Here is a 57,671-nt window from a genome sequence, read left to right as displayed (position 1 = left end):
GCTGTTCGAGGAAATATTCCTCGACCTGGCCGAGCACCGGCCCGCCGCGCCCCACCGCGCCCCTGCCCTTGCGCACCATGCGCACATTCATCATCGGCGCCTCAATGATGGTGCCGACATTCAGCCGGTATTGCTGGGCGTAAGCGGGGTGCGACACGCGCCAAAGCCCGTCCTTGGTCTTGCGGATCTTGGCGTAGCGCTCATAGGTGCGGAGCGCATAGCCGCCGGTGGCGACGAAATCGAGCGCGCGCTCGAACGTCTCCCAGGAGAGATGGGCATAGGGCGACGCGCTGGTGATTTCGTCATAGACCTCGAGCGCGTCGAAGGGATCGGCGCAGGCGAGCCCCATGATGTGCTGGCAGAGCACGTCGAGCGCGCCCTCGCCCACCGGCGGCGTGTCCTGCGCGCCGATATAATTGGCGTCGAGCGCCGCCTGGCATTCCATCACCTCGAAGCGGTTGGCCGGAACGAGAATGGCCTTGCTCGGCTCGTCCATGCGGTGATTGGAGCGTCCGATGCGCTGCGCCAGCCGCGAGGCGCCCTTGGGCGCGCCGATATGGATGACCAGATCGACATCGCCCCAATCGAGCCCGAGATCGAGCGTCGAGGTGGCGACGACGGCCCGCAGCCGGTTTTCCGCCATGGCCGCCTCGACCTTGCGGCGCTGGCCGGCGTCGAGCGAGCCGTGATGCAGCGCGATCGGCAAGTTGTCGTCATTGATGCGCCAGAGCTCCTGGAACAGCATCTCGGCCTGCGAGCGCGTGTTGACGAACAGGATCGTGGTGCGGTGCGCGCCGATCGCCTTGTAGACCTCGCCCATGGCGTAGCGCGCCGAATGGCCGGACCAGGGAATGCGCTCTTCCGTGTCGAGAATGGTGATGACGGGCCGTGCGCCGCCCGACACCGTCACCAGTTCCGAAAGCCCGTTCTCACCGGGCCGCTGCGCCACAAGCCAGCGGCGGAGATCGTCGGGATCAGCGACGGTGGCCGACAGCCCGATGGTGCGGACGTCGGGCGCGAGCTTTCGCAACCGGGCGAGCCCGAGCGACAGCAGATGCCCGCGCTTGGAGGTGACCAGCGAATGCAATTCGTCGAACACGACGAAGCGCAGATCCTTGAAGAAACGCTCGGCCTCTTTCGACGCGATGAGCAGCGCCAGCTGTTCAGGCGTGGTGAGAAGAATATCGGGCGGATTGAGCCTTTGGCGCGAGCGCTTGTGCTGCGGCGTGTCGCCGGTGCGCGTCTCGATGGTGACCGGGAGGCCCATTTCGGCGACCGGGCGTTCGAGATTGCGCTCGATATCGACGGCCAGCGCCTTGAGCGGCGAGATGTAGAGCGTGTGGACGCCATGGAAGCCGGTTCCGGGCTTGGGCTTGCCCCGCCAGTGGAGATCGACCAGCGAGGGCAGGAAGCCAGCCAGCGTCTTGCCGGCGCCGGTAGGGGCGATGAGCAACGCCGACCGGCCATCGCCTGTTTTGTCGAGAAGCGCCAGCTGATGCGGCCTGGGCGACCAGCCGCGTTCGGTAAACCAGCGGGTGAACAGAGACGGCAAACCGCCCTCGCCGCTCCAGTCCGTCTTCGCGTCCATCCGCCATCCTCCGCTTCCACGGCAAGATAGGTGCTTTCGATCACATCGCAATATAGCGATCGGTGCGGTGATTGACCGCGATGAAGAAATTCAGCGCCACGGCGCCGAGCACCGAACACAAGACGATGAACGGGCTGGTGACGAAGAAGGACAGAGCGAGAATGACCATGTCGATGCTCATCTGCACGAAGCCCGCCCGCCAGCCGAAGCGATCCTGCAGATAAAGCGCGAGAATGCCGACGCCGCCGATGCTGGCGCGATGGCGAAACAGCGCCAGCATGCCCATGCCGATCAACAGGCCGCCCAGCACCGCCGCCCAGACCGGATGCACATAATCGATCTCCAGCCATTGCGGTTGATACTGGGTGAGAAGCGCAAGCAGTCCGACCGAGCAGAAGGTCTTGATGGTGAAGGCTTTGCCCATGCGCTTATAGGCGAGATAGTAGAACGGCAGATTGATCAGGAAGAAGCCGAGACCGAAATTCACCCCGAAGGCGTATTTGAGCAGGAAGGCCATGCCGGCGACGCCGCCGGTCAACAGGCCGGCCTTGGTGAGCAGCATGATGCCGAGCGAGGCCAGCACCGTGCCGGTGAACACGCCTTGCGCATCCTCGAACAGCGAATGCTTGGTCGGTTCGGTGTTCCAGATGCCGATTTTGGCCATGCTATCCCCGCGCGCCGCATAGGATTGAAAATTATGTCAGCTATACTGACATAATTTTTGCGCGAAGGGAACCGGGCGGCCCTACTTTCGCGCCAGGAACAACAGGCCGGTAATCGGCTGACCCGCATCCATGCGGATCACGGTCTCCTCGCAGGCGACGGGCGAAAGGCCGTGGCGGGCGAGCATGGTCTCGACATGAGCGCGGGAATGGGCGTAGCGCAGCGAGGGACGGAGCGAGAAGCCCGTCTGCGCCTCGTCTTTCTCGACCGAAAAGGCGAAGAGACCACCGGCTGCAGCGAGCGCTGCGGCATTGGCGAAGGCGGCGTCGAGATCGCCGAGATACATCATCACATCGGCGGCGGCGACGAGATCGGCGCGGCCTTGCTCCAAACCGTCGAACAGGCCGGAGGCTTCCGGAGACAAAGAGAGATCGGCGCGAGCGAGATGGCGGTAGACGCCCTTGGCGCGGGCTTTCGCCAGCATGTTTTCCGAGAGATCATAGCCTTCGAGCGCGGACACGCAGTCGCCAATCTCCGGGCCGAGCAGCCCGGTGCCGCAGCCGAGATCGACGGCCAGCGCGAAATGCGCGTCGCCCTTCGCCGTACGGATCAGTGCCGCGAGCTTTTTCGGCACGGAATAGCCGAGCTTTTCGACGAGCGCCGTCTCGAAGCGGTCGGCATAATCGTCGAACAGGCCCTCGACATAGGCGCTGGGCGGCAGCGCGGGCGTCTCGGCGGCGCCAAGTGCGGCGAGCTTGAGATCGACGCCGAACAGCGCGGCGTCATCGGAGGCCGCCACGCGGCGATAGGCCTCGACCGCCGGCTCGACGAGGCCGGCCTTCTCGCGATACTCCCCGAGGCGGAACCAGCCGGCGCTCCAGCCGGGCGCGAGCTCCAGCGCCTGCTCCATCAAGTCGGCGGCGGCGAGGGCGTCGCCGCTTTCGATCAGCATGGCGGCGTAATCGGCGCGGCGATCGGCGACGAGATCGCCGGAGGTCAAAATGCGTTTGGGAGCCATGGCGGGAGATTTCTTTCCATATTGGGCGGATTTGTCTAATTTCCGCCTTGCGACGCGGTCAAGCGATTCCTCGTTTGCGCAAACTGGAGTGTGACATGGGCGATGGCCTGAACCGTTTTCTGGGCGACTCGCCCCTGCGCGTGGCGATCAAGCTCATCGTGGTGTCGCTGGTCGTCGGCTTCGTCATGCATATGCTGGGCGTCTATCCCGCCGACATTTTTTATTGGACGCAGGATTTCATCAGCGACCTCTGGCGCACAGGCTTCCGCGCCTTGGGCCGCGTCGGCGATTATCTGTTGATCGGCGCCGCCGTGGTCATACCCGTCTTCATTCTGATCCGCTTGCTGAGCTGGCGCAAATCGTGAGCTTTTCTGTCCTTTCCCGCCGCGGCGTGCTAGGCGCAAGCTTCGGCCTTGCCGCGATCGCGGCGCTGTCGGCCTGTTCCACCACCACGGCCCTGTCGCCGGTCGCTCCTGTCGGCCCGGTGATGGATCAGACCACCGAAGCGCTGCCGCTGGTCAACCAGGCCCGCGCCAAGAAGGGCCTGCCGCCGCTGATCGCCGATCCGATCACCATCGCCGCCGCCCGCGATCAGGCCGAGAATATGGCCAATGCCGGCAAGATGGCCCACAAGCTCGGCCCGGAAGATTTTGGCGCGCGCATGCGGCGGATGAAGGTGCCGCTGCCGGCCGCCGAAAACATAGCGTCCGGCCAGCGCACGGTGGAGGCGGCGGTCGCCGCCTGGATCACCTCGCCTCGACACTATGAGAATATGATGGGCCGCTTCGAAACGCTGGGCGTGGTCCGCGCCGTCAACAGCGCCGACGGCAGGCCCTATTGGGCGATGGTGCTCGGCTCGAAGCCGCGCCCCGGCCGCGGCTCTGTAGCCCGCTTTCCCCTGAAGCTGTTCTGATGCGCACGGAGGCGAGCCAGGGCGGCGGCTTCGAAGTGACGCATCGCATGGTGCTGGGCCTCGCCTTGCCGATGACGCTCGGTTTCCTGACCACGCCTCTGCTCGGCATCACCGATACGGCGGTGGCCGGACGGCTCGGCGACGCCGACGCGCTGGCGGGGCTGGCGATCGGCGCCGTGCTGTTCGACCTGATTTTTGCGAGCTTCAACTTCCTGCGCGCTTCGACCACGGCGCTGACGGCCCAGGCCTGGGGACGCGGCGAGACGGCGGAACAGGAGGCGGTGTTCTGGCGGGCGCTCATCAGCGCGCTGGCGATCGGCGCGGCGATCGTGCTGGTCGGCCCTCTGCTGCTGAAACTGGGGCTCGCGCTGATGAGCCCGACCGAGGGCGCGGCGCGGGCGACAGGGGAATGGTTTTCGCTGCGCATCCTGTCGGGACCGGCCACCCTCGCCAATTACGCCATCCTCGGCTTTCTGCTCGGACAGGGCCGCTCCAAGACCGGACTTCTCCTGCAGGCGCTGATCAATGGCGTCAATATCGCGCTGTCGGTGCTGTTCGGCCTCACAATGCAAGGCGGCATCGCCGGCATTGCGATGGCGACCGTCACAGGCGAAGTGGTCGGCATGATCGCCGGGCTCGTCATCGTGCTCCGAGGCTTTGCCGCGCGCGATCCGCGGCGCATTGCCGGCCTGCTGGAGCGGGGCAAACTGGCGCGGCTGTTTTCGCTCAACGCCGACATCATGATCCGCTCTTTCGTGCTGCTCGGCGCTTTCTTCCTGATGACGCGGATCGGCGCGCAATTCGGCGCGGAGACGCTGGCCGCAAACGCCGTGCTGATGAATTTCTTCATGGTGGCCGGCTTTTGGCTGGATGGTCTCGCCAATGCGGCGGAAACCATCATCGGCCGGTCGCTGGGGGCGGGCTACAGGCCTGCCTTCGATCGCGGGCTGAGGCTGACGGGCTACTGGTCGCTGACGCTGGCGATCCTCACCAGCATGATCCTCGCTGTGGCGGGACGGCCGATCATCGATTTCCTGACGACCTCGGAGCCGGTGCGGGTCATCGCTTATCAGCACCTGCCCTGGGCGGCGATCACCGCCATCAGCGGCTGTCTGGCCTTCCTGATGGACGGCGTCTTCATCGGCGCCGCCTGGTCGAAGGCGATGCGCAACCGGATGCTGCTCTCCTTTGCCGGCTTCGGCCTGTGTCTCTGGTCGCTCGTGCCTCTGGCGGGCAATACCGGGCTCTGGCTGTCGCTCAATCTGTTCCTGTTCCTGCGCGGCGTTTTTCTCGCCGTCGCCGTGCCGAAACTGAGGGCTCAGAGTTTCCGCGCCAGCCAGTGATCCAGCCGGGTGTCGCGCATCTCGCGGATCGAGGCGAGACCGTCGCGATCGCAGAGACGCGAGAGACCCGAAACGATGCGCGCGGGCAGACCGGGGCCGCCATAGACCATGGCCGAATAGAGCTGCACGAGATCGGAGCCGGCGCGGATCTTCTCCGCCGCAGTCTCCGCCGAATCCACCCCGCCGACGCCGATGATCGGAAAGTCGGGCCCCAACCGCTTGCGCATGCGCGCCAGCGCCGCGGTCGCCTTGTCGAACAGCGGCTTGCCGGACATGCCGCCCGCCTCGCCCGCCTGGCGCTGATCGCGCAAGCCCTCGCGCGTCAACGTGGTGTTAGAGACGATCAGACCGTCGAGACGGCTCGCCAGCGCTTCCGCGGCGATATCGTCCATGCCTTCTTCGGTGAGATCGGGCGCGATCTTTAGGAACACAGGCACATGCCGGCCGGCCTTGGCCGCTTCCTCGTCGCGCGCCGCGAGCACTGCCGACAGGAGCTCCCGCAGGCTGTCGCGCGCCTGCAGGTCGCGAAGACCAGGCGTGTTGGGCGAGGAAATGTTGGCGGTGAAATAGCGCGCCACGCGATAGAAGGTTCTGACGCCCGCGACATAATCGGCGACGCGATCGGCGGCGTCCTTGTTGGCGCCGATATTGACGCCGACCAGCGCCACCGGATCGATCCTGTCGAGCCGCGCCAAGGCTGCGGCATGGCCCTCATTGTTGAAGCCGAAGCGGTTGATGACGGCTTCGTCCTCGACCAGCCGGAACAGCCGCGGCTTGGGATTGCCGGCCTGCGGGCGCGGCGTCAGCGTGCCGACTTCGGTGAAGCCGAAACCGAGCCGGAGAATGGCCTCCGGCGCTTCGGCGTTCTTGTCGTAACCGGCGGCAAGGCCAACGGGGTTGGCGAAGCTCAGGCCAGCGAGCTGGACGGCGAGGCGTGGATCGGCCGGCGTCCGGCATGACGGCGCGAGCCCCAGCGACAGCGCCTTGATCGACAGATTATGCGCCTGTTCGGGATCGAGGCGAAACAGACCTGATCGCATCAGCGGCCAGAGCGCGTCCTTCATGGGATCTCCTCCGGAAAGATGAATTGGCCCTCGCCGTCCAGCGTCAGCGCATAAGTCGCCTCGACTGCGGTCAGCGGCAAGGGGCCATAGAGATGCGGGAAGAGCGCGCCGTCGCGCGAAGGCTCAAAGCGGAGCGCAGCGCCGAGAGCCGCCGCGTCGATCGCGATGAGCGCGAGCCCCGTCTGGCCGGTGAAATAAAGCTCCGCCGTCCGGCGCGTCTCCCGGGCGGTGGACAGATGGATGAAGCCGTCGGCCAGGTCGATGCCGGCGCCCGCGAAGACGCCATCGCTTTCCGCCTGCCGCCAGATCTCGGCGGGGACAATCTTGTAAATCAGTTCGGTCATCTCGGCCTCTTCCCCAGTTCCGGCCTGCCTAACCCATCTCGACGCGAAAGAAAACAGCCGAGGGAACGGGAGGCCCCGCGCCGTTGCAGCCATAAGGCGAAAGACCGTGACAAAAGGCTTTTCGTTTCGAGGGGCCTGATATAAGCTCCTCACAACGGGAAAGTCCGGGCTTGCCAGCAGGCTCACGGGGGGAAAATGCAGACAACTTCCGCGACGATCATCATCGCCGATGATCATCCCTTGTTTCGTGGGGCGTTGAAACAGGCGCTCGCTTTCGGCGGACAAGACACGGCCATCGTCGAGGCGGGATCGCTGGAGGAGGCTCGAAAAGCGGCCGAAGACCATCCCGACGCCGATCTGATGATGCTGGATCTCGCCATGCCCGGCGTCAGCGGCCTATCCGGCCTGATGATGATGCGGGCGGAATTTCCGGCAATCCCCGTCGCCGTCGTCTCGGCCACCGACGACGCCGCCACGATCCGCCGCGCGCTCGATCTCGGCGCGTCCGGCTTCATCTCAAAATCGAGCGGCATAGACGACATCCGGGCGGCCATCGCCGCGGTGCTGGACGGCGGCGTCTACGCCCCGCCGGGCTATGAGGCGGGCCGGGATCAGGACAATGAAATCGACGCGCTGATCGGCCGGCTGAAGACGCTGACGCCGCAGCAGACCCGCGTGCTCGGCATGATCGGCGAAGGGCTGCTCAACAAGCAGATCGCCTATGAACTCGGCGTCTCCGAAGCCACCGTCAAGGCGCATGTCTCGGCCATCCTGCTCAAGCTCGACGTCGACAGCCGCACCCAGGCGGTGATCCAGATCGGTAAGATCGGCGCGGCGCTGCCGCAGGCGAATTGACGCACAGGATTTTATTCCTCGCATCCTTTACTCGCGCGCCGGGATATGGTTAAGATCCGCGCCAGTGATCCACGACATCGCCCGCCTTTCGTATCGCGTCGCCGCGGGCCGCCAATTGACGGACCGTCCGCCATGTTTTCGCATGAGAAGATCTGGGAAGCCATCGATTCCCTGGCAGCGCGGCATGACCTGACCCCCTCCGGCCTGGCCCGCAAGGCGGGGCTCGACCCCACGGCTTTCAACAAATCCAAGCGCAGCTCCGCCGATGGCCGCCAGCGCTGGCCGTCGACGGAATCGATCCACAAGATCCTCGAAGCCACCGGCTCCACCATCGAGGACTTCATGGCCTTCCTGGCGCCCGTGGGCCGCGGATCGAGCCTGCCCGACGGCGCTTTTCCGCCCCAGGTCTCGCCCATCCCCCTGCTCGGTTTCGCCCAGGCGGGCGCGGGCGGCTTTTTCGACGACGGCGGCTTTCCGGCCGGCCAGGGCTGGGACGTGGTGGAATTTCCCGCCTCGCCCGCCCATAAACCCGGCGTCTATGCGCTGGAGGTGCAGGGCGACAGCATGATGCCGCTCTATCGCGACGGCGACGTGCTGATCGTCGAGCCCGGCGCGCAGGTGCGCCGCAACGACCGTGTGGTGGTGCGCACCCGCGAGGGCGAGGTGATGGCGAAAGTGCTGGCGCGGCAGACTCCGCGCACGATCGAACTGATGTCGCTCAATCCGGAGCATCCCGGCCGCACGCTGGAGGCGACCGATGTCGACTGGATCGCCCGCATCATCTGGGCCAGCCAGTAGGAAAATTCTCCGACCGCAGCCCATCTTGATTTCACCCGCGCCCCGCTCTACCTGCTGAGGCGCAAACCAGTTCTGGCGAGGATGTCATGGCGGAAAAAGTGACGGCGCAGGCGGCGCTGATCTATGTGATGGTGATGGCCTCGGCCTCCGACGGCCATATGCCCGATCCCGAACTCAAGGGCATCGCCCGGCTCGCGCGCCTCTTGCCGGTGTTCGCCGGCTTCGACGAGGAAGACGTCATCCCGACCAGCCGCCGCGCCCAGGAAATCCTCGCCGGCCCGGAAGGCCTCGACATCGCGCTCGAAACCATCCGCGACGCGCTGCCGCCGCGTCTCTACGACACGGCCTATGCGCTGGCCGTGGAGATCGCCATCGCCGACAATCAGATCGAGCCGACGGAGCTGCGCTTTTTGCAATTGCTGCGCGCCCGGCTGGAGCTCGACAAGCTGACCGCCGCCGCGATCGAACGCGCCGCCGCCGCCCGCTACCGCCGACTGTGAACCGGCCGCTGCGGGATCTGCGCAATCTCGGCCCGAGATCCTGCGCGATGCTCGCGGAGATCGGCGTGAGCGACGAGGCGGCGCTCAAGGAGATCGGCGCGGTCGAAGCCTATGCGCGGCTGAAATTCCGTTTCGGGCCGCGCGCCGTCACCAAGCTGATGCTGCATGCGCTGGCCGGCGCGCTGGCCGATGTCGACTGGCGCCGGCTCGACGCAGCGCACAAGGCCGCGCTCGAACGCGAAGCGGTCGCGCGCGAGCAGCGAAAGCGCGACTGACGCGGCCGGGGGCGGCGACCTTGTCAGCGCCATCTTTCCATGGCTCTTTCGGACGACCGATTCCTCTTCCGCCGAAACAGCCTTGCATCGCTACGCTCCCCTGATCCTCGCCGTCGCTCTGTTCATGGAGCAGATGGACTCCACCGTCATCGCCACCTCGCTGCCGGCCATCGCCGCCGATCTCGACGTCGGACCGATCACGCTGAAGCTCGCCATGACTTCCTATCTCGTGTCGCTCGGCGTGTTCATTCCGCTCAGCGGCTGGGCGGCGGATCGGTTCGGCGCGAAACGGGTGTTCATCGCCGCGATGATCGTGTTCATGGCCGGCTCGGCGCTCTGCGCGCTGGCCGCCAACCTGCCCTTCTTCGTGCTGGCGCGCTTTCTGCAAGGCATGGGCGGGGCGATGACCACGCCGGTCGGCCGCGCCATCCTGCTGCGCTCCACCGACAAAGCCAATCTCGTCTCGGCCATGTCGCTCTTCACCATTCCCGCCGTGATCGGTCCCCTGGTTGGCCCGCCGATCGGCGGCTTCATCACCACCTACTTCAGCTGGGAATGGATCTTCCTCATCAATCTGCCGGTCGGCATTCTCGGCGTGATCCTGTCGCTGATCTTCATTCCCGACCTGCCGCCTGTGGGGTCGCCGCCGCTCGACCGCATCGGCTTCGCCTTGAGCGGAATCGCCGCCGCCGGCGTGGTGTTCGGGCTCTCGGTGGTCAGCCTGCCGGCGCTGCCGCCCGTCTTCGGCGTCGCCGCCACCGCCATCGGCCTGCTCTCCACGCTGCTCTTCGTGCGGCATGCGCGGCGGCATCCGCATCCCGTGCTGGATCTGACGCTGTTTTCCGTCGAAACCTTCCGCGCCTGTGTGACCGGCGGCACGATCTTCCGCATCGCCATGGGGGCGATGCCCTTCCTGCTGCCGCTGATGCTGCAACTCGGCTTCGGCCTGACGCCGTTCGAATCCGGCATGATCACCTTCATCGGCGCGGGCGGCGCGCTGCTGACCAAATTCGCGGCGCGCCATGTCTTCCATCGCTTCGGCTTTCGCAACGTGCTGATCATCGCCGCGAGCCTGTCGGCGGTCGGCACGGCGGCCAATGCGCTGTTCATGCCGGACACGCCGCATATCGCGCTGACGCTGACGCTGTTCGTCGCGGGCTTCGTGCGGTCCTTCTTCTTCACCGGCATCAATATTCTCGGCTTCGCCGACATCGAGCATGAGCGCGCCGGCCGCGCCGCGGCGCTCAATGCGGTGATCCAGCAGGTGTCGAGCGCGCTCGGCGTCGCCCTCGCCGGCGTGCTGCTGGAGCTCTACGCGCTGTCGAGCGGGGAAGGCTTGACGATCGGCGCGTTCCACATGGCCTTCATCGCGGTGGCGTTTCTCAATCTCCTCGGCGCCTGGCCGATTTCACGGCTGCCGGCCAATGCCGGCGCCAATGTCTCGGGTCATGTCGACAAGGCCGAGGCCGGCTGACTACTCCGGCGTCTCGCAGACGGCCGACAGCTTGTTGCCGTCGGGATCGCGGGCATAAGCCGCGTAGAAATGGGCGTGATAGGGCCTCAGCCCCGGCGCGCCTTCATCCTGTCCGCCCTGAGCGATCGCTGCGGCGTGGAACGCGTCGACCGCGGCGCGACGATCGGCCGCCAGCGCCAGCATGGACCCGTTGCCATGGGTGGCGGGTTGCTGGTCGAAGGGATAGGTGATCCAGAGGCGGCAGCGCACGTCGTCTTCGCGCCCGTAGCCGGCCTCGACATCCTTGGTGACCAGACGCGTATAGCCGAGCGTCGCCATCACCGGATCGTAAAAGGCGATGGCGCGGGCGAGGTCGCGGGTCCCGAGCGTCACATAAAGCAGCATGGCCTCTCCTCCCGACACCGACGATCACTCCTCGTCGTCGTACTGGTCCCTGTGATCGCCGGCCTCACGATCGCTGTCGGCGGCCTCTTCATGGCCGATGGCGCCGACTTTCGGTCCGCGGAATCCCTTGGCGAGAATGAACATCTCCACCGATTCCGCCCGCGAAGCCTGCGGCTTGACATGCACGACCTGGCGGAAATTCCGCTTGAGCATGTCGAGCAGTTCCTTCTCGGCGCCGCCCTGGAAGGTCTTGGCGAGAAAATGGCCGCCCTCGCGCAGCACCTGGACGGCGAAATGCGCCGCCACTTCGCACAGATGCATGGTGCGCAGATGGTCGGTGCGCTGGTGGCCGGTGGTGGGGGCGGCCATATCGGAAATCACCAGATCGGGAATGCCGCCCAGCGCATCCATCAGCGCCTGGGGCGCGGCGTCGTCGAGAAAGTCCATCTGCAGGAAATGCACGCCGGGAATGGCGTCCATTTCGAGAAAATCGATGGCGACGACGCGGATATTGTCATTGGTGGAATCGGTGACGCGGGCGGCGATCTGCGACCAGCCGCCGGGGGCGGCGCCGAGATCGATGATGCGCCGGGCGCCCGAGAGAATGTGATGTTTCTCGTCGATCTCCAGCAATTTGTAGACCGCGCGCGAACGATAGCCCTCCAGACGGGAGCGCTGCACATAGGGATCGTTGATATGGCGCTGAAGCCAGCGGCGCGACGATTCCTTCAGCTTCTTCTTCTTCACATGCTGGGTCAGCTTGCGGCCGGTTCCCTTGCCGCCGGTGGGTTTGCTCGTCATGGGTCAGATCCTGTGAAAAGGCGGGCGCGGCCTGGCTTTGCGCCAGGCGCCGTCATCGGCCATCATTTCGGTGAGCAGGCCTTCGCGCAAGCCCCTGTCGGCGACGCGCATGCGCTCGACCGGAAACCGCCTGCGAATGGCCTCGAGAATGGCGCAACCGGCCAGCACCAGATCGGCGCGATCCGGCCCGATGCAGGGATTGGCGGCGCGGGCGGCGAAATCAAGCCCGACCAGCCGATCCTGCATGGCGGTCACGTCGGCGGCGTCCATCCAGAGACCGTCGACCTGGCGGCGATCGTAACGCGGCAGATTGAGATAAACGCCCGCCAGCGTCGTGACCGTGCCCGAGGTGCCGATCATGTGAAAACCGCTGTTGGCGAAATCGAGCTCGGAGGCGGCCGGCGCCGAAAAACGCGACAGCATTTCCTCGACCTCGGCCACCATGGCGGCGAAGATATCCGGCGTGACATGCCGGCCGCCATGCCGCTCCGACAGCGTCACCACGCCCACCGGCAGCGAAGTCCAGTGGGTGATGTGGTTGGCGAGCCGCGGCGAGCGCTGGCCGTTGATCTGCAGGATGGCGATTTCCGACGAGCCGCCGCCGATATCGAACAGCACGGCGGAGCGCGCGTCGCGGCCGATCAGCGAAGCGCAGCCGGACACGGCGAGCCGCGCCTCGGTCTCGCGATTGATGACGTCGAGTTCGAGGCCCGTCTCCCGCGTCACCCGCTCGAGAAAAGCCTCGCCATTGGAGGCGGCGCGGCAGGCCTCGGTGGCGATCAGCCGCATGCGGCGCACCTTCCGGGCGGCGAGCTTGGAGGCGCAGACCTTGAGCGCCTCCGTGGCGCGGTCCATCGCGTCTTCCGACAGCCGTCCCGTGGAGCCGAGGCCTTCGCCCAGCCTTACGATGCGCGAAAAGGCGTCGACGACCCGGAACTGGCCCGGCCGGGTGGGTTGCGCGATCAGCAGCCGGCAATTGTTGGTGCCGAGATCGAGCGCGGCGTAGAGCGTGTCCGGCGGCGGAAATTCCGGCGCGGCGGGCTTGGGCCGCGGCAGATCGGCCCGCGAGGCGCCGTCCGACCGTTCGGCGGGCTTGCCGTGGGCGCGCGGAGATTGCTCCTGAGGCAGCGGCCGCGGTTGCAGCCTGCGACGGTTTCGACCGCTCTTCTTGCCGGAGGCGGGCTTGTCCGGTCCCGATTTGGGCGGGGCGGATTGGGCCTCGACCTGCGGACGCGGCTGGTCGGCCGCGGAGGCGGGTCCGCGCGACCGCTTGCGGCGCTTTTTCTTGCGATCCGGGCCTTGGCCCGGCGCAACGGATTGGGACGTCTCGCCGCCGGACTTGCGCGTCTCGGCAGCTTGAGGCGGACGATTGGCGGACGACTGCGCACGCTTGCGCCGACGTTTCGCACGCCGGGAAGAGTTCTCCCCCGGCTTCTGTCCCGCCCCGGACGCCCCGGCGTCAGACGGCTTTACGCCGGATTCGGGGTCACTCACGGTAATGTTCCACGGCGCGCTGCGCGCCGTTCGGCTGCGGCAGGCGCAAGTCTCTGTTCAGTGTTGGCAAGGAATGTACCAGTTCGCCGCCAAAACGACAATTTGTTTTTGCGTCTGCGCAAATGAGGGCTCTCGTCGAAGCCGCCTCGACGAATTTCTTTCACACAAACCCAATTTTCCGCTTGAACCTCCCCGTCAATATGCTAGAAGCCCGCTCACCGACGGCCAAGCGCTTCTAACGCGCATGACGATCGAGCGGCGTGAAAACGCTTGCTGGGGAATAGGTTAACGGTAGACCCACGGACTCTGACTCCGTTAGTCCTGGTTCGAATCCAGGTTCCCCAGCCAATTGATTTCGTTACATTTTCCGCCGTACAAATCTGGAACCATTTCGGGCATTTGAGCGCTCATTTGGAAGACTGTGTTCTCGCTTCGAGCTTGCGGATGGCATTCTCGGCCAGCCTCGGATCCAGGTTAAGGTAGTGTGCATCGAGGATCGAGCGGACGTCTCGCAGACTGTGACCTGTGCTCAAGACTTTTCTCCCCGACGACGTGATTCTGCAGATGGGACGTGCGATCCAGAAACATCAGCCCGATGCCGTCGGATAAGTGCTGGCGAACGCTGGGCGTCGACATTCGTTCATGGTCATCTCGCGTCAATCATGAACGCCGGCGCCGCGTCCAACTCACTCTTGACGGCGATGCAAGCGAAATAGCGAAATGAAGAAATGAAGAAATGAAGAAATGAAGAAATGTTTCGGCGACAAATGCAGAATCATTTCTCGCCTCCGTAAAATATATTTATATTTTGATAAAATAAACCTTATTAAATCACACAATTCGAAAAATGCTGCGGATGAAGCCAACATTATTTTCGGGAAGAACTTCAAACATCGCGAAATTCATCGAATAGCACGCAAAGAAATCTAGAATTTCCTATAGAGATATAGCGATACTTGCAGGATTCTCGAGCGATGCGGTTCTCTACAAATTCATGCGGGGCGAGGCGGCAGTGCCCCTGGACTGCGTTCCAGGTCTGGCAGGCGCCCTAGGATGTGATGGGGCGCAGCTGTTCGTCCTGGCGCTACAATCTAATCTGGCACCCGATACGGTCCAACTGATCGAAGAGACTTTTGAATGGCGCCGATCTCGACGGGATTATCGGAACGTGGGTCAGGGCAATCAGAGAAATCTATAATGGCAAAGTGCCGCCGCTAACCGTCGAAATGCGGCGCAGACTGGAACTCGTCCTCCGAACCCATAATGAAGGAGGTTGATTGCCAAAGTGAGTTGCCACGAACTGTAGAGGACCTTGACGCTCAATTGCGGTCCACGTGTTCTACGGCAGCTTTCGTTTACCCTCGCTTCACTTCCCATCTGACACAACATGAGCAGGAAATTGACTGACGTTCAGATATCCATGGCATCACAATCGGATGTTGACACGTGGCGGATGCTGAAAAAGACGCTCCGCACCAGCTTGGCCGACTGAGGAATAGAGGTCGGGGATGACGAGGCTTCACTTATCACGCGTTTCATGCTCGAGAAGATCGAGGGAAGTGGCTTTCGGGTGGTTCCACTTAGACCGACATCTGAGATGCACCTCGCGACCAAGCAGGCGCTCGACGTAGGTAAGCGAATGACGGTGTCGCGGGTCGGACTTCGCGCAAAACAAAGGTGGCGCTACGAGGCGGCTATCAATGCGGCTCCGAATTGGCGGCGCGGCTATGAGCTAGATCGAACGAATAAACCCCTTGAATAGAGATCTATGCCCGCTGGTCGGTCAAAAGCTCGAGGAGCGCGTGGTTGATATAGGTTCTTGCGCCCCGCCTTCACCTCTGTGAGTATCCCGACACCGACGAGCGGCTTGAGATAGAACAGCCCAGATATTCACTTCGTGTTGCTTTGACGACCAAAGCGGTTAAAACAGCACCACTTGCCGGATAGCTTCACCCGAAGCGAGACGCTCGAAACCTTCGTTGATATCGTCCAGCGAGATCGTATGCGTCATTAGTTTCTCGATGGGCAAGCGACCGGACTGCATCATTGCGGCGAAACGCGGAATGTCGCGGACGGGCACGCAGGAGCCGACATAGGATCCTTTGAGGGTCTGCTCTCCCACGGTGAGCGACACAGCCGGAATATTGAGTTCGGCCTTGGGGTTCGGAAGGCCCCCGGTGACCGTCGTGCCGCCGCGGCGGGTGATGTCATAGGCGAATTTGAGCGCCGGCGCGGCGCCGGCGAGTTCGACGGCGAGGTCGACGCCGCCGCCCGTCAGGTCTTTGATTTCCGCGACGGCATTATCCGAGGTCGGATCGACGACATGGGTGGCGCCGAGCGTTTTTGCGAAGGTTCTCTTGCTCTCGGCCGTGTCGACCGCGATGACGGTTTCGGCGCCGGCGGCGATCGCCCCGAGAAGGCCGGCGAGCCCGACGCCGCCGAGCCCGATCACGGCGCAGCTCTGGCCCATCTTCAGTTCGCCGGAATTGAGCACGGCTCCAACGCCCGTCAGCACCGCGCATCCCAGGAGAGCCGCGCGATCCAGCGGAATGGATTTGTCGATCTTGACGCAGGAGTTCTCGGACACGACTGCATGCGTCGAGAACGCGGACACGCCAATATGGTGATTGATCGGCTCGCCCTTGTATCGCAGGCGGCGGGCGCCGCCAATCAACGTTCCCTTGGCGGCCGCCGCGGCCCCCGGCTCGCAAAGCGCGGGGCGGCCCGAGGCGCAAGGCACACAATGGCCGCAGGACGGCACGAAAACGAGAACCACATGGTCCCCCGGCGCAAAACGCGCCACGCCGGGACCAACGGCCTCGATGACGCCGGAGGCCTCATGGCCGAGCGCAACCGGCATGTCTCTCGGCCGATCGCCGTTGATCACCGAGAGATCGGAATGGCAGAGGCCCGCCGCCGCCATCTTCACCCTCACCTCGCCTGCCCCGGGTTCATCGAGATCCACCTCGACGATGTCGAGCGGTTTGGAATCCTGATAAGGACGGGCGGCGCCCATAGATCTCAACAGAGCAATCCTGGCTTTCATCTCGAATTTCCTCATATGAACATGTGCGTCAGGCATGGCCGAAGGACAGCGCTGCGATGACCGCGAGGCTGAAGCCGATGGCGATGGCGATGAGAACGGCGCGGCGACGGGCGAGCTCGGCTTCGATGCGGGGCTGCGTCAGCCTGGGGCGCGGCGTGTAGGCATGGATCTCGAATGTTGGCGGAGACGCCATCTCCATCTTGTAGGACAGGAACCAGACGAGGCCGAGCCCCGCCGCCCAGAGCATCAGGGACCAGGCCCAGAGCGACGGCATGCCGAGGGTCCACTTGCCCTCGATGTCAGTGAAAGCAAAATTGCCGAAGATCAGACCGGGGCCGAGGGCGAGGAATACCCAGGCGAGCGTGACCGACCAGGCGGTGGAGCGCAACGCCCGCAGACGCGCACTGCCGCCGAACTCGCGCTCTAGAAACCGTCGCGCCTCTTCGCCCGCCTCGCCGAGGCTCCGGCGTTGCGTGACGGCGGAGACGAGCATGGCAACAATGAGATTGGCCGCCATTCCCCAGACCGCCGAATGAATGGTCCAGGGATTGCGGCCCCATGGCAGATCCAGCCCGAAGAAGGAGAGCATGACAATGCCCGCAGGCTCCGTCAGCAGCACGCCCGCCAGGCCGAAGCCTAGGCCGGTCACCACCCCCGCTCGCGTCAGCCAGCGGAGCCAGGTCATGCCGAGCAGGGGCGTCCAGAGCTGGAACGACAGCGGCAGGGCAAGTGAAGCGAGAACAGACAGCGCAACCGGCGCCAAAGTCTGGAGCAGGACGCTGGCGAGGACCAGGAGGCCGATCACCACCCGCGTGAGCGTAACGCCATTCCGGGGCGAGAGGCTGCCGTGGAAAAGCGGCTGGTAGATATTGCGGACCAATGTCTCTCCCGCCGCAACGAGGGCCAGCCCGGACATCAACTGCACGCCCGCCAACAGGCCGATGAACAGCCAGGCTGAAAACCACGGAGACAATCCGGACATCAGGCCCGCAAGATCATGCGCCGGATTGATAAGCGCCTGGGCGCCGATCACCGCCATGCAAAACGCCGCCAGCGCGCCAAAGGCGCCGGCCATCAGCCATGTCTGCCCGGCGGCGAACCCGCTTGGGCGGGAGGTGGACAAAACGGCTTTCATGATCATCGGGCTGACCTGGAGGCCCATCAGCGCCATCGCGAAAGATAGGCTCGCAAGCGCCGTCGCCTCTTGTCCCGCCGCCGCCTGTTTGCCGATGCCGGCGGTAAACTGCACTACGCCAGAGACGATGAACCGGTTTGCCGTGGCGGGATCCGCCGCCAGTTTCGCGAGAGCGTTGTTGAGCGCGACGAAACCGCCCGCGTCGATCAGCGAAAAGACGGTCAGAGCCACCAGCACGGCGGCGGCGAGAACCGCTTGGATAGCGCCGAGATAGCCGACTGCGCGCAGGCCGCCGATCACGACGCCGCCGATCAGCAACAGACCGAAGAGGACCGACGCCATATCCTGCGAGACGATGCCGCCGCCGAGAAGGACAAGAATGCGGGAGAGAGCGTGCATCTGTAGGCCGGCAAAAGCGACCGCAAAGAGAACAGCGACGACAGCCGTGAAGGCGGTCAGGAACTCGGACTGCCAATAGACGCGGAACAAGTCCGCGAGCGACGAAGCGCCGAGACGCCGCCCCAGCACCCAAAGACGTTTGAAGAAAACGACGCCGGGCAGCGCGAGCGCAATCCCCGCCTGCAGCAGCGCGGCGAGGCCGAAGCCATGGCGACCGATTTCGTCAGTCCCCGCAAGCGCGATCCAGCCCGACAGACTGGCGCCCCCGATCAACAAAGCCGATATCCATGGCGAAAATCCCGCGCTTGCCGAGAAAAAGGCGTTGTCGTCGGTATTGAAGCGCGCGCCGAGCCGAGCCCAGTAGAGCGTCGCCACGGCATAGAAGAGCCCCAGAAGCGGAAGCCAGATCACGGGCGTTCCTCCCGCGTGCCGGTCGATTTGATGTGAAATTGTGAGAATGCGCTGCGCAGGCCATGCCGGGTGAACAAATAGGCCAGGAAAGCGACTGTAAGTACGCCGAAAAGCGTAAGGCCGGAATAATAATCAGCCATCGTCAGGCCGCCGCTGGCGGCGGATACGATGAAAACAAGCCCCAGAACTCCATATGCGCCGATGCCGAGCGCGGTTTCGCCCGAACTGAACCCTGCGCCGAACAGGGCATTCACCACGATATGGGCGACAAAGGCGAGAACGATCAGCAGCACGCCGACCGATGACAGCAACCAGAGATCATTCTTCATGCCCTCGAGAAACACGCCGAGTCCGAGGAAGCCGAGCACGCCCCAGATCGCGAAGACCAGGATTGTGCGTTCGATGGGGGGGGTGTTTGTGATCATCCTGCGTCTTCCTGCTTATCCTCAGGCCAAGGGAGCCTGCCGGGCGGGCCCGGCAGGCGGCGCCGGGTCAGTTCGGACGGCTCTTGTCCTTCGAAGCACTGGCCGATGGATCGGTGTAGACAATCTTGGACAGGTCGCTCAGCGTGTGCGGTCGGTGAACGGTCTCAGAGGTCAAGCCGATCTCGCCCAGCAATGTGTCGACGAAAGGAGCCTGAGTGCGATAACGAAGCGCCGAACTCACCACTTGCTCCGCTAGATTGCCGTCGCGCGGACCGCTGCCATCGGCGCTTGCCGACAGCGACCCGGGGCCGGTGTGGGACAGCCCCGGCAGACCCTCGACATGCATGATCTTGATGCCCTCGATCTTCTCCATCGGCTTGACGCTTTCGCGAATGATGGCCGGCAGGTTTTCGACCAGCGCCTTGTGCAAAGCCGAGCGGCGGCTGGCGTCCGAGCGCATGTTCTCGGCGGTGTTCAGCTTTTCCTTGCCTTCCGCCTCGACCTTCATGCGTTGCTCGAGCGCGGCCACAGCGATGCGATCGGCGTCGGCGCGGTCCTGAGCTGCGACCTTCTCTGCTTCTGCGAGGATGCGGATGCGCGCGGCTTCCGCTTCGGCCTCTCTTTGGGCCTCGATGAGCTCCACGGCTTTCTGTCGGTTGGCGATCTCGGTGTCACGGATTGTGTGAACGCGCTCCTGGGCCTCGACCATGGCGGCGCGCGCCTCCTCGGCCTGGGCCTGCGCTTCGGAGCGCTCCTTGGATTTGCGCGACAAAGCGATTTCGCGAGTCTGCTCCTCGAGCTCGACGGTTTCGCGACGACGGATTTCCAGCATCTCGACTTCGCGCTCCATTTCGATGCGGCTGCGTTCGACCGCTTCCCGCTCCTTGAGCTTGACCGCTTCGATCTCCCGTTCGCGCAGAGCATTTTCTGCGGCGATTTCGGACTTCTTGGCGGCGCGCTCGATGGCCACCTGCGCCTCGTGCGAAAGGCGGGCGTATTCGCTGTCGCGCTCGATTTCCAAGCTCCGTTTTTCCGCCTCGAGGTTCTTGGCGCGAATGGCGACGGCCGTGTCCTTCTCGATGTCGTTGCGCTTCTTCTTGCGGCTTTCGATCTGTTCCGTAAGCAGAGTCAAACCTTCGGCGTCGAAGGTGTTGGACGGATCGAACAGCTTGATGTCGGTCTGGTCGAGCGAGGTGAGCGAAACCGATTCCAGTTCGAGACCGTCGAGCGCCAGGCTTTCTGCGACTTCCTGCTTGACCTCTTTCACGAAGGCCTGACGGTTTTCGTGAATGTGCTCCAGCGTCATCTTGGCGGCTGCGCCGCCCATGGCGTCGACAAAACGGCCCTGAATCAGGTCCTTCAACTGTTCGGCGTTCATCGTCCGGTTGCCGAGACTGCGGGCCGCCGTGGCGACTGCATCCGTGTTTGGCGAAACTCGCACGTAGAATTCCACGGTGAGCTCGACGCGCATGCGGTCCTTGGTGATGAGCGACTTCTCCCTGGCGCGCGTGACTTCCAACCGCAGCGTATTCATATTCACTTCGGTGAGATCATGCAGGATCGGCAACACCAGCGCCCCGCCGCCCATGACGACTTTCTCACCACCGAAGCCGGTGCGAACGAAACTCACATCCTTGGTGGAGCGGCGATAGAGCCAGTGCAGAAGATAGGCGGCGACCGCGATGACTATGGCCGCCAGGATAATGATGGCGATAACGTCTGCACCCTTCATGGACGTGTTCCTTTTGAATGAGCAGGGGTTTCAGGCAAGGGACGGAAATCAGGCATGCGTGTTTCTCCCCGTGGAGAGGAGAGCGGTCGCCAGGACGGCGACGCCGAAAGCCATGCGGTTGAGAATGTCGGCGACGTTATAGGCAACCGAGAGGCTGCCGTCGTCGGCCATGCCGGCGAAGGCGGTGAGGAAATTGCCGAGCGGATAGATGGCCCAGCCGATCGTCACGATCAGCCTCAGCCAGAAGTAACCGCGGCGCAGATAATCACCGGTGGAGGTGCGGACCACATCGTCCATCTGGCCGAAATAGAATTCGCCGAGCAGATAAAGCCAGAACACCAGACCGATCAGGAAAGCGAGTGTCGGATGCATGAACTGCGCTTCGCCCAAGTAGCGGACGAAGATCATCAACGCCGAGACGATCACCAGTCGCCAGAACAATCCCGCCGACAGCCTGCCTGCCGCGCCGACAAGGAAGAACAGCGCTATCACCTGCAGCGGCATGGACACCGCCCAGCCGACATAGTGGTAGACCACGGGCACGTTTTGTCCCGCAAGCCAAGCTTCTCGCGCCTCATAGACCGATCCGATGCCGATCAGCGCAGCAATCGCGCAAAGCGCAACGGAAAGACGCCATTTCTGGTCGACCCAGGCCGTGCCCATCAGCAGGAGCACTGTGGTCGCCGCCAGTCCGAACAGGGCGATGGAGAAGCTTGCCGCGGTCAGATCGGGTGTCTGATAGACCACCATGATTATCGTCTCCTTCGAAGGAAAAAGTCATGTCGCATTGGATGTCCCTAGATCTGCGTTCGGATATGCGGCGACCGGGCATAGAGGGCCACCATCGGCAGAATGAGCAGTCCAAAGATGAATTGCTGCCATTTGAAGTCGAGGCCGATGCCGACCAGAAAGCTCGAAAGCACCTGAAGAACCAGCACGCCGATGACCGTGAAGCCATAGCCGCCGGCGCCGCCGAGCAGCGAGGTTCCGCCGACCACCACGGCGGCGAGCGTCAGAAACAGATACTGATCCCCGACCCCGATGAAGCCGCCGCCCGACCAGCCGAGCAGAAGGCCGCCGGTGAGCGCTGCGAAGAAGCCGGACAGGGCGTAAACGATCACCCAGTAGCGCATTTCCGAAATCATCACGCGGCTGGCGGATGTCCGGTTGACGCCGAGCGCGTAGAGATAGCGGCCATAGACCGTGGTCCTCAGTCCGATGATCAGGATCAATGTCACGACCGCCCAGATCAGGATGACCGGGGGAAAAGGAAGGCCGAAGGTGGAGCCGTTCATGGCCGAGATATTGGAAAGCCAGGCCGGAACCGTGCCGAACACATTGCCGGAGTAAGCGGAGCCGATGGAGGTGACGATCTGCACGCCGCCGGAGATGGCGAAGCCGGTTCCCAGCGTCACGATCAGCGCCTGGCCCTGCAGTCGATAACTGAGCAGACCATTGATCACGCCGAAGGCGGCTCCGATCGCCAGCACGATCAGCGTCGCCAGCCATGGCGGCACGCCGAGGCCGATCAGATAGAGGAGCCCGACATTCGCGCCGCCGATGATGAACGGGATCGACAGATCGAGACCGCCGAGCAAGGCGACCAGTGTCTGCCCGATCGAGGCGATGCCGAGAAACGACGCGAATAGCAGCATCGACTTGATGTTGTTGCCGGAGGAGAAGCCTTCGATATTCATCGAGCCGACCGAGAACAGGCCCGCCAGCACCATGATGCCGATGAACGCGGACCGGTTCTGCTGGAACTGCCGGCCCAGCGTGCGCGTCAGAACGAGGATGGCCAGAAGGATCAGCAGCGAGAGGACATTCCAGATGTTGAAGAATCCCTCGATGGAGACGGACAACAACAGGAAGGCGGCGAGGACCAGGACGAGGCCGATCAGCGGCCAGCGATACTGCATCCAGACGCTCTGGAACTGACCGGGCCCGTCAGAAGCGACGGCCTCGTCGCTGGCAAACTGGCCGATGATGAAGCGCCAGGCGAGGACGAACAGCGCCAAGGTCGCAATTGCCGAGAGGATGACGATCTGCACCGCCATCCCCTGGGCAAAGCCGAAGCCGGCGCCAAGGCCTGCAAGAAGCAGGGCGACCACCAGACCGAGAATCCGAGCCGGAAGACTGATTTGCGGCAGCTTCTCCATCAGTTGACGGCCTCCGTTTTGGTGGACATGGCGCTCTCATGCATGACCCACGCGCCGCCGAGGACGAGAGCGGCGACAACCACCGCCACCGCCGGCCCGAGGCTGGTCCGGGAGGATTGACCAATCGCCAGCCGCAAGAAGACCGCGATCGACACGAGGAGGATCACAAAGAGAATGATCGGCGCCGCTTCCTGCCGGAGCGCGATAGTTTCAGGCGACAGCACGGCAATCTCGAGCGGACCGACCATGGCGGCCTGGAGCTCCATAGGGCCGGGCATAGAGGCCGGCGCCGCGCCGAGGCTGGCGTAATCGAAGGTCGCATGCAGGATGACGCCCAGCACCACCACGGACAGCGCCACGAAATAGAGGAGCGGCGAGAAATTCCGAATGTGGCGCTGGATGACCGGGATCAGCAAGGTCAGGAGCAGCGAGATCACCAGGATCGCGCCATAGGCCAGATTGGTGACGAAGCTCTGAACCGCGCCGAAATTGAACGTCGAGAGCACATAGGTGATCATGTAGAGATTTAGCGCGCCGAGCGCAGAGCCGAAGACGCCGCCTCGTCCGCCGGCGAGAGACGCGCCGCCCAGAACCAGCGCCGTGACGGCGATCAGCGTATAGGTGGTGCCTTGAGAGGGGTCCCCGGACGAGATGAGCGCCGTAAAGCAGATGGAGGCCAGACCGGCGAAACAGCCGGAAATCAGATGGGCGCCGATACGCACCACGGTGATCGGCACGCCGGACGTATAGGCTGCGCGCTCGTCCGATCCCATCAGCCGCAAATGCGTGTAGAAGGCGGTTGCGGTGAAGAGCAGCCAGGCGACCGTGGCGACGATCAGGATGATCAGCACCGGCGAAAAGATCGAGGTGCCGTAGCCCCATTCCGCCATGAAGGGCGGCGCCATGCCGCCCGGTCGCGGCAGGATGACGAGGTTGATGCCCGAAAGAGCGAGATAACCGGACAGCGACACGATGATCGGCTGCACGCGGACATAGATCACGATCAGCGCGAAAATAAGCTGGTAAACTGCCCCAACGGCCATGCAATAGAGGAACACGGCGATGGGATTTTCAAGCAGCCCCGCGCCATGCAGCTGGACCAGCGTCACATTTATGAAGCCGATCAGCGGTCCAACCGACAGGTCGACGGTGCCGCGGCCCGAGATCGTCGAGGCCATCAGCGTGTAAGTCGCGAGGATCAACGGCGTGACCACAATGACGGCGGCGCCGATGCCGGAGGCTGTCATCAGGCTGGGCGTCCTGATGACCGCTATCGAGAGCAACGCGAAGAACAGCGTGATCGGCATCAGCAGGAAGGGGTTGGAGCGACCGCCCTGCAAATCCGCTTTGGCTGCCGGTTTGGCGGAGGACTGGCTGATGGAGTGAGTCATGGGCGGCCTCGTTCGGTGGGCGCGCCATGTTCATCGAATTCCACGATGCGAATCGGCTTGATGGCAGGTTTAGTTTGGGTGTGCGGCGCCGCGGTCATCGCTGACCGCTCAACTCCTACGGTGAGAGGCTTTGAGCGTGACGGAGCAGGAACATGGATGCGCGGCCCGTCGCTGACGACCCGATCGCCCGGCTGCGTGGTTTCAGGCGCCCGTCCCGGCCGCAGTCCATAGCTGCGCGAGGCCAAGCCTTCGCCGCCTGTCTGACCGAACATCGCTTCGAGCACCTTCTTCGGCTCGAGACCGCGACCGTCGAAGGCGTCGAAGGGAGCGCCATCGCGAAAAACGATGACACGCGTGGCGAAGCCTAGGAATTCCTCGATCTCGGAGGACAGATAGACGACCGCCCTGCCCTCTTCCGCGTAATTGCGCAGGTGACGGTAAAGCTCGGTCTTCGCCCCCACATCGATGCCGCGGGCCGGGTCGTTGAGAATGATGACATCCGGCCGCATGGCGAAGCCACGGCCGATCAGCACCTTTTGCTGGTTGCCCCCAGAGAGGGACGTGATGCGATCTTCTTTCGCGCCAAATTTGATCAGCAGGTTTTCTGCTTCGCGCTTGAAGATCGTGGTCAACGTGCCGCGATCGATGAAGCCGAGAACGCCGCCGCGCTTCTTTTCGCGATAGAGCGGCATGACCATGTTTTCGAAGATCGAGAGCGAGGCGAATATGCCCTCGCGTTTGCGGTCTCCCGACACATAAGCGACCTTGCCGGCCACCGCCTCGGCGAGATTGCGCACCGGAGCCCAGCCGCCGTCTCGCCCCGCCACCTGAACCAGGCCTTGGAAGGCTGTCGCCACTCCGGCCAGAACACGGACGAACGCATCCTGGCCCTGACCATCAAGACCGGCGATGCCCACGACTTCTCCACGAAGGAGATCGAAATCGAAGGCGCGCGCATTCGGCCAGAGCGCGATCTGCCGCGCCTTCATCGCCCGCTCCGTCGTCTTCGGCAGCGGCGCTTCGGCATGGATGTGGTTGCCGGAGCGATCTTCCCCCGTCATCAGACGCAGCAAGTTCTTCTCGGTAATGTCAGCCTTTTCTAACACGCCGACATCGCGTCCATCGCGAAACACGGTTGCGCGATCCGAAATCCGGACCAGCTCGGCGATCCGATGCGTCACGATCAGAATGGTCGCGCCGCGGTCCCTCAGGGCGCGCATGCGGGCAAACAGACGCTCAGTGGAGTCAAAATCGAGAGCGGCCGAGCTTTCGTCGAGAATGAGAATCTTGGGCTCGGACAACAAGGCGCGGGCAATGGTGATCCATTGCTTGAGACCGAGCGGCAGGGTCCCGACGAGCGCGTGCGGGTCGACCGGCTCTCCCGAGAGTTCCTCCATCAATTCCGCAGCGCGGGCCACCTTGCGGTCCTGCGACAGTGTTTTGGTGAAGAGCCGGTCCGCGCCCATGAAGATGTTGTCGACGACGGAGCTTTCATCGGCAACCAGCACTTCTTGATAGACCGTCGAAATGCCGAGAGATCGGCTTTCAGCGGGCGTGGACGGGGTTTCGCCGAGAATGGAGACCGTGCCGCTGTCCACGGGCAGGATCCCCGAGACGACTTTGGCCATCGTGCTCTTGCCGCATCCATTGCCGCCGACGATCGCGTGGATCTCTCCGGCCCGCGCGGAAAATGAAGCGCCATCGAGCGCGCGCGTCGGCCCGAAATACTTCTTCACGCCGCGCACCAGGATGGTTTCCCGGCCGAGAGTTTGTCCGATGTCTGGAGCAATGGACGTCATGGGTCTTCCCATCCGGCCGGGACCCGACCGATGAAGCAAGAGGACAAATAAATGGAGCGGTATGGGCGGCCGCGCCTTTAGAAGGCGCGGCCGTTCTTCAAGCCATTACGGCTTGAAGGCGCGGGGATCGGCAGGACGCAGGAAGAAGTCATCCAGATAGGACGGGTCATAGCCCCAACGCTTGGCGCCGACTTTCAGCCATTCGGCGCTGTCGAGGTTGCAATTCTCGTCCATCACCTTGGTGAGGTCTTCGTGGGTCAGTTTCACCGGATCGACGAGGATCGACTGAACCTTGGGACCCTGGCCCTGCAGGGTGCGCATCATGATATGCCACATCAGCTCGATATCGTCTGCCGGCGGCCAGAGCTGGAACGACGCGTTGATGTAGTTGGGGTTCTTGCGCCAGTAGCAGAGCGCGCCGAGTTCGCCGCCGATGGCCACCGGGATCTCGCCGCGACCAGCCTGCTGCACTGCGCGCAAGACGCCCATTTCAGCCGCCGACTGGACGACGATGCCGTCGAGCTTTCCGGGATTGGTGGCGAGCCATTTCTGCACTTCGCCCTGGGCGACCTGGTCGGTCCACATGCCGGCGACGGAGCCGACCACCTTGATATCGGGAGAAGACGCAAGACCGGCGAGCACGCCGCGGTTCTGGCTGTCGGAGCCGGATGTTCCGGGGATGCCTTCGACGACGAGGACATTGCCCTTTCCGCCGAGCTGATCGGCCATGGCTTTGCCGATTTCATAGCCGCCGACCTGATAGTTGACGGATGAGTTGATCGCATATTCGGAGGTGAGGTAGCCAGTCATCGAGAAAACCGGGACGCCCTTGTCCGCCGCATACTTGACCGAGGCATTCAGCGCGGTCGGATTGGAGCAGCACAGAATGATGGCGTCAGCCCCTTGATCCACCAACTGCCGGATCTGCTGGATCTGGGTGGAGTCGTTGAGGTTGGATTGCGTGATCACCACTTCCGAAAGGAGTCCGAGTTTCTGCCACTCCGGAACGATAACCTTCTGCAGTTCATCCATGGCGGCGGCGCGCCAGGTGTTGCCGGCATAGGAGGAGGCGTAGCCGATCTTCCACGGCGGACCCTTTTTCGGCTTGAAGTCGCGCCACTTGCTGGGCCCGATCGGCTGCATGGGGTCCAGCATGTCCTTGTTATAGAGGCGCTTGGCGACATCGGGGTTAAGCTCGTCGACGCCCTCGGCCAGCGACATCGTCGCGGAGGCGGCGACCATCACCGCCGCGCAGACCAATTTTTTCAGCATTCCAACTCTCCTCCTAGTTGAAGACGGACGATCCGTCCTGCGATCAGTCGTAAAAATCCTGAGGCGATTTTCGGAAACCGGGCCAGGTCACGGGGTCATGACCGGTCACCACCATGGCATTGGCGTCATGGGCGATGCGGCGCAGCTTGGCGACCGAATCCACCGCCTGGGTCGATGACGTCACCAATCCCGGCAAAGCCCTGTTTTCCCAGTGATCGACCGTGTAGGCCGCATCGATCGTGAGCAGTATCGGGCCGCTTTCCGGCAGCGTGATCAGGAATGACTGGTGACCGGGAGAATGGCCGGGTGTGTAGATCATCCGGATGACGCCATCGCCGAACAGGTCGAAATGGTCGGTGTATTCTCCGCCCAGGAATTTCCAGTTGAGCCCGGGCCGGTCGAAGTCGGCGCGGATATAGGCCCCGGCGGAGAACCAGTGCGGCTTGAACGCATAATCATATTCGCTGCGCTGCACGATGTGCTGCGCTTTTGGAAAGCGTCCGATCGCGCCGGTATGGTCGAGATGCAGATGCGACTGCACGACGTAACGCACGTCCTTGGGGCTCACATCCACCATCTTGAGCTGGTCGACGCAATTGTCGGCGATGGACATGACGGGATCGTAAGCGTCGACAACGGCGCCCCAATGCCCGCGCTTGTCTATGGCGGTCTCCACCGCATTGCCGCCGTCAATGACCACATTGCCTTGCGGATGCTTGATCAGAAACCAGGGAACAGGGATCTCGAAGTCATTCTCGCCCTGGTTCATCTTGATGTATTTGGTCTTTGTTCTCAGCGTTCCCGTCTGGAACATATGCAATTCGATCCCCGAAGATTTGCGCCGCGCGCGCGACGCTTCCTTCGGGGCCGGGGAGAATTGTGGGCGCGGCGCCAAGGATGAGTTGCCGGCGGCGCGCGATGGCGCCAAAGCCTCCGTCTCGATGCGCTGCCCCTTTTCGTCGAATTCGATGATCTTCATGGTTCTCTTCCCGCCTTCGGAATCGGTTTCAGGTGCGGGCTTCAATAAGACGAAGCGCTTCTTTCAAATAGACTGCGAACAGCGGATAGTTTTCTGACATCGGGAAGTGGCCGATATCCTCCATTTCGATGTAGATGCCGCCCGGGATTTGACGGGCGGTGTTTTCGGTGGCTTCGGGCGGCGTGAGATAGTCATAGGTGCCGGTCATCATGATCACCGGGCAGCGACGGGTGTCGATATTGCCGAGTTTGCCGCGAAGATCATGGTCGATTGAATAGAAGAACAAGTCGCCTTTGAAGGCTTCCGAGCCTTGCGTGTAGTAGTGCCAGGTCAACCAACGATCCATGTCCGGGCTCTGCGGCGCCATGAGATCCCAAACCCCGCTCGCGCAGACCTGCGCAGCATTGGCGTGCGGATGGCGCCACCAGTCGAGGTAAAAGCCGGGGGCATGTTCGGCCGCTTCGACAGGGATCACGGCGCGGAATTTGTCGGGATGATTAAGGGCAAGCTGCAGGGCGACATTGCCGCCGAAGCTGGAGCCCATGAAGATCGGACGATCAAGCTCCAGCGCGTCGCAGAGCGCGATGATGAAATTCATATAGTGCCGCGCCGTCAGCACATACTCTTCCTTCCACCACTCCTTGTTCAGCGGCGGATCGGATTTGCCGTGCCGGGCGAGGTCGTAGGCGATGACGTCATACTGCGACGTGATCGACTCGTCTTCCAGCAGCCCCCGCCATTGATGATTGTGACAACCCGCAGTGTGCTGACACACCAGCGGCACGCCACTGCCGTTCCTCAGATAGAAGACTTTATACTCGAATCCGTCGACCTCGATGGTGACGTAGCGACCGATAACCGGAGAATGCTTGGCCATTCCGATGAATCCTGTAGGTGGGGGAACGTCTTCAGACCGGCACGCCGACCTTGCGAAGCAACTCGAACTGGACTGTGAAATTCCGCAGGTTCTGCATCATCACGAGAATGTTGCCTTCGATCTTGAGATCGCGGCGAAAACTGGCGGACCAGATGCCGTGATACATCGGCTCCGGCACCGGCTTTGCGAATTCCCGCCATGTGGCGGCGCTGGCGCGGAGGGCGAAATCATAGGCGTCGAGCGGCTGAGGGTCGGTGTTGATGCTATGGACGCGGCCGTCGCGGACGTCGACGATCACCTTGGCCGCGCCCATGTCCCACAGGTAGCGGCAGGTGAAATAGCGCGCCATGGCGCCGATCGTCGGGTCCCGATCCGAGGCGTCTCCAAAACGGACTGCCCAGTCTCGCACACTCATGACCATGCCTGAAACCTCCACTTATACCCCACGCGGCCAGAACAACTACCGCATACAGCATCTCGATGTTAGTTCAATTAGCTGAACAGTTTTCACTGGACTGGACGCTAGTCGGCAGGCTATACGAATGTCAAGAAGAAAATGATGCTCATCGAAATCACGGATCGCTTCATGGCTTCACTAACCACCAAGCCGCCGCAGTCGCCGGCGCTGGAGCGCGGCGCGCGTATTTTGGACATCGTTGCGCGATCGAAATCCTTTCTCAGTCTTTCCGACCTGTCTCGTGAGTTGAAGATCGCCCGCTCCAGCGTGCACTCGCTGTGCCAGACGCTGGTCAATCTGGAGCTCCTGATTCGGCGCAGCGACCAAACCTTCCAATTGGGCCCGCATGTCATGCGTTGGTCGAACGCCTTCATGCTCCAATCCGACGTCGCAACGGAGTTTGCAGCAATATGGGATCAGGAGACTGGTTTGTCGGGAGCCACCATCACCCTCACCGTCCAGGACGGCGCAGAAGTGGTCTATATCGCCGCGCGCAACAATGAGCGCGCCCGCTCCTCTCTCGAATTCAGGGTAGGCATGCGCTTGCCGGCCGCCTTCACCGCCACCGGCAAAGCCTTCCTGAGCCATATGACCGATTATGAAATCCGTCGCCTGTTTGCTCATGGCCTACCGGAACCGCGAACGGCCCGCAGCGTTCGCAGCGTCGAGGACCTGCTCGCCGAACTGCGCGACATCAGGCGTGAAGGCTATAGTTGCGACGAGGAGCAGGTCGCCGAAGGCATGGTCTGCTATGGGGCAGCCGTGCTTGACGGCGGCAACCGGCCGATCGCGGGCGTCGCCGTCAGCCTGTCGATTGATGCGAACGCCATGAGCAATCGCCGCGCCGTCATCGACAATGTCTTGCGCATGGCCGCAAAGCTCTCGCATCGCATGGGGGCGGATTTGTCGATCGCCGACGAGACGAGGGAGGACCACGCCGCCTCCCAGATGCAAAAATGAGATTCTGGGGCAAGTCGAGGGCGGCCCGAGGGCTTATCACATCCCGCTGATAGTGCCATCATCTCCAAGGGTTTGGGTAAGTCCGCATGAGGAGGGACAACGCAGACCCAACCTTGGGAGGGGATCCATGCTTTGTTTCAGACAAGACGTGAGCGGCAGCGCTCATCGAGCAACAAAATCACAACTCTGGCGGCGCAGGATCGTCAAGACGGACGCCGGCGACATCGACCTTCTGGACATCGGCAAACCTGATGGCCACGCCGTGGTCCTGATCACGCATGGACTTGGCAGCCTGGAATCGTTCGAGGAAGTCGCTGAAGGCTTGGAAGCGCGTTTTCCCAGACGCCGAATCGTCGCCTATTCCCGGCCCGGTCGCGGCATGAGCTCCCTCAATCCAAATGTAGAGACGTCTTCGCTCCTGACGTTTGAGGCGCTTCAGGCGCTGCCCTCTATCCTTGGCGCCCTTGGGATCATCACGGTCGACCTCGTGGCGCATAGCGACGGCGCGGCCGTGGCCATGCTGTTCGCCTGCGCCAACCCGCTGAAAGTGGGAAGGATTGTTGCAATTTCGCCGCAGGTTCACGCTGATCGACTCTCGATAGATCAGCTTGGCGAACTGGTTACAAACAACGATCATCTAGACGACGTCCAGCGGTTGGGAGCCGATCATGGCGATGTCGGCGTTGCCTCGCGCTGCTGGGTCGTCACGCATGCATCTCTGGCAGCAAATCCGGACCATGTTCTTGGAGGACTAGCGCGCATCAATGCGCCGATGCTCCTGGTGCAGGGATTGCGAGATGAAGCCGCCCAGCATCAGATGTCGGCACTGTCGACCCGCGTGCGCGGCCCGATGAAGTGGGTTATCCTGCGCAACGACGGTCACTTCCCGCAGCATGACAGCACCGACATCGTTCTCGACCTGATCTGCGGGCATTTGCAGGATGTCGACGCCAAGGGTGCCAGCGGGCGAAGGCAGACCGGCACGGTGAGCTGATGCGAGTCAGGGTGCAGTCAAACCTGAATGCTCAGGCAGCCTTTTCAATCGGCGGCTTCAGCGCCCAGCCGCAGCGACAGTCGCCTGGCGAGATCGCGGGCGTCGGCGCAGCCCCGCTCAGTCGCGGTAGAGCCGAGTTCCTCCGAATCCCTACTGATGAGCACGGCGGCGACAGTTCGGTTGAGCGAGTTCACCACCGCTGCGCCGAAATTGGTCACGCCTCGCTGACATTGACCGATCTCTATGGCGACGCCAGTCGCGCGAACAGCCTTAACTTCATCCAGCAACTCCTCGACATCGCCGACCGAGCGCTCGGTCAAAGACTGCGGAAACGACTTGAACGCCCTGACGATGTCGTGGTCGCTCCAGCGCGCGATGATCGCCTTGCCGGCGGCGCAGAAGGCGGCGGGGAGCCGCATCCCCGGCCGGACCATGAAGCGCTCAAGGGGGCTTCTCTGTCGCAACGCGATGAACACGACGTCCATCTCGTCGAGAATGCAGAGCGACACCACAGCGTCCTGGAAACTATCCGACTGGTCCCAAAGCGCCGCAAACTCCGCCGCAACATCCGTTTGCCGCTCGAACGCGTTCGACCATTTCAGCAGATGAGGACCGAGAACGAAGGTCTGGTCAGGACGACGGATGAGAAGACCGAGATGTGTGAGCGTCGTGCAGAGACCATGGACGGTGCTCTTCGGCAACGCCGTTTCCCGCGCCAGATCGGAAATTGTCGGGTAACGTTTGGAGGAAGCCACGAGATCGAGAATGATCGAAGCGCGCTCTACGGCGGGAACAAGCTTCAGTCGCGTGGACTCGTCTTCCTCCAACTGGCTTCTCCCGCTTCTTTGGCTCCGGTCGCTATCGTATCGCTTCACCCCTGCGACAAGTCAATTCACGACTTGATTGCGCCGGCGGGTTCTGCTCTTTTTCAAACCGTCGACTTCTGTATAGTGCGCTCATGACCTCTGCCGTGCGTGTCATGTTGGGAAGTTTTGGTCGAGTGGCGCTTGTCGAACTCGGTCACTGTCTTGTGCGTCATGCACATCCTCACTGCCACATGCTGTTCAAGGTCGGCGGGGCCAATTCACACTTCATTGTCGACGACGCGCCTGCACCGCTCACCGACGAGTCGGTGGTTCTGGTCGACGCCTGGCGGCCGCATGAATTCGTGTTCCGGCCCGGCCAGCCTCCAACGCAGATTCTGGCGCTCTACATCGAATCCGACTGGCTCGCGGCCTTGAATATAGGCTGCGCGGACTTCAATCCGCTCGACTTCTTCAAGGCGAGCTCGGGCCATGTGTCGCGGGAGACTTACCATCTCCTTATGGCCGCGGTGGATTGCCTGAATGGCGGCGCCCCGTCTCGCAATGAGATGGAGGTCCTGCTCGCCCAACTCGTTCTCTCGACCATCCGCAGGTCCCATAGCGCCAGCGATTCCGCAAGCAGGTTTGGGCGGCCTCAACTGTTCGACTGGCGGATCCGCAAGGCGGTCAAGCTCTTCCAGCAGAACAACGGCGATTTCGATAAGATCGACGCGATCGTCTCTGAAATCGGCATGAGCCGAGCAAACTTCTTCCGCCAGTTCAAGGCCTGCACGGGAATGTCGCCCGGCCTGTTCCAGAACGTCGTGCGTCTCGAACAGGCCATTCGCCTGACGGTGGTCTCGCAGGATTCGTTGAGCGCGACCGCAAGTAGCCTCGGCTTTTCAGATCCCGCTCACTTTAGCCGCTTCTTCCGCAACCACACCGCCGTCTCTCCTCGCATATATAGACAAGGAGCCTCTGAATGGCTGTCACGGTGACGACGTGATGCGTTGTTTTGACTTGTACCCCGTGAACCTAGCCAGCCAGGCTAGATAATGGCGACGCCCATCGGCTTGGAAATGTTTCTCGAGTTCGTGGAATAAGTTTAGAACCTATACCTAGCTGCATGTCCAATTTTGAATTGCAAGCGCTGCACTTCATTTGGAAAATCTTTCGTAACCCTTTGATTTTACTTGATGGTCAAATGGGCGATTTGGGAAAATAGTGTTTAATAATCAATTCCGCGGCACGGACTCTGACTCCGTTAGTCCTGGTTCGAATCCAGGTTCCCCAGCCAATTCTCGCTAAAAGCCCTTATTTCCTTGATTTTTCAGCCGCGCTGGATCCCGTTTTGACGCCACTGGCAACCTGACGCCCTGAACTGGCGCCCCAGGCGATGCGCAGCCGAAATCTGGCGAGGTCGAGCCTCGAGGCTCGATACGAGGTCTGTTCGTCATGGCTGTGCGCCACGAGGTCGAGATTCTCGTCCGTCGCGGAAACATCTTCTACTGGGTCGCCCGGGTTCCGGCCGCTTTCACTCATTACGAGCCCGGCAGCCGGCTTTCTTCTACCCTTCCTTGTTCAAATGATGGGAAGGCGTGTGGGGTCAGATTTGCCGAAGGCAACCGGCGACAGGGGAAGACATCTATCTCCTCCGCGGTCGGCCCACCAGGAATGGCGGGATACGTTCCCCATCCGATGCGCGTCTACGCGTCCAGGCGCGAGTTCAGTGGAATGACGAAGCTCAAACTGGTTCCCATGGGCTCGGCTACGGCGGTCAGGACACCGTGATGGGCCTCAACAATCGACTTGCAGATCGCAAGGCCCATTCCCATGCCCGAGGTTTTCGTCGTGAACATCGGTTCGAAGATCCGTGATGCGATCTCCGGCGCGATCCCTTTGCCGAAGTCCCGCACAGTCACCGAGATCTCGGTTGAGCCGCGCCTGGAGACAATCTCGATCCTGCGTTCTTGTTCGGGAAGATCGTTCATCGCCTCCATGCCGTTGTAGAGGAGATTCAAGACCACCTGCTTCAACTGAGTGGCGTCGCCCCAAACGACCGCGCCTGCTGCTGCGAGGTGAAGGCGAACGTCGGCGCCGTGGCTCGAAACCTCGGAGCGCGCAATGCGCAGCACTTCCTGGATGACCTCGTCGACGTCGACGGGCTGTTCGACCTTCGGGGCCTGTTTGGAGAGAGCGCGCAGGGCGCGGATGATGTCATGGGCGCGCGAAACGCTGGCCTCGATTTCGTTCAAGACGATCAAGGTCTCGGCGATGTCGGGCACGGGGCGGCCGAGCCAGCGCAGGCCGGCGCCCGCGTTCGACGCAATGGCAGACAAGGGCTGGCCGAGTTCATGCGTGACGGAGGCGGCGATACCGCCCAGCAGGGTCAGACGCGCATTCTTTTCGAGTTCGGCTCTGGCGCCTGCGAGCGCCTGCTCGCTCCGGGAGCGCAGCTCGTTTTCCTGCAGAAGCTCTGTGTAGAGCCTGGCGTTTTCGAGCGAGATCGCCGCCTGTGAAGCCAAAAGCTTGAGAAACGCCACGGTGTCAGCGGCGAAAACGCCCTCGAGATAGTCGTTCTGAAGGCAGAGCAATCCGGTCAGTTCCCCGCGGCGCAAAAGCGGCACGCAGAGGATAGAGCGGCCCGCGGCGGATTCTGTGTCGACGGTCCAGGCGCCGAAATCGGACCCGGATATGACGAAGGGGGTTCGGGTCTGGAGCGCCCGGTCGATCACGGAATAAGGTGGACGCAGGCCATAGCGATCCGGATCGGCGACGCTGACGCGGACGCAGTCGCCCTCGGTCCAGGCGGACGCCTCCGCCTCCAGCCCGCCATCGCCGATCTTCAGCAGCAGCCCGCGATTGGCGCCTGCGTGGACCAGCATTCGGGTCATCAGGGTCTCGATCACCCGATCGAGGACAATCTCCTCCGACAACGCGAGCGAGGTTCCGAGGACGGTGTCGAGGTCGCCGCCGGCGGAGGCCAGGGCGGCCCCGGAAGACGCGCGCCGGGTCGCATCCAGCGTCGTTGACGTCACGATGCGTCTCGCCTTGTAAGCGGCGCCCCAGCGCTCATACGCTGCCGAGGCAAGTGACAGATAGGCGTTGGCGCCGATGCGATTGCCCATCTCCAGGCAGCAGGCTCCGGCGCGCTCGAGCGCCAGCGCATGCTCGTGCTCGAAGCGGGAGGACCTGGCCGCGGCGGCGGCTTTTTCATAGAGGACAAGAGCCTCGGCGAAATTCCGGTTCCTGCGGGCAATCTCGGCATCGAGGAGCAGCAGCTTGTCGGCGAAATTCAACGGGTTCAGGTCCGCCCAAAGCGCGAGGCGGGCGCGGACCGCCCCAAGCCTCGCGTCCTCCCGGCTCTGCGTCTCCCCGCCTCGCTCCAGGGCGGCCAGGGCCAGGCCGAGATAGAATTTGCAGAAGCCGGTGTCGACATGGGCCAGCAGGAAGATGCTGAGGGCGTCGGCTGCGAGGAGTTTCTTGACCGCCGCTGCGTAGGCGCCGTTATAGTAGAGCGAGGTCCCGTCATAGAACGAAACCCAGAACGCCGTCGTCGGCGACACAACGGGCGCGGTCTGTGCGAGGCTCGCCGCAGGCGCCCCCTCGGCCAGGTCGACGACCAGGCGGAGTTGAGCCGCCAGGATATGCTCGATGTCCGTGTAACCGAAGCGCCGGGTGACAGCGATCGATTCTTCCGCCTCGCGCCGGATGTTTGGAATTTCGTCTCCCATGGCGATGAGATCGGAAACGAGGTGGTTGCGCGCATAGCACATCCAGCCGACATCGCCGGCCGCATGGGCCGCATCGAGGGCTTCGCGGACGCGTTCGAGGGCGTAAGGCAGAGACCGGGTCCAGGGCGCGACCTGATCCACCGCCAGCAGGACCGAGGTCCGATGCTCCTCGAAGCCGTGTTTGTCGACGAGCGCACGGGCTGCGAGGCAGAAGTCGAGACCATCGGCATAGGCGTCGTATTTGTCGGAGATGATCGCGCCGAACCAGGCGAGGCCGTGCGTGGATTCGGGACTCGCCCCATGATCGAGAGTGAGCTCCACCATCTTGGCGAGGTGCAGAAAGCGCAGGCCGTCCGTCGTGAAGACCGACGAGATGAGCGGCGCGAGCAGCGACATGGCGGCTCGAATACGCCGATCTTCCATGACGGGCACATGTTCGAGATCGGAAATCCGTCGCCCGTCCAACCGCCGCCGGATGGCTCGGTAGGCCTCGTCCTGCTCGTCTTCGCTGGAGCCGCGCGCGAGTTTGACGCCGAGCTCGTCGAGACCCAGCAACGCCTCGTCGATCGAGCCTTCGTAGTCGGATTTCAGCGTGAGCAGGTTTGCGCGGAGACGGAAGACGTCGCTCCTGTCCAGAGCGGATCTCGCATATGGAAGGAGTTGCTTGAGCCGGGTCTCGGCTTCTTCAAGCGAGGCGGCGCCCAGCAACGCCTCGCACAACAGAATATGCGCTCGGAACGCCAGCGCGTAGTCGTCTCCCCAGAGATCTTCCTGGATCAGGCTGACGGCGGTCTCGCCGTAGCGGACCGCCTGACCGAAGGCTGCCGACCGCCTTGCGTGGCCAAGCGCAGCCAGAAGCGCCCCAATGAACAGCTTACGCTTTTCAATCGGCAGATGTTCGTCTCTACATTGCTCGATCTGATTGGCCATGGCAAAGGCCGAGGCGTTCGTCGGGCCGTCCGACAGCGACATCATCACATCGACCAGATGCAGATGGCGCGCGCGCCGTTCTTCCGCATCGAGCAGCGAATAGGCCGCCTCCTGGATGCGATCATGGGCGAAACTCAGTTTCGCCGGCGACAGGACGACGAATCCGGAGCGCGCCAAAGGTGCGGCGAGCTGGGCCAGGCTTTCGGCAGACAGGCCGAGGGCGCTGGCGAGAACGGTCTTTTCCGCTTCGGGGCCGATGCAGGCCATCGTCTGCAACAGCCGAAGCGCTTCGTTCCCCTCCTTTTCGAGACGGTCGGTGACGAAGGAGATGATGTTCTCGCTCGCGGGATAGCGCGCCACGTCTTCGACCCGGCAACGCCATGCCCTCCGACCAGAGGAGAAATAGACGACGCCGTCCTGCACCAGAGCCTGCAGCAGCCTTCGCAGGTAGAATGGATTTCCCCCTGTCTTCTGGTGCAAGGTCTCGGCGAGATCCGCGAGACCGTCCGGGGCGTCCGAGAAGATCGTTTCGAGCATCTGGCGGGTGGATTGAAGTGAGAGCGGGCGCAAATAGAGCTCGGCCAGTTCGGCCATGGACATGCGAGCATCCGCCAGGAGCCGTTCCGACAAGGCTTGCGCCTCTCCGGACTGGTCGCGCCGGGCAACGACCAGGAGCAGCCCCGTGACCGGCTCGCTTATGAGCGCCGAAAGGAACGAGCGGGTGGCTTCATCGGCCCATTGTATGTCATCGAGAAACAGGACGAGTGGCCTGATGGTCGCTGCAGCGACCGACAGAACCGTGCGCAACGCCCGCTGCAAGCGAAGCTGGACCAGTGGACCGGTTGGCTCCGTTCGCATCGACTGCGGACCGGTGAGGATTTCCATGGAAGGCAGGAGGTCAACGAGCAGCGCGGCGTTGCCCTGCAACTCGCGAGCAAGAGCCTTGCGGAGCGACGCCAGCGTCGAATGGTCGGCGCGCATCGCCGCGTCGATGAAGCCGCTGATCGCCTGCACGATCGGGGCATAGGGCAATTCCGACTGATGCTGGTCGCTTTTGCCTTGAAGGAACAGCGCCTGTTCGGCGGCCCCTTTTCCGAGGCTCTGGATGAGGCTGGACTTGCCGACGCCGGGCTGGCCGTGCACCGAGATCATCGACGGCTTGCCGTGATCCAGAAAACGCTCGAACACGTTGGCGAGGATCTCTTCCTCCTCGCCACGGCCGAAAAGCGTCGAGGTTCCGAGCTGCGCGAAGGGTGTGTCGACGCGACCGATCTCGAAATTGCCGATGGCTCGGTTTTCGCGCCATTCCTGTTCGCAGCGCGAAAGATCGACCTCCAGCGCGAGGGCCGTCTGGTATCGAGCGGTCGGCTCCTTGGCGAGCAGACGCTTGAGGATCTGCCCGATCACCGGCGGCAGGTCCGGGAACATGCCGCTGGCGTCCATCGGCGCAAGCGCAAGATGGGCATGGCGCCATTCCACCGGGGAGTTGGCCGCCAGCGGAAAGATCCCGGTCAAATGCCTGAACAGGATCATGCCGAGCGCATAAAGGTCGCTGCGACTGTCGTATTGCGGGGCTACGGGCCTCAATTGCTCGGGTGCGCGATAGATGATGTCATTGATGACGCCGAGCGGCTGCCCGGACGCAGTCGTCGACGCCGCCCTCAACCGAAGGTCGCCATGGCCATCGATGGCAAAGTCGATCGGATGCAGCGACCCCAGCGCCGCGCCGTCGGCATGCGCAGCCGCGAGCGTCCGGACCATCGAAAGCGCCAAGGGTAAAAACTCGGCCAGGGGCGCGCGCGAAGGCGACTGAAGCTCGAGACCGATGCTCGCGCTGTCGAACACCAGCAGGCGATGCTCGGCCTCCTCCAGTATGGCCACCGGTGCGTCGAGCCACGCATCCGAATTGGCGTAGCGACGCAGGGGGCCATCGGCCTGCGACGACCGCGCTCCGTCTCTGGCGTAAGGCAGGCTGAGCGCATCCCAAGCGGAGGAACCTTGGGAGAGGCGATACAAATTGACCGACAAGGACTGCCAGACGGTTACACGGCTGCAGGCTTGCAGCCAGGTTTCGTCAAGCGCTTGCACTGCCGCAGTTGATGGCACCTCGATCTCCGAATATCAAAACTCCTCTTGTCAGAGGAGCAGTTGGATCCCGCTTTCTGTCTATCGACCATCCCAAATAACAGCCAGCACTTCGAACAGAAACAGTTAGTTTTTGTCAGATCGGGTTCTCCGCCATGATCTCGCGGAAGGGCCCGGAGGGTCCGCGCGACATCGCTCTCAATGAACGAGCGACCCTCGCGGCTGCGGTCGCTCACCAAGATCGACGAAACGTCCAAAACGGCCGAGTAACCGACAAGAGACGCTCGGCTTCCGCTGGCATTCTCTCCTCGTCAAAGCTTCTCTCAAGCACCGAGGACACGAAAAATGACCATTGAAGCCAAAGCCGCTCCCGGCGCCCGCCTCCTGACCGCAGCCGATCACACGCTGATCATGATCGACTTTCAGTCCCAGATGGCCTTTGCCACGAAGAGCATCGATGCCGTCAACCTGCGCACCAATGCCGCGCTCGTCGCCAATGCCGCCAAGACCTTCGACGTCTCGACCATCCTGACCACCGTCGCCGAAAAGAGCTTCTCCGGCCCGATGTTCGACGAGATCACGAGCGCTTTCCCCGGTCGGCCGATGCTGGACCGCACGTCTATGAACACCTGGGAAGACGCGGCCGTCATCGCCGATGTCAACCGCATCGCCAAGAAGCGGATCGTGCTTTGTGGCCTCTGGACGAGCGTGTGCATCGTCGGCCCCGCCCTTTCGGCGCTCGACCAGGGTTTCGACGTCTATGTCATCGCCGACGCCTGCGGCGACGTGAGCGCGGAAGCGCATGACCGCGCGATGGATCGCATGGTGCAGGCCGGCGCTCAGCCGATGACCTCGCTCCAGTATCTGCTCGAATTGCAGCGCGACTGGGCGCGCGCGGAGACCTACGAGGCGACGACCGGCATCGCGAAGAAACTCGGCGGCACCTACGGCCTCGGCGTGACCTACGCCAAGACGATGTTCAACGCGGCCGAAGGTCACTGACGCGGTCACCGCCTGTCGTTCCGCGTCCCGCCTCCCAACCGGAACGACCAACCACGCCTGGCGCGGCTCCCCTCCCGCGCCAGGCGTAGGTGGACCATGCGCCGACAACTCTACGACATGCAGTCGATCTTACGCCGAAAGGAAACGGTGATGAAACTCTACCTCATCTCACTCGCAGCGGGCCTGCTCGTCGGCGTGATCTACGGCGTGCTCAACGTGCGCTCCCCTGCCCCGCCGGTCATCGCGCTGGTCGGCCTTCTCGGCATCCTGATCGGCGAACAGATCGTGCCGCTCGCCAGAGGCGCTCTCGTCCGGCAACCGATCGCTTCATTGCTCCCGAAGCAACCCGAAACACGGACCACGACGGACCTCGGCGAGACCCGCAGGCCGCAGGACCGGGCGGGCTGAGCTTTCAGTTCGAGCCCCTATGCCCTCCCATGTCAAAAGGAATATTGTGATGGATGCCGACCTCATCCTCTACCACGGACTCGTGACCACGCTCGACCGCTCCAACCCGTCGGCAACGGCGATTGCGATCAAGGACGGCAAGTTTCTCGCCGTTGGCGCCGACGCCGAGATCATGAGACATGCCGGGCCGCAGACGAAGACCGTCGATTTGCGCGGCAAACGCGTTTTGCCGGGACTCAACGACAATCACACCCATGTCGTTCGCGGCGGGCTCAACTTCAACATGGAACTGCGCTGGGACGGAATTCGCTCGCTTGCCGATGCGATGGACATGCTGCGGCGCCAGGTGGCGGTGACGCCGGCTCCCCAATGGGTGCGGGTGATCGGCGGTTTCACCGAGCATCAGTTCGTCGAGAAGCGTTTGCCGACAATCGACGAAATCAATGCGATCGCGCCCGACACGCCCGTCTTCCTGCTGCATCTCTACGACCGCGCCCTCCTCAACGCCGCCGCCTTGCGCGCCGTCGGCTACACCAAGGAGACGAAAGATCCCCCGGGCGGCGAGATCACGCGAGACGCCGCCGGCAATCCGACCGGGCTGCTGCTCGCCAAACCCAATGCCGGCCTTCTCTACGCCACGCTGGCCAAGGGGCCGAAGCTTCCCTTCGACTATCAGGTGAATTCGACGCGCCACTTCATGCGTGAGCTCAACCGTCTGGGGGTGACCGCCGTCATCGACGCCGGCGGCGGGTTCCAGAACTATCCGGACGACTACGCCGTCATCCAGAAGCTGGCGGACGAGGGTCTGCTGACTGTCAGGCTCGCCTACAATCTGTTCACGCAAAAGCCCAAGGAGGAGAAGGAAGACTTTCTTCGTTGGACCTCTTCGGTCACCTACAAGCAGGGCAACGACTACTTCCGCCACAACGGGGCCGGCGAGATGCTGGTCTTCTCCGCCGCCGACTTCGAAGACTTCCGCCAGCCGCGCCCGGACATGCCGCCGGAGATGGAAGACGATCTCGAAGAGGTGGTGCGCGTGCTTGCGCAGAACCGCTGGCCGTGGCGCATGCATGCGACCTATGACGAGACCATCTCGCGGGCGCTCGACGTCTTCGAAAAGGTCGACCGCGACACGCCTCTCGACGGCATCAACTGGTTCTTCGACCATGCGGAAACAATTTCCGATCGCTCGATTGATCGGGTGGCGGCTCTCGGCGGCGGGATCGCAGTGCAGCACCGCATGGCCTATCAGGGCGAATACTTCGTCGAGCAATACGGCCATGGCGCCGCCGAAGCAACGCCGCCGATCGCCAAGATGCTGGATCGCGGCGTGCACGTGTCTGCAGGCACAGATGCGACCCGCGTCGCCTCCTACAATCCTTGGGTCTCACTCGCATGGATGATCACAGGCAAGACCGTGGGCGGCATGAACCTCTATCCGCGGCAGAACTGCCTGGACCGGGAGACGGCGCTGCGCATGTGGACCGAAAAGGTCCAGTGGTTCAGCAATGAAGAAGGGCGCAAGGGTCGGATCGAGGCTGGACAGTTCGCCGACCTGATCGTACCGAGCAAGGACTATTTCTCCTGCTCCGAGGACGAGATTTCCTTCCTGACCTCCGACCTCACCATCGTCGGCGGCAAGGTCGTCTATGGCGCCGGGGACTTCAGCGGGATCGACGCGCCGCCAATTCCTCCCGCCATGCCCGACTGGTCGCCCGTGAGAACTTTCGGCGGCTATGCCGCCTGGGGTGAACCGCAAGGGGCGGGACGACACTCCCTGCGACGCCACGCGATCTCGTCCTGCGGCTGCGCCAAGGACTGCGGCGTGCATGGCCACGATCATGCGGGCTCCTGGACCTCCAGCCTTCCCATCGGCGACCTCAAGGGATTCTTCGGCGCGCTCGGCTGCTCGTGCTGGGCTGTGTAGGAAGAAGACGATGACGGCGATGGGCGATGCCTCAGGGCCAGGCGCGCAAAGGCCCGAGCGATCCCTTCTCCGAGCATCTCGGCAGGTCGCAGCCTTTCTTCTCGCCGCCCGACGGCGAGCGGCCAAACGTCCAAAAAACCGGCCGAGGCGACAAGAGCGCGCGGCGGCCAAGCCTTAGTCTCGGATCATCCAATCAGCAGGAACCAAGCGATGGATCAGAAATACGAATTCCTCATGTCTCGGCGGCAGGCACTGCTCGCGGGCGCCACCCTTTCGCTGGCAACGACGCTACCGGTCTTTGCCTCGGAAACCCTCAACGCACTTCAACAGGAAGGAACGATATCAATGACCGAGAACTTCGTCACCACCAAGGACGGCGTCGACATCTTCTACAAGGACTGGGGTCCGAAGGATGCGCAGCCGATCGTCTTCCATCACGGCTGGCCTCTTTCGTCCGACGACTGGGATGCGCAGATGCTGTTCTTCCTTCTGAACGGCTACCGCGTCGTCGCCCATGACCGCCGTGGCCATGGCCGGTCGCAGCAGGTCAGCGAGGGTCACGATCTCGACCACTACGCCGCCGACGCCTCGGCGGTTTTCGAAAAGCTCGACCTGCGCAACGCAGTTCACATCGGCCATTCCACCGGCGGCGGCGAAGTGGCCCGCTATGTCGCCAACTTCGGCGAACCTCAGGGCCGTGTCGCGAAAGCCGTCCTGGTCGCCGCCATCCCGCCGATCATGGTGAAGACCGAAGCCTATCCGGGCGGCTTGCCGATCGAAGTATTCGACGGTTTCCGCGCCGCCCTTGCCGCTAACCGGGCGCAGTTCTTCCGCGACGTGCCGGCAGGCCCGTTTTACGGCTTCAATCGGGACGGCGCGACCGTGCATGAAGGCGTGATCCAGAATTGGTGGCGCCAGGGCATGATGGGCGGCGCCAAGGCCCATTACGACGGCATCAAGGCCTTCTCGGAAACCGACCAGACCGAAGACCTCAAGAACATCTCCGTGCCGACGCTGGTGATGCATGGCGACGACGACCAGATCGTTCCGATCGCAGCTTCCGCCGAAATCTCGGTCAAGTTGCTCAAGAACGGCACGCTCAAGGTCTATAAGGGCTTCTCGCACGGCATGCTGACCGTCAATGCCGACGTCATCAATCCGGACCTCCTGGCCTTCGTCAAGAGCTGAGATCGAGCCTTCAAACGGGCCGCCGCCTCACCCGCGGCGGCCTTTGCTTGTCTGCGCCCCGGGCGCTCCGCAGTGGGGTTTTCCGTCGCGACGGATGGCGCAACCGCGTCGGGACGCCCCCGCACGTCCTCAGGTCTCGGATTGAATGCTGATCGCTTTTTCGATGCAGGCGATCAGAGCTTCCGCCTGATAAGGTTTTTGAAGCACGCAGACGGGCGCCTCGATCTGCTGACGGACGGGGCCTTCGGCAAAGGCTGTGATGAAGATGACCGGCACGGGGTCATGGCGTTCGCGCAAGGCCACGAAAAGCTCGACGCCGGTCATTCCCGGCATTTGCACATCCGAAATCAGACAGGCTGAGCGACCATTGCTCGTCGAATGGAGGAAATCCTCGGCGGAAGAGAAGGTCGCAACGTCGAAGCCGCAGGATCGCAGGAGGCTGCTTGTTGCGCGAAGCACTTCGACCTCGTCGTCGATCACTGAAATCAGCCTGGAAGCATGCACCTTGATCTGCCAATCTCCGGCCGAAACCGGGTTTACCTCGCATGCCTTGATATAACGGTTTTATAACTTTATCGATTATACCTGAGTTTATCGCCCTGCGGGCGCACCCTGGTTTCGCGCGATGGCCTCCGACATTTTCACCAGATCGGCGAAGGTTTTGGCCATCATCTTGCGCATGATCTTGCCGCGATGGATCTTGACGGTGATCTCGCTCAGATCGAGCTCACCGGCAATCTGCTTGTTCATCAGGCCGCTTGTCGCCATTTCCATGATCTGGCGCTCCCGCGGGGTGAGCGAGAAAAATCGCTCCTTCAGTTCCGCCTCGAGCTTGGCCTCGCTTTTGGCCGCAGCCCGAGTCAGGCAGGCGGCGGCGACGGCGTCGAGCATGTCCTGATCCCTGAAGGGTTTCGGCAGGAAGTCTGCGGCCCCGGCCTTCATCGCCCTGACCGACATCGGGATGTCGCCATGGCCGGTTACGAAGACGATCGGGATTTCGACGCCCATCTCCGAAAGTTTCTGCTGGAAATCGAGGCCGCTGGTGAAGGGAAGGCGAACGTCGAGGATCAGGCAATCGGCGTCTTCCAGGCTTTGCACATCGCGGCAGAGGTCAAGCGGGGCGGCATAGCACTTCACCTGGTAGCCGACCGAGCGCAGCAGGCTATCGACGGAACTGCGGACGAGCTGCTCGTCATCGACGACCAGAACGAGGGGGCTCACGGACATCCTTCGCCTTCCACGGCTAATGAGTATTCAGCCTGTTTAAAACCGGCGCCGAGGCCGCCGCAACTATACACAGGTATGCGAAGCTAGCACTGCAGTCTGACGCCGATCAATTCCCGTACAATTTTCTTGAACCGCTGTTCGCACGAAGATCGTCCCATACATCAAAGCGAATGGGGATCGTTATGTCAGCACTTCAGTTTCAGATCGACGACAGCCTTCACCGCGCGCCGGGCGGCGCCGCTTCGCCGGCCTCGCAACACAACCATCTCACCCGCCTGCTCGCGCATGTGATGTCCCTCGTGGCGCAGGACGACGACACCGCGATCGACCTTATCCGGAAAGCGTCTGCGCTCGTCGCAAGCCCTGATTTGCCCGCAAATCCAGCGCGCTTGATGCGCGGCGGGTTGGCTCCCTGGCAGGTCAGTCGAGTCAGGCGGCACATCGACGAAGAGCTTACAGGACGCATCAATATCGACGACCTGGCCCAGATCACGCGCCTGAGCACCAGCTATTTCTCCGCCGCCTTTCGAGCCAGCTTCGGAACATCTCCGCACGACTATATCTGCCGGCGGCGCATCGATCATGCCAAGCAGTTGATGCTGACCACCGACACGCCCCTATGCGAAATTGCCCTCGATTGCGGCTTCGCCGACCAATCGCATCTCTGCCGCGTCTTTCGGCGCGTCACGGGCCAGACGCCGGCCGCCTGGCGGCGCAACGGGTGGATCGCCTGAAGACGGTGTCCGCCTTGCCCGTTTGGTTGTCCTGCTGCAGGCGGCTCTGCGTGCGACGACGCGATAGTCGGGCAGTCCCACACGAGAAGATCGAAAGCGCGCATGAGCTCTGGTCCTTCCTTCCGGCCGAGCAGGAAGCGGATTGCCCGGCTCGACCAGGGCTCGCGGACATGAACGAGACCGGCGGCGCCCCTCTCCCGCCGATCTCGCTGCGCATCAGCCGACTTTTGTCGCCGGCGCGCTGCGATAAAGCTTCGGATCCGGGATCGGCACGGCCGCCATAAGGCCGCGGGTATAGTCGTCGCGCGGATTCTCGAACACCGCGCGGCGTGCGCCCATTTCGACGATCTTGCCGCCCCGCATCACCGCGACGTGGTGCGACATCTTTTCGATGACCGCCATGTCGTGGGAGATGAACAGATAAGCGAGCCCCATCTGCTCCTGGAGCTCCAGCATGAGATCGAGCACGCGGGCGCGGACGGAGACATCGAGCGCGGCGACGCTTTCGTCCGCGACGATGAGTTTCGGCTCGAGCGCGAGCGCGCGGGCGATGCAGATGCGCTGGCGCTGGCCGCCGGAAAATTCATGCGGATAGCGGCTGGCGGCGTCCGGCGTCAGGCCGACGCGCTTCAAAAGCGCCGCGACCCGGTCACGACGTTCGCCGGCGTCGCCGATGTCGTGGATCACTAGAGGTTCGGCGATCGCCGCGCCGACGCTCATGCGCGGATCGAGCGAGGCGTAGGGGTCCTGGAAGATCATCTGCGCGGCGCGGCGCAGGGGCCGGAGCGCCGCAGGCGACAGGCCGGAGATCTCCTGTCCCGCCAGTTTGACGCTGCCGGTGAAGGGGATGAGGCTGAGCACCGCCTTGCCGGTGGTGGATTTGCCCGAACCGCTTTCGCCGACCAGCCCGAGCGTCTGGCCCGGCTCGATCGAAAAGCTGATCTGGTCCACCGTCGGCGGATTGGCCTTGCCCTTGCCGAACCAGCCCGCCTTTACGCCATAGGTGATCGAGAGATCGCGGACTTCGAGCACGGGCGCAGCCGCTTTGGGCGGCAGGGCGGCGTCGGTGACGCGCGGCGGCGCATCCGTGCCGGCATGGGCGCCGAGACGGGGCACGGCGGCCAGCAATTCCTGCGTATAGTTTTCGCGCGGGCGGTCGAAGATGTCGAGCGCATCGCCCTGCTCGACGATCCGGCCGCGTTGCATGATGGCGACGCGATCGGCCATTTCGGCCACCACGCCCATGTCGTGGGTGATCATCAGGATCGAAGTGTTGAATTCGCGCCGGAGCTCGCGCATCAGCGTCAGGATCTGCGCCTGCACGGTCACATCCAGCGCCGTGGTCGGCTCGTCGGCGATCAGCAGTTTGGGGCGGCAGGACAGCGCCATGGCGATCATCACGCGCTGGCGCATGCCGCCGGAGAGTTCATGCGGATATTGCGCGAGCCGCTCGGCGGGCTTGGTCATATGCACCGCTTCCAGCATGGAGCGGGCGATCGAGGAAGCGCTTTCGGCGGCGTCTTTCTGATGCTCGCGGATCGCCTCTTCGAGCTGGGCGCCGATAGTCATCACCGGGTTGAGCGACGTCATCGGCTCCTGGAAGATCATCGCCGCCTCGCCGCCGCGCACTTGCCGGAGCGCGCGGTGGGAGAGGCCGAGAAGATCGCGGCCCGACAGCAGGATCTGCCCCGAACCGACTTTAAGAGACGCCTTGGGCAAAAGTCCCATGATGGCGAGCGAAGTCACCGACTTTCCCGACCCGGATTCCCCCGCAAGGCACAGCGTTTCGCCCGGCTGAAGGTCGAAGCTGACATCGTCGAGAATGCGCTTCAGGCCTTCGGGCGTGCGGGCGTCGACCGTGAGATTGCGGACGGAAAGAACGGTGGCGGGCGAAGTCATTGGCGTCACGCGAGCACGATCCTCGGGAAGTAGAAGGACACGACCCAGTTGGGCATGTCGACGATTTCGCTGATGCGCAGATCGCCGCACACGGAGCAGAGCATATAGGCGTCGACGGCGCTGTAGCCGTGCTCGGCGGTCAGCAGATCGATCATCCGCATCACCGCTTCGCGTGCGCCGGTCATCAGGTCCGGGCCGATGCCGGTCGTCACCTCATAGCCCGCGCCGTCGAGATGGCGGGTCACCGGCTCGGTGGTGGTGAAGCGCGGCGTCTTGAGGTTGGCGCCCTTGACGAGATCGAGCGTCAGTTCGACATTCATCTGGCTTTCGATCGCGGTGCCGCAGACTTCGCCATCGCCCTGTGCGGCATGGGTGTCGCCGACCGAGAACAGCGCGCCCTCGACCTCGACCGGCAGATAGAGCGTCACGCCGGCGGTGAGATCGCGGATGTCCATATTGCCGCCGACCCGGCGGGGCGGCACGACCGAATGAAGGCCAGCCTCCGCCGGGGCGACGCCGATCGTGCCCGTGAACGGCTTGAGCGGCACGCGACCGCCGGGCCCGAAGGCCGAGGGCGCCATCGTGTTCTGGTCATAGGACCAGACATGCAGCGCCGGATCCTTGAACTGATCCGCCAGCAGACCGAAGCCGGGAATATTGGCGGTCCAGCCATAGCCGCAGGGGTGGAATTTGCGGATAGTGACCTTCAGCGCGTCGCCGGGCTCGGCGCCCTCGACATAAACAGGGCCGGACACCGGATTGATCTTGCCGAAATCGAGCGTCGCAAGCGTCTCGAGATTGGCGTCCCGTCCGATCTGGCCGCCGGACGAATCCATGCATTCGAACAGGATGGTCTCGCCCGGCTTGGCGGTCAGCGCCGGCGGGAAATCCTTGTTCCAGCCGAAATTATGCTGGGCGCGGTGGATGGTGTGGGTGCAAGCGACGCACATGGGGTGTCCTCCGAGGATTGATTTTTGGAAGACGGCCCCTCATCCCCCTGCCGGGACCTTCTCCCCGTAAAACAAGGAGAAGGCGGATGCGGCAAGGACGGCGCTCCATCTCCCTTCTCCCCGCATATGCGGGGAGAAGGTGGCGGCAGCCGGATGAGGGGCAGCCTCAGACCCGTCTCAGGGCTTCACATAGATCGCGTCGTAGTTGATGACGCGGGTGGGGTCGATGTAGATATTGTCGGCGCCGCCCATGCGCATGGACTTGGCGACGACGCGGCGTTCGTTGATGACGGGCACCCAGGGGGCGTCGGCCATGATGTCGGTGAAGATCTTGCCCCAGGCCTGCTGACGCTCGGCGACCTTGGCCGGATCGGACATCGAGTCGGCCTCCACCGCGCGCTTGTCGAGATCGGCGTTGCAGTACCAGGACCAGTTCCAGCCGCCTTGGACCGCGCCGGCGCAGCCGAGGATCGGGCCGTAGAAGTTGGACGGATCCGGGAAGTCGGCGATCCAGGCCATGCCGCCCGACCAGATCATCGGCGCTTCGCCTTCCGTGCCGCCGGCGGCGATGACATTGCCCTGGGCGAGCGCGCGGACTTCGGCCTTGACGCCGATGGCGGCGAGATCCTGCTGGATCGCCTGGGCGATGCGCGGCTGCGGATCGGTGTTGGTGGAGAAGAGCACGGTTTCGAAGCCGTCGGGATAGCCGGCTTCGGCGAGCAGCGCCTTGGCCTTCTCTACGTCGAAGGCATAGCCCGGAAAGCTCTTGTCATAACCCGGCATCAAAGGCGGCAGCGGCTGGTTGGCGGGCGTCGCGCGACCGTTGAGAATACGGGTGATGCGCTCCTTGTTGACCGCCATGTTGACCGCCTGGCGCACCTTGACGTTGTCGAAGGGCTTCACCTTGGTGTTGAGCGTGATGTAGCCGGTATGCAGCTGCTCGCCGTCGACGATCATCTGCTTGCCTTCGGGCGAGTTCTTGATTTCCAGGAACTTCGCCGGCGGAATACCGTCGCCGGCGATGTCGACTTCGCCCTTCTGCAGACGCAGAAGCGCCACCAGCGGCTCCTGACCGACTTCGACGGTCACCTTGTCGACATGCGGCACGTCCTTGACGAAATAGTCGGGATTGCGGTCGAATTCGAGCTTCTGGCCGATCGTCCAGTCCTTGAGGACGAACGGGCCGGAACCGACGGGCTTCTTGCCGAAATCGCCTGCGGCGGCCTCAACGGCTTCCTTCGGCACGATCGAGGCGAAGTTGATCGCCAGCACATGCAGGAAGGTGGCGTCGGGACGCGACAGATGGAAGACGACGGTCGAGACGTCGGGCGTCTCGATGCCCGAAAGCATCTCGCTCTTGCCGCCGGTCAATTCGTCAAAGCCCTTGATCGCGCCGAAGAAGCCGGCGCCGGGGCCCTGCGTCTTCGGATTGACGGCGCGTTCGATCGAATATTTCACGTCCGCGGCCACGACTTCGCGGCCGTTGGAGAATTTCACGCCCTTGCGGAGCTTGAACGTGTAGGTCAGGCCATCCGGCGCGACTTCGAAGCTTTCGGCCAGCGACGGCTTGAGGTTTGCGGTGCCGGGCTCGTAATCCATCAGCCGCGAATAGAGGCTCTTGATCAGCGACCAGTTCACCCAGTCATAGCCGATGGCGGGGTCGAGCGTGGTGATGTCGTCCTTATAGGTGACGACGATGTCGCCGCCTTGGGCCGGCGTGTCCTGCGCCTGCGCCACGAAGGGCGAGAGCGCCATGACGGCGGCGGCGGTCGTTCCGAGTAGCCAGTTTCTGAACATGTCTTGTGTTCCCCTTTTTCCTGAGCTTCAGTGTGAACGGATGCGCGGATCGATGACCGGCGCGATGAGGTCGGCAATGAGATTGCCGATGATGATGGCGAGCGCCGAAGTCAGGGTGACGCCCATGATGATGGGAATATCGACCTGCTGGATCGCCTGCCAGGCGAGCTGGCCGATGCCCGGCCAGCCATAGACCGCCTCCACGACCACCACGCCGCCCATGAACTGGCCGATATCGATGCCGATCATGGCGATGATCGGCAGCACGGCGTTGGGCAACGCATGGCGCAACACCACACGCCGCGCAGAGAGACCCTTGGCGCGGGCGGTGCGGATATAATCCTGATTGAGCACGTCGATCATTGCCGACCGCACCATGCGGGCATACCAGCCGGCGCCCAGCAGGCCGAGCGTCATGGCCGGCAGCACGACATGGGCAAATGTGCCGTAGCCGCTCATCGGAAGCCAGCCGAGCGTGGCGGCAAAGACGTAGAGCAACAACAGCGCCACGACGAATTGCGGGGCCGAGACGCCGACGAAAGCCGACATCATCACCAGACGGTCAATAAGCCCGCCGCGATTGAGCGCCGCCAGCACGCCGAGCGCCGTGCCGAGAAGCACCTCGACGAAGATGCCGGCGGCCATCAGCGTCAGCGTCGCGGGCAATCGGGCCATGATCAGCGTGATCACCTCGGTCTTCTGCGCATAGGAGCGGCCGAGATCCCCCTGGACGAGGCCCATCACGTAGTGGGCGAATTGCAACAGCAGCGGCTGATCGAGGCCGAGCTCGTGGCGGATATTGGCGACCGTCTGCGCGGTGGCGCTGCGGCCGGCGATCATGCGAGCGGGATCTGCCGGCAGCGCATAGAGCAGCACGAAGGTGATGGCGGCGACGCCGAACAGGATGGCGGCGGACTGGATCAGCCGCTTGGCGAAGACGCTCAGCATCAGCCTCTCCCCCGTTGGGTCGGATCGAGAATGTCGCGCAGCGCGTCGCCGACGAGGTTGAAGGCGAGCGCCGTCAACAGGATCACTGCGCCGGGGAAGAAGACCAGCCAGGGCGCGGCCTGGAAATAGCTCTGGCTTTCGAAGATGATATTGCCCCAGGACGGTTGCGGCGGCTGCACGCCGATGCCGAGGAAGGACAGGGTCGCTTCGAGCAGAACGGTGGTGGCGATGCCGAGCGTTCCCCAGACGATGGCCGTCGGCGCGAGATGCGGCAGGATATGCAGGAAGAGAATGCGCCCATGGCCGGCGCCGAGCGCGCGTTCCGCCATGATGAAATCCCGCTCCACCAGTCCGCGCGTCTCGGTATAGACGATGCGCGCCACCTGCACCCAGTTGACCAGCGCAATCACCATGGCGACGATCCACAGGCTGGGCTTGAGAAGCGCGGCAAGCACGATGGCGAGCAACAGCGCCGGGAAGGCCATCATCAGATCGGTGAAGCGCATGAGCAGATTGCCGGCGAGCCCGCGCAGATAGCCGGCTATGACCCCGACCAGGAGCCCGATGCAGACGGCGATGCCATTGGCGACAAGGCCGATGACCAGCGAGGTCCGCGCGCCATAGAGCAGCCGGGAGAACAAGTCGCGGCCGAGCGTATCGGTGCCGAGCAGGAACGGACCGCCCGGCGGCATCGGCGCGCCTTCGAGCGTCAGGCCGTCGAACATCTGGTTGTCGGGATCATAGGGCGCGATCAGCGGCGCAGCGAGCGCGAGGACCACGACGGCGACCACCACGATGAGGCCGAACAGCGCCGCCGGCTGGCGAAAGATTTCCTTGAGAACGCGCATCAACCCACCTCGCGCAGGGGTTCGGAGCCGCCGAGAAAGAAGGCGGCGATCTGTTCGATGGGCATGCGGCGACGCATGGCGCAGTCCCTCAGCGCGGCATAGGCGCGGTCGTCGTCGAAGCCACGCTCCTCCTTGAGGCGCGCCAGCGCCGCGAAGACGACAGGACGAAGCTTCAGGCGTTCTTCGAGATAGGCTATTCTGCGCTCAGCCTCGTGCCGCTCCTCGTGAATCGACACGGACAAAACCAGGGCCGGATAGATGGCGGCCGCCGAAACCGGCTTGGCGATGATCGCGCCTGCCCCCTGGCCGATGGCCCAGGCGATGCGCCCGGGCGCTTCCGAGCCGAGAAGCGCGATGACCGGACGCGCCGGCCGCCCGCTTCGCCAGGGAAGAAGCTCGTCCCAGCCCTGGTCGGCGTCGACGAGCACGAGATCGGGCAACGCCGCGCCGTCGAGCGGACGCCATTGGCGCGTCACGTCGAGGCCGAGCAGCTTGAGCTGGCGGGTGAGCTTGTCGGTATTGCCGTCTTCCTGAGACAGGATCATGGCGCGCCAGCCGGCGAAATTGGGCGTCTTGGTCATCATGACACCACCCTCAATTTGGGAGCCGGCTTCCGGCTCGCGCCGGTCAGATAGGGATCGGCCGCCAGCGCCGGACGCGAGGCGATCACATCGAAACCACTATGATCATTGATACGGCCGAGATGGAACGGCAGCGCAGCGTGATTGGTGTCCGGATCGAAATGCATGTCTCCGAACGGCGTTTTCCAGCTTTTCGCCATCAGTTCCGCGCGCACCAGAGCGGGTTCGTCGGCTCGGGCCGCCTCGATCGCGGCGACGCACAGGCTGGTGGCGGTATATGCGCTCGCAAACACGCTGGAGGCCACCCGCTCCTGGGGACGCCAGCCGCGCATCCGCGCCTTGAAGGCGCGATTTTCATCGCTGTCCAGACTGTCGAAATAGGAGGCGGCGCAGAGCTGGCCGATCGCGGCGCCCGCGGCGATGTCCTCGAGCTCGCATTCCTGCAGGTCGCAGCTGGCGACCGGGCAGTTTTCCGGCAGGAAGGCGGGATCACGATCGCCCAGTTCGCGCATCGCGGCGAGGAAAGCGTAGCTCGAGGGTCCGATGAGATTGTTGAGAATGAAGCTCGGACGCTTCTCGGCGATGTCGGCGATGATGCGCTCCACCGCCGTCTCCTCGAGCGGCAGATAGCGCTCTCCCAGAACCCGGCCGCCGGCATTGGCGACCAGCTCGCGCGCCAGCCGGTTCATTTCCCAGCCCCAGACATAATTGGCGCCGACCAGATAGGGATTGGCGCCGTGGCGCGGCACGAGATGTTCGAACAGCGGGATCAGATGCTGGTTGGGGCAGCCGCCGATATAGATGACGTTCTCATTGGCCTCGAAGCCTTCATAGGGGCACATATACCAGAGCAGGCCGTCATGTTTCTCGGCCAGCGGAATGACCTCTTTGCGCGCCGCCGAGGTGATGGTGCCGACGATATGCCGGCAACCGTGATCACGGATCAGGCTGCGCGCGCCGTCGAGATAGGCGGCGAGATCGGCATGCGGATCGAAGAAGACGAGCTCGACGGCGTCGCCGCCGCGCTTGCGATAGTCGTCGAAGGCGAATTCCGCGCCGTCGCGCGCATCCCGTCCCATCGCACCATAAGGACCGGTGGTCGAGTAGAGAACGCCAATCTTGAACGGCTCGCGCATCACAACCCCAAACACGAAAAACCCCATAACGCGGGTCCCTCGGCCGAGGGGCGTTATGGGGGCGATATTGCCCAGCGACTTCGAGAGTCATGTTATCGTCAGGACTTTGCCTAAACGAACGCCATGATTAAATGACGATCACTTGGGCCTTGTCAAGCCCGTGATCACGGATCGGCGGACATTCTCGATGAAGCACGAACGGCGCGCTGCGCGCCGAAGCTCACGCGGTGACGCGGGCGATGGCGTCGACGAGCTTGCTGGGATCGAACGGCTTGACGATCCAGCCGGTGGCCCCGGCCTTGCGCGCCTTCTCTTTCTTCTGCGCGTCGCTCTCCGTGGTCAAGACGAGAATGGGCATGCCCCGATAGCGCTGATCGCGCCTTATGCGCTCGATCAGGCCGAAGCCGTCCAGCCGCGGCATGTTGATGTCGGTGACCACGAGGTCCGGGATATCGGCATTGAGCGTCTCGAGCGCGGCGACGCCGTCTTCGGCCTGCGAGACCTCGAAACCTGCCTGGGTGAGCGTGAGAGAAAGCATTTTGAGTATGGTGACGGAATCATCGACCGTCAGAATTTTCTTGGACATTCTTCATTCCCTTGAGTGACGGCAACGCCATAACGGAACGATCGCGCCTGCGCCACGACGGCCTGCGCATAATGATAACAAGAGGTTGTGGCGAGAGAGACTGGCTAAAATGAAAGGGCTGGCGTTTACCGCATGGAAATGTCCGTACTCGGGACGCCCCGGCGAACTCGAGTTCATGCGCGCATTGATAGAAACGCCGCAGGCCGGAACGTGAGAGGGCTGTGGATAAGCCCGAAAGGGTCAGCTGAGGCTCGCCGGCGATTCCGACACGACGAGCGACGGTTTATCTCTGGCGGTAGTGCGGAATTTGGTGGGCCGTTCGCCGAAGGCTTCGCGGAACAGCCGCGCGAAATGCGAGGCGTTGTCGTAACCGACCTGAGTGGCGATATCGATCAGCGGCGCCTTGGTCTGCAACAGGAGCTGCTTGGCCTTTTCGAGCCGCATGCGCTTGTAGACCAGCGCCGGCGAACTCTGCGCCTTGTCCTGGAACAGCCTTTCGAGCTGGCGGCGGGAGACGCCGACGGCGGCGGCGAGCTTGGGGATCGACAGCGCATTCTCCATATTGCGCTCCATGATGATCAGCGCAGCCTTGAGGCGGGGATCGTCGCTGTCGATCGACAGGGGACGGCGCGGTTGGATGTCGAGCGCCGAGCGCGCCTTCTCGATCTGCAGAACTTCGAGCGCATTGCGTTCGGCGTCGGAACTGATGTGGCGGCGCACGATGGTGGCGGCCATATCGGCGGCGCTGCTGCCGCCGGCGCAGGAGCCGCGCATGCGGTCGAGATTGAAGAGACGGTCGGCGCGCACCGGAAGATCGGGAAACCGCTCGCGAAATGCGTCGTAATGCAGCCAGCTGACACAGGTCTGGTGGCCTTTCATCAGGCCCGCTTCGGCGAGAATGAATGTGCCGGTGCAGACGCCGATCAGCGGAATCTTCAGGCTTGCGGCGCGCTTCAAATAGGCGATGGTGCCCTCGTCGACCGGCGCGGACGTATTGAGAAGCCCGCCGACCACCGCGATGTAATCGAAACTGCGGGGATCAACGAGATCGGAAGTGGGCGCGACTTGGACGCCGCAGCTCGAGGCGATCAGATGCCGGGTGTTGCCGAGCACCTGCCAATCCGCGAGCTTGCGTCCCGACCTGTCCGCCTCGTCGCTGGCGAGCCGGAGCGTATCCACGAACAGCGCGAAAGCCGACAGCGTGAACGACCGCGACAGAATGAAGCCGATCTTCAGCCTGCCCTTGCCCGCAGCATCCTGTGAAGCCTTCATTCCGCTCTCCGACCGTCCATTCATTCCGATGGATCATCATACGCCGACACTTGCGCGATGGCGCAGGCGTTTTCAAGCGATGCGCGCCGCAGGCGACGCCGATTTCGAGGGAGTAAAGTAGAAGTGGGGAAAAAAGTGGTACGGTTGGGGGGTCTCGAACCTCCGACCTCAGGAGCCACAATCCTGCGCTCTAACCAACTGAGCTACAACCGCATCACCGAATGCTCTGCATCCGTGAGGGGGCACTTAAAGGGCCCGCCGATTTATTTCAAGCACTTTTTTCAGGAATTTTCATTTGGCGCCTGGAAAAAGTAAAAAGCGCGGGCGCCCGATGGGGGCCCGCGCCAGTCTGAATGAGCGGTGGATCAAGCGGAAAGCTTGAAGCCGGACATCGCCTTTTCGGCGGCGGCCTTGCCGGGCTTGGTCACTTCGTCGGCGACCTTCTTGGAGGTTTCCTGCAGCGACTTGGCCTGGGCCACGGCGGTTTCGGCCTGCTTGCGCACGAAGGCGGTCTGCAATTCGAAGAGTTCGGCGACGGATTTGACGCCGAGCAGCGATTCCATGTGAGCATAGGAGCTCTCGGTGTTGGCGCGGAGGATTTCGATGGCCTTCATGCCGAATTCGACGGCGCCGGTCTGGGCGCTGTGCATGGTGGCTTCGACGGTCTTGCCGGCTTCCTCGGTCGCTTCCTTCATCTTGGCCAGCGCTTCCTTGGTCTTCACCGAGCTCTTCTCGGCAAAATCGCGGAAGTTGTCGGTGAACTTCGAGGGATCGAAAGCGTTCATGGCGAAAACGTCGTCGGTCTTCTTGGCGGGCATGGGTCACATCCTGATCTTTGGGGCGATCTCGGATCGCCGATGTTTCACTGTAACCTGTATATAGCATCGCTTATTGTGCATTGCAACATTTATTGCACCGCACAAGATTAACCCTTCCGCGCATTTCGTCGCAGGCGCGGTGGACGCTGCCGACCGGGCGAGCTATTAATAAAGCGTTAAGAGTAGCAGCCGCCTGTAATTGCGTATTCAAGGTTCGCCATGCCGCAGATCCATTATCCCTTTATCGACATCGCCGTGCACCCGATCGTGCGCGCGCGCTTCGCCGCGGGGGAAGCGATCGTGCTGTTTTCACGCGACCTCGACGCCGTGCTCTGGGCCAATGGCGACGGCGCACGGCTGTTCGGCTTTTCCAATATTTACGACTTTATGGAAGACGGCCCCGATCGCGGCGGCGTATCGTTCCGCCAACTCGCCTCCGCCGCCCGTCAGCTCGCCAGGCCGGGCGACCGGCGCAACCTGATGATGCGGGTGGCCTCGGGTTTCTCCAGCCAGCTGTTGAGCGCGGAAGCGGCGCTGGTGATGATCCGTCCCGGCGAAGAAGCCGTGCTGTTCGCCGCGCCGTCGCAGGCCGCCGGCGGCCTCGAGGCGCGCATCCAGTCGATGCTGCGCGGCTTCGACGATCCCGACACCCATATGGCGGTGCTCGACGCGAGCGGCGTCGTGCTGGCCGCGTCCCCCGGCTTCCAGACATTGGGCGTGCCCGAGGACACCACCCGCGCGCTGATCGCATCCGTCGAGCGCAGCGCCGATGGCCTCGTGAAAAGACCGATCGCCTCCTCGGCGGGTTATCTGCCGGCCGCGATCGGCAAACTGTCGGACAATCCGGCGCTGCACCTCCTGTTCTGCGTGGAAACGGTGCTGGGCCGCATGGACCCGCCGGGTGACGCGACGCAGGCAGACAGCTCAGATGGCGCGGGGGCCGACGAAATTGCCGACGAGATCGTAGCAGCTCCGGAAGCGGCGGCGAACGAACCATCGGCGCCGCCTGTCGAGGATTCTTCCAACGCATTGGAAGGCGAGCCGGCGGCAGAGGTCGAGGCGCCGACGCCAAGCGACGAAGAGCTCGATGGTGCATCTGCGTCGCAAGAGCAGGAACCGATCCCGGCCGACGCGCCGCAGGATCAGGCAGCCGAAGCAGAAATCGCAGGCCATCCCGTCGAGACGGCGAGCGAAGAGATCGTTGAGCCCGCAACCGACGCGCCGCAGGCCGAGCCAGTCCCGGCGAGC

General features: G+C 63.2%; 51 protein-coding genes, 2 tRNA genes and 1 pseudogene (2 of these 54 only partly in view). 18 read left to right on the top strand and 36 right to left on the bottom strand.

The window, feature by feature from the left end:
- The 3 genes from OCK01_RS09820 to OCK01_RS09810 all read right to left on the bottom strand — a co-directional run.
- Positions 1-1,588: the 5' portion of a ligase-associated DNA damage response DEXH box helicase gene (locus tag OCK01_RS09820; RefSeq protein WP_263823778.1), read on the bottom strand. It extends 923 nt beyond the left edge of the window; the window shows 1,588 of its 2,511 coding nt (coding positions 1-1,588); it begins with the start codon at positions 1,586-1,588; the stop codon falls past the left edge of the window.
- A gap of 40 nt (positions 1,589-1,628) precedes the next feature.
- Complete coding sequence (locus OCK01_RS09815; RefSeq protein ID WP_182828354.1) at positions 1,629-2,252, bottom strand: YitT family protein; 624 nt, start codon at positions 2,250-2,252, stop codon at positions 1,629-1,631.
- An 81-nt stretch (positions 2,253-2,333) separates the two neighbouring features.
- Positions 2,334-3,269 carry a class I SAM-dependent DNA methyltransferase gene (locus OCK01_RS09810; protein WP_263823777.1) on the bottom strand — a complete coding sequence of 312 codons (936 nt, stop codon included), beginning with the start codon at positions 3,267-3,269 and terminating at the stop codon, positions 2,334-2,336.
- A 95-nt stretch (positions 3,270-3,364) separates the two neighbouring features.
- On the opposite strand from OCK01_RS09810, the gene OCK01_RS09805 reads away from it, so the two are divergent.
- The 3 genes from OCK01_RS09805 to OCK01_RS09795 are packed head-to-tail and all read left to right on the top strand — an operon-like array spanning position 3,365 to position 5,525.
- Positions 3,365-3,634, top strand: coding sequence for a DUF6460 domain-containing protein (locus tag OCK01_RS09805; protein WP_182828352.1), 270 nt, complete (start codon positions 3,365-3,367; stop codon positions 3,632-3,634).
- A complete protein-coding gene (locus tag OCK01_RS09800) occupies positions 3,631-4,182 on the top strand; it encodes a CAP domain-containing protein (RefSeq protein WP_263823776.1) in 552 nt (183 codons plus the stop codon). Before OCK01_RS09805 ends, OCK01_RS09800 begins: the two co-directional genes overlap by 4 nt.
- A complete protein-coding gene (locus tag OCK01_RS09795; RefSeq protein ID WP_263823775.1) occupies positions 4,182-5,525 on the top strand; it encodes an MATE family efflux transporter in 1,344 nt (447 codons plus the stop codon). Before OCK01_RS09800 ends, OCK01_RS09795 begins: the two co-directional genes overlap by 1 nt.
- Here OCK01_RS09795 and OCK01_RS09790 read toward each other — a convergent pair.
- Together OCK01_RS09790 and OCK01_RS09785 are read right to left on the bottom strand one after the other, a co-directional pair.
- Positions 5,501-6,589 carry a quinone-dependent dihydroorotate dehydrogenase gene (locus tag OCK01_RS09790; RefSeq protein ID WP_263823774.1) on the bottom strand — a complete coding sequence of 363 codons (1,089 nt, stop codon included), beginning with the start codon at positions 6,587-6,589 and terminating at the stop codon, positions 5,501-5,503. The two genes, OCK01_RS09795 and OCK01_RS09790, sit on opposite strands and share 25 nt — an antisense overlap.
- Complete coding sequence (locus OCK01_RS09785) at positions 6,586-6,933, bottom strand: DUF952 domain-containing protein (protein ID WP_263823773.1); 348 nt, start codon at positions 6,931-6,933, stop codon at positions 6,586-6,588. Before OCK01_RS09785 ends, OCK01_RS09790 begins: the two co-directional genes overlap by 4 nt.
- Positions 6,934-7,128: 195 nt before the next feature.
- On the opposite strand from OCK01_RS09785, the gene OCK01_RS09780 reads away from it, so the two are divergent.
- From OCK01_RS09780 to OCK01_RS09760, 5 genes are all read left to right on the top strand, one after another.
- Positions 7,129-7,788, top strand: a complete 660-nt coding sequence (locus tag OCK01_RS09780; RefSeq protein WP_182828348.1) for a response regulator — start codon at positions 7,129-7,131, stop codon at positions 7,786-7,788.
- 132 nt (positions 7,789-7,920) lie between these two features.
- Positions 7,921-8,586: a helix-turn-helix transcriptional regulator gene (locus tag OCK01_RS09775; RefSeq protein ID WP_263823772.1), complete on the top strand. Its 666-nt coding sequence runs from the start codon at positions 7,921-7,923 to the stop codon at positions 8,584-8,586.
- An 86-nt stretch (positions 8,587-8,672) separates the two neighbouring features.
- Positions 8,673-9,086 carry a tellurite resistance TerB family protein gene (locus tag OCK01_RS09770; protein ID WP_182828346.1) on the top strand — a complete coding sequence of 138 codons (414 nt, stop codon included), beginning with the start codon at positions 8,673-8,675 and terminating at the stop codon, positions 9,084-9,086.
- On the top strand, positions 9,083-9,361 hold the full coding sequence (locus OCK01_RS09765) for a TfoX/Sxy family protein (RefSeq protein ID WP_263823771.1): 279 nt from the start codon (positions 9,083-9,085) through the stop codon (positions 9,359-9,361). Before OCK01_RS09770 ends, OCK01_RS09765 begins: the two co-directional genes overlap by 4 nt.
- Before the next feature lie 82 nt (positions 9,362-9,443).
- A complete protein-coding gene (locus OCK01_RS09760; RefSeq protein WP_263823770.1) occupies positions 9,444-10,835 on the top strand; it encodes a DHA2 family efflux MFS transporter permease subunit in 1,392 nt (463 codons plus the stop codon).
- Here the strand turns inward: OCK01_RS09760 and OCK01_RS09755 are convergent, their stop codons facing one another.
- Genes OCK01_RS09755 through OCK01_RS09745 form a run of 3 tightly spaced genes read right to left on the bottom strand, consistent with a single transcriptional unit; the run spans position 10,836 to position 13,514 of the window.
- Positions 10,836-11,219, bottom strand: coding sequence for a VOC family protein (locus OCK01_RS09755; RefSeq protein ID WP_263823769.1), 384 nt, complete (start codon positions 11,217-11,219; stop codon positions 10,836-10,838).
- A gap of 24 nt (positions 11,220-11,243) precedes the next feature.
- Entirely contained in the window at positions 11,244-12,020 is a 777-nt protein-coding gene (locus OCK01_RS09750; RefSeq protein WP_263823768.1) for an RlmE family RNA methyltransferase, read from the bottom strand.
- Between the two features lie 3 nt (positions 12,021-12,023).
- Positions 12,024-13,514 (bottom strand): Ppx/GppA phosphatase family protein, encoded by a 1,491-nt coding sequence (locus OCK01_RS09745; protein WP_263823767.1) that lies wholly within the window; start codon positions 13,512-13,514, stop codon positions 12,024-12,026.
- 274 nt (positions 13,515-13,788) lie between these two features.
- On the opposite strand from OCK01_RS09745, the gene OCK01_RS09740 reads away from it, so the two are divergent.
- Positions 13,789-13,862 (top strand) — tRNA-Gln (locus OCK01_RS09740).
- Positions 13,863-13,921: 59 nt separating this feature from the next.
- Here the strand turns inward: OCK01_RS09740 and OCK01_RS09735 are convergent.
- From OCK01_RS09735 to OCK01_RS09675, 13 genes and pseudogenes are all read right to left on the bottom strand, one after another.
- A pseudogene (locus tag OCK01_RS09735) lies at positions 13,922-14,041 on the bottom strand (integrase); the annotation flags it as partial.
- A gap of 1,394 nt (positions 14,042-15,435) precedes the next feature.
- Positions 15,436-16,560 carry a zinc-dependent alcohol dehydrogenase family protein gene (locus OCK01_RS09730; RefSeq protein ID WP_263823766.1) on the bottom strand — a complete coding sequence of 375 codons (1,125 nt, stop codon included), beginning with the start codon at positions 16,558-16,560 and terminating at the stop codon, positions 15,436-15,438.
- 28 nt (positions 16,561-16,588) lie between these two features.
- Positions 16,589-18,505, bottom strand: coding sequence for a hypothetical protein (locus OCK01_RS09725; RefSeq protein ID WP_263823765.1), 1,917 nt, complete (start codon positions 18,503-18,505; stop codon positions 16,589-16,591).
- Entirely contained in the window at positions 18,502-18,930 is a 429-nt protein-coding gene (locus tag OCK01_RS09720; RefSeq protein WP_263823764.1) for a hypothetical protein, read from the bottom strand. The genes OCK01_RS09725 and OCK01_RS09720 overlap by 4 nt, the downstream gene beginning before the upstream one ends.
- 67 nt (positions 18,931-18,997) lie before the next feature.
- The gene (locus OCK01_RS09715) at positions 18,998-20,662 is read right to left on the bottom strand and encodes a flotillin family protein (RefSeq protein WP_263823763.1); all 1,665 of its coding nucleotides are present in this window, start codon (positions 20,660-20,662) and stop codon (positions 18,998-19,000) included.
- 48 nt (positions 20,663-20,710) lie between these two features.
- Positions 20,711-21,412, bottom strand: coding sequence for a bacteriorhodopsin-like (locus OCK01_RS09710; RefSeq protein ID WP_263823762.1), 702 nt, complete (start codon positions 21,410-21,412; stop codon positions 20,711-20,713).
- Between the two features lie 47 nt (positions 21,413-21,459).
- Positions 21,460-22,821, bottom strand: coding sequence for an ABC transporter permease (locus tag OCK01_RS09705; RefSeq protein ID WP_263823761.1), 1,362 nt, complete (start codon positions 22,819-22,821; stop codon positions 21,460-21,462).
- Positions 22,821-24,212 carry an ABC transporter permease gene (locus tag OCK01_RS09700; protein WP_263823760.1) on the bottom strand — a complete coding sequence of 464 codons (1,392 nt, stop codon included), beginning with the start codon at positions 24,210-24,212 and terminating at the stop codon, positions 22,821-22,823. The genes OCK01_RS09705 and OCK01_RS09700 overlap by 1 nt, the downstream gene beginning before the upstream one ends.
- Entirely contained in the window at positions 24,209-26,011 is a 1,803-nt protein-coding gene (locus OCK01_RS09695; protein ID WP_263823759.1) for a sugar ABC transporter ATP-binding protein, read from the bottom strand. Before OCK01_RS09695 ends, OCK01_RS09700 begins: the two co-directional genes overlap by 4 nt.
- A 105-nt stretch (positions 26,012-26,116) precedes the next feature.
- Positions 26,117-27,283, bottom strand: a complete 1,167-nt coding sequence (locus OCK01_RS09690; protein WP_263823758.1) for an ABC transporter substrate-binding protein — start codon at positions 27,281-27,283, stop codon at positions 26,117-26,119.
- A gap of 43 nt (positions 27,284-27,326) precedes the next feature.
- Complete coding sequence (attM, locus tag OCK01_RS09685) at positions 27,327-28,097, bottom strand: quorum-quenching N-acyl homoserine lactonase AttM (RefSeq protein ID WP_263824018.1); 771 nt, start codon at positions 28,095-28,097, stop codon at positions 27,327-27,329.
- A gap of 193 nt (positions 28,098-28,290) precedes the next feature.
- A complete protein-coding gene (locus OCK01_RS09680) occupies positions 28,291-29,139 on the bottom strand; it encodes an alpha/beta fold hydrolase (protein ID WP_263823757.1) in 849 nt (282 codons plus the stop codon).
- Positions 29,140-29,170: 31 nt separating this feature from the next.
- Complete coding sequence (locus tag OCK01_RS09675) at positions 29,171-29,560, bottom strand: SCP2 sterol-binding domain-containing protein (protein ID WP_263823756.1); 390 nt, start codon at positions 29,558-29,560, stop codon at positions 29,171-29,173.
- Between the two features lie 138 nt (positions 29,561-29,698).
- On the opposite strand from OCK01_RS09675, the gene OCK01_RS09670 reads away from it, so the two are divergent.
- Entirely contained in the window at positions 29,699-30,556 is an 858-nt protein-coding gene (locus tag OCK01_RS09670; protein WP_263823755.1) for an IclR family transcriptional regulator, read from the top strand.
- 127 nt (positions 30,557-30,683) lie between these two features.
- Positions 30,684-31,550, top strand: coding sequence for an alpha/beta fold hydrolase (locus OCK01_RS09665; protein ID WP_263823754.1), 867 nt, complete (start codon positions 30,684-30,686; stop codon positions 31,548-31,550).
- A gap of 44 nt (positions 31,551-31,594) precedes the next feature.
- On the opposite strand, the gene OCK01_RS09660 is transcribed toward OCK01_RS09665, so the two are convergent.
- A complete protein-coding gene (locus tag OCK01_RS09660) occupies positions 31,595-32,377 on the bottom strand; it encodes an IclR family transcriptional regulator (protein ID WP_263823753.1) in 783 nt (260 codons plus the stop codon).
- Positions 32,378-32,550: 173 nt separating this feature from the next.
- On the opposite strand from OCK01_RS09660, the gene OCK01_RS09655 reads away from it, so the two are divergent.
- Positions 32,551-33,351, top strand: a complete 801-nt coding sequence (locus OCK01_RS09655; protein WP_263823752.1) for a helix-turn-helix transcriptional regulator — start codon at positions 32,551-32,553, stop codon at positions 33,349-33,351.
- Between the two features lie 708 nt (positions 33,352-34,059).
- Here OCK01_RS09655 and OCK01_RS09650 read toward each other — a convergent pair.
- Positions 34,060-39,123: an AAA family ATPase gene (locus tag OCK01_RS09650; protein ID WP_263823751.1), complete on the bottom strand. Its 5,064-nt coding sequence runs from the start codon at positions 39,121-39,123 to the stop codon at positions 34,060-34,062.
- A gap of 324 nt (positions 39,124-39,447) precedes the next feature.
- On the opposite strand from OCK01_RS09650, the gene OCK01_RS09645 reads away from it, so the two are divergent.
- The 4 genes from OCK01_RS09645 (at position 39,448) to OCK01_RS09630 (ending at position 43,627) form a co-directional block, all read left to right on the top strand.
- On the top strand, positions 39,448-40,104 hold the full coding sequence (locus tag OCK01_RS09645; protein WP_263823750.1) for a hydrolase: 657 nt from the start codon (positions 39,448-39,450) through the stop codon (positions 40,102-40,104).
- A gap of 150 nt (positions 40,105-40,254) precedes the next feature.
- On the top strand, positions 40,255-40,512 hold the full coding sequence (locus OCK01_RS09640) for a XapX domain-containing protein (protein WP_263823749.1): 258 nt from the start codon (positions 40,255-40,257) through the stop codon (positions 40,510-40,512).
- 49 nt (positions 40,513-40,561) lie between these two features.
- Positions 40,562-42,439 carry an amidohydrolase gene (locus OCK01_RS09635; RefSeq protein ID WP_263823748.1) on the top strand — a complete coding sequence of 626 codons (1,878 nt, stop codon included), beginning with the start codon at positions 40,562-40,564 and terminating at the stop codon, positions 42,437-42,439.
- 345 nt (positions 42,440-42,784) lie between these two features.
- On the top strand, positions 42,785-43,627 hold the full coding sequence (locus OCK01_RS09630; RefSeq protein WP_409526923.1) for an alpha/beta fold hydrolase: 843 nt from the start codon (positions 42,785-42,787) through the stop codon (positions 43,625-43,627).
- 129 nt (positions 43,628-43,756) lie between these two features.
- Here the strand turns inward: OCK01_RS09630 and OCK01_RS09625 are convergent, their stop codons facing one another.
- Both OCK01_RS09625 and OCK01_RS09620 read right to left on the bottom strand, forming a co-directional pair.
- Entirely contained in the window at positions 43,757-44,107 is a 351-nt protein-coding gene (locus OCK01_RS09625; protein ID WP_263823747.1) for a response regulator transcription factor, read from the bottom strand.
- Between the two features lie 111 nt (positions 44,108-44,218).
- The gene (locus OCK01_RS09620) at positions 44,219-44,854 is read right to left on the bottom strand and encodes a response regulator transcription factor (RefSeq protein ID WP_263823746.1); all 636 of its coding nucleotides are present in this window, start codon (positions 44,852-44,854) and stop codon (positions 44,219-44,221) included.
- Positions 44,855-45,036: 182 nt separating this feature from the next.
- Here OCK01_RS09620 and OCK01_RS09615 point away from each other — a divergent pair, with 182 nt between their 5' ends.
- Positions 45,037-45,588: a helix-turn-helix transcriptional regulator gene (locus OCK01_RS09615; protein ID WP_263823745.1), complete on the top strand. Its 552-nt coding sequence runs from the start codon at positions 45,037-45,039 to the stop codon at positions 45,586-45,588.
- Positions 45,589-45,804: 216 nt separating this feature from the next.
- Here the strand turns inward: OCK01_RS09615 and OCK01_RS09610 are convergent, their stop codons facing one another.
- From OCK01_RS09610 to OCK01_RS09560, 11 genes are all read right to left on the bottom strand, one after another.
- On the bottom strand, positions 45,805-47,487 hold the full coding sequence (locus tag OCK01_RS09610; RefSeq protein ID WP_263824017.1) for an ABC transporter ATP-binding protein: 1,683 nt from the start codon (positions 47,485-47,487) through the stop codon (positions 45,805-45,807).
- Positions 47,488-47,492: 5 nt separating this feature from the next.
- Positions 47,493-48,437 carry an acetamidase/formamidase family protein gene (locus tag OCK01_RS09605; RefSeq protein WP_263823744.1) on the bottom strand — a complete coding sequence of 315 codons (945 nt, stop codon included), beginning with the start codon at positions 48,435-48,437 and terminating at the stop codon, positions 47,493-47,495.
- Between the two features lie 177 nt (positions 48,438-48,614).
- On the bottom strand, positions 48,615-50,234 hold the full coding sequence (locus OCK01_RS09600; RefSeq protein WP_263823743.1) for an ABC transporter substrate-binding protein: 1,620 nt from the start codon (positions 50,232-50,234) through the stop codon (positions 48,615-48,617).
- Between the two features lie 27 nt (positions 50,235-50,261).
- Positions 50,262-51,182 (bottom strand): ABC transporter permease, encoded by a 921-nt coding sequence (locus OCK01_RS09595; RefSeq protein WP_263823742.1) that lies wholly within the window; start codon positions 51,180-51,182, stop codon positions 50,262-50,264.
- Positions 51,182-52,030 (bottom strand): ABC transporter permease, encoded by an 849-nt coding sequence (locus tag OCK01_RS09590; protein ID WP_263823741.1) that lies wholly within the window; start codon positions 52,028-52,030, stop codon positions 51,182-51,184. Before OCK01_RS09590 ends, OCK01_RS09595 begins: the two co-directional genes overlap by 1 nt.
- On the bottom strand, positions 52,030-52,611 hold the full coding sequence (locus OCK01_RS09585; RefSeq protein ID WP_318530237.1) for an ANTAR domain-containing response regulator: 582 nt from the start codon (positions 52,609-52,611) through the stop codon (positions 52,030-52,032). Before OCK01_RS09585 ends, OCK01_RS09590 begins: the two co-directional genes overlap by 1 nt.
- Positions 52,611-53,747: a transporter substrate-binding protein gene (locus tag OCK01_RS09580; RefSeq protein ID WP_263823739.1), complete on the bottom strand. Its 1,137-nt coding sequence runs from the start codon at positions 53,745-53,747 to the stop codon at positions 52,611-52,613. The genes OCK01_RS09585 and OCK01_RS09580 overlap by 1 nt, the downstream gene beginning before the upstream one ends.
- 220 nt (positions 53,748-53,967) lie before the next feature.
- Entirely contained in the window at positions 53,968-54,333 is a 366-nt protein-coding gene (locus OCK01_RS09575; RefSeq protein ID WP_182828307.1) for a response regulator, read from the bottom strand.
- Positions 54,334-54,573: 240 nt separating this feature from the next.
- Positions 54,574-55,605, bottom strand: a complete 1,032-nt coding sequence (locus tag OCK01_RS09570; RefSeq protein WP_263823738.1) for a GlxA family transcriptional regulator — start codon at positions 55,603-55,605, stop codon at positions 54,574-54,576.
- A gap of 136 nt (positions 55,606-55,741) precedes the next feature.
- Positions 55,742-55,818 (bottom strand) — tRNA-His (locus OCK01_RS09565).
- Between the two features lie 152 nt (positions 55,819-55,970).
- Positions 55,971-56,423, bottom strand: coding sequence for a phasin family protein (locus OCK01_RS09560; RefSeq protein ID WP_182828306.1), 453 nt, complete (start codon positions 56,421-56,423; stop codon positions 55,971-55,973).
- 219 nt (positions 56,424-56,642) lie between these two features.
- Between OCK01_RS09560 and OCK01_RS09555 the strand changes: the two genes are divergently transcribed.
- A protein-coding gene (locus tag OCK01_RS09555) for a PAS domain S-box protein (RefSeq protein WP_263823737.1) crosses the window boundary here: on the top strand, positions 56,643-57,671 show its start. Its footprint extends 2,454 nt past the window's final position; 1,029 of the gene's 3,483 nt are visible here — the first part of the coding sequence; the start codon lies at positions 56,643-56,645; its stop codon lies beyond the right edge, outside the window.

The organism is Rhizobium sp. TRM95796 (assembly GCF_025779995.1).
Classification (GTDB): Bacteria; Pseudomonadota; Alphaproteobacteria; order Rhizobiales; family Rhizobiaceae; genus Rhizobium_E.
The sequence above is the reverse complement of the archived record's forward strand: the minus strand, read 5'-3'. Positions and strand labels throughout refer to the sequence as shown.

Bases quoted from the DNA above. Each gene is read 5' to 3' on its own strand.
- OCK01_RS09780 (WP_182828348.1), top strand. From the start codon at position 7,129: ATGCAGACAACTTCCGCGACGATCATCATCGCCGATGATCATCCCTTG.
- OCK01_RS09705 (WP_263823761.1), bottom strand. From the start codon at position 22,821: ATGGAGAAGCTGCCGCAAATCAGTCTTCCGGCTCGGATTCTCGGTCTG.
- OCK01_RS09620 (WP_263823746.1), bottom strand. From the start codon at position 44,854: ATGTCCGTGAGCCCCCTCGTTCTGGTCGTCGATGACGAGCAGCTCGTC.
- OCK01_RS09750 (WP_263823768.1), bottom strand. From the start codon at position 12,020: ATGACGAGCAAACCCACCGGCGGCAAGGGAACCGGCCGCAAGCTGACC.
- OCK01_RS09790 (WP_263823774.1), bottom strand. From the start codon at position 6,589: ATGAAGGACGCGCTCTGGCCGCTGATGCGATCAGGTCTGTTTCGCCTC.
- OCK01_RS09795 (WP_263823775.1), top strand. From the start codon at position 4,182: ATGCGCACGGAGGCGAGCCAGGGCGGCGGCTTCGAAGTGACGCATCGC.
- OCK01_RS09805 (WP_182828352.1), top strand. From the start codon at position 3,365: ATGGGCGATGGCCTGAACCGTTTTCTGGGCGACTCGCCCCTGCGCGTG.
- OCK01_RS09690 (WP_263823758.1), bottom strand. From the start codon at position 27,283: ATGCTGAAAAAATTGGTCTGCGCGGCGGTGATGGTCGCCGCCTCCGCG.
- OCK01_RS09775 (WP_263823772.1), top strand. From the start codon at position 7,921: ATGTTTTCGCATGAGAAGATCTGGGAAGCCATCGATTCCCTGGCAGCG.
- OCK01_RS09570 (WP_263823738.1), bottom strand. From the start codon at position 55,605: ATGAAGGCTTCACAGGATGCTGCGGGCAAGGGCAGGCTGAAGATCGGC.
- OCK01_RS09695 (WP_263823759.1), bottom strand. From the start codon at position 26,011: ATGACGTCCATTGCTCCAGACATCGGACAAACTCTCGGCCGGGAAACC.
- OCK01_RS09700 (WP_263823760.1), bottom strand. From the start codon at position 24,212: ATGACTCACTCCATCAGCCAGTCCTCCGCCAAACCGGCAGCCAAAGCG.
- OCK01_RS09595 (WP_263823742.1), bottom strand. From the start codon at position 51,182: ATGCTGAGCGTCTTCGCCAAGCGGCTGATCCAGTCCGCCGCCATCCTG.
- OCK01_RS09640 (WP_263823749.1), top strand. From the start codon at position 40,255: ATGAAACTCTACCTCATCTCACTCGCAGCGGGCCTGCTCGTCGGCGTG.
- OCK01_RS09665 (WP_263823754.1), top strand. From the start codon at position 30,684: ATGCTTTGTTTCAGACAAGACGTGAGCGGCAGCGCTCATCGAGCAACA.
- OCK01_RS09560 (WP_182828306.1), bottom strand. From the start codon at position 56,423: ATGCCCGCCAAGAAGACCGACGACGTTTTCGCCATGAACGCTTTCGAT.
- OCK01_RS09630 (WP_409526923.1), top strand. From the start codon at position 42,785: ATGACCGAGAACTTCGTCACCACCAAGGACGGCGTCGACATCTTCTAC.
- OCK01_RS09615 (WP_263823745.1), top strand. From the start codon at position 45,037: ATGTCAGCACTTCAGTTTCAGATCGACGACAGCCTTCACCGCGCGCCG.
- OCK01_RS09770 (WP_182828346.1), top strand. From the start codon at position 8,673: ATGGCGGAAAAAGTGACGGCGCAGGCGGCGCTGATCTATGTGATGGTG.
- OCK01_RS09730 (WP_263823766.1), bottom strand. From the start codon at position 16,560: ATGAAAGCCAGGATTGCTCTGTTGAGATCTATGGGCGCCGCCCGTCCT.
- OCK01_RS09605 (WP_263823744.1), bottom strand. From the start codon at position 48,437: ATGTGCGTCGCTTGCACCCACACCATCCACCGCGCCCAGCATAATTTC.
- OCK01_RS09680 (WP_263823757.1), bottom strand. From the start codon at position 29,139: ATGGCCAAGCATTCTCCGGTTATCGGTCGCTACGTCACCATCGAGGTC.
- OCK01_RS09590 (WP_263823741.1), bottom strand. From the start codon at position 52,030: ATGCGCGTTCTCAAGGAAATCTTTCGCCAGCCGGCGGCGCTGTTCGGC.
- OCK01_RS09810 (WP_263823777.1), bottom strand. From the start codon at position 3,269: ATGGCTCCCAAACGCATTTTGACCTCCGGCGATCTCGTCGCCGATCGC.
- OCK01_RS09575 (WP_182828307.1), bottom strand. From the start codon at position 54,333: ATGTCCAAGAAAATTCTGACGGTCGATGATTCCGTCACCATACTCAAA.
- OCK01_RS09755 (WP_263823769.1), bottom strand. From the start codon at position 11,219: ATGCTGCTTTATGTGACGCTCGGGACCCGCGACCTCGCCCGCGCCATC.
- attM (WP_263824018.1), bottom strand. From the start codon at position 28,097: ATGTTCCAGACGGGAACGCTGAGAACAAAGACCAAATACATCAAGATG.
- OCK01_RS09580 (WP_263823739.1), bottom strand. From the start codon at position 53,747: ATGCGCGAGCCGTTCAAGATTGGCGTTCTCTACTCGACCACCGGTCCT.
- OCK01_RS09635 (WP_263823748.1), top strand. From the start codon at position 40,562: ATGGATGCCGACCTCATCCTCTACCACGGACTCGTGACCACGCTCGAC.
- OCK01_RS09600 (WP_263823743.1), bottom strand. From the start codon at position 50,234: ATGTTCAGAAACTGGCTACTCGGAACGACCGCCGCCGCCGTCATGGCG.
- OCK01_RS09645 (WP_263823750.1), top strand. From the start codon at position 39,448: ATGACCATTGAAGCCAAAGCCGCTCCCGGCGCCCGCCTCCTGACCGCA.
- OCK01_RS09815 (WP_182828354.1), bottom strand. From the start codon at position 2,252: ATGGCCAAAATCGGCATCTGGAACACCGAACCGACCAAGCATTCGCTG.
- OCK01_RS09720 (WP_263823764.1), bottom strand. From the start codon at position 18,930: ATGATCACAAACACCCCCCCCATCGAACGCACAATCCTGGTCTTCGCG.
- OCK01_RS09670 (WP_263823755.1), top strand. From the start codon at position 29,699: ATGCTCATCGAAATCACGGATCGCTTCATGGCTTCACTAACCACCAAG.
- OCK01_RS09785 (WP_263823773.1), bottom strand. From the start codon at position 6,933: ATGACCGAACTGATTTACAAGATTGTCCCCGCCGAGATCTGGCGGCAG.
- OCK01_RS09710 (WP_263823762.1), bottom strand. From the start codon at position 21,412: ATGGTGGTCTATCAGACACCCGATCTGACCGCGGCAAGCTTCTCCATC.
- OCK01_RS09610 (WP_263824017.1), bottom strand. From the start codon at position 47,487: ATGACTTCGCCCGCCACCGTTCTTTCCGTCCGCAATCTCACGGTCGAC.
- OCK01_RS09585 (WP_318530237.1), bottom strand. From the start codon at position 52,611: ATGACCAAGACGCCCAATTTCGCCGGCTGGCGCGCCATGATCCTGTCT.
- OCK01_RS09675 (WP_263823756.1), bottom strand. From the start codon at position 29,560: ATGGTCATGAGTGTGCGAGACTGGGCAGTCCGTTTTGGAGACGCCTCG.
- OCK01_RS09715 (WP_263823763.1), bottom strand. From the start codon at position 20,662: ATGAAGGGTGCAGACGTTATCGCCATCATTATCCTGGCGGCCATAGTC.